48 protein-coding genes and 1 tRNA gene (2 of these 49 running past the window's edge) are annotated in these 57,671 nt (G+C 63.1%); 15 read left to right on the top strand and 34 right to left on the bottom strand.

The window, feature by feature from the left end; translation table 11 throughout:
• Positions 1-562 carry the 3' portion of an LLM class flavin-dependent oxidoreductase gene (locus ACNAOT_RS20705; protein ID WP_026005610.1) on the top strand. Its footprint begins 428 nt before the window's first position, so 562 of the gene's 990 nt are visible here — the last part of the coding sequence; its start codon lies off the left edge, out of view; it ends in the stop codon at positions 560-562.
• A gap of 10 nt (positions 563-572) precedes the next feature.
• Here the strand turns inward: ACNAOT_RS20705 and ACNAOT_RS20700 are convergent, their stop codons facing one another.
• From ACNAOT_RS20700 to ACNAOT_RS20680, 5 genes are all read right to left on the bottom strand, one after another.
• Positions 573-2,009, bottom strand: a complete 1,437-nt coding sequence (locus ACNAOT_RS20700) for an amidase (RefSeq protein WP_420179216.1) — start codon at positions 2,007-2,009, stop codon at positions 573-575.
• On the bottom strand, positions 2,006-3,238 hold the full coding sequence (locus ACNAOT_RS20695) for a M20 family metallo-hydrolase (RefSeq protein ID WP_420179215.1): 1,233 nt from the start codon (positions 3,236-3,238) through the stop codon (positions 2,006-2,008). The genes ACNAOT_RS20700 and ACNAOT_RS20695 overlap by 4 nt, the downstream gene beginning before the upstream one ends.
• A gap of 44 nt (positions 3,239-3,282) precedes the next feature.
• On the bottom strand, positions 3,283-4,644 hold the full coding sequence (locus ACNAOT_RS20690) for an MFS transporter (RefSeq protein ID WP_364308880.1): 1,362 nt from the start codon (positions 4,642-4,644) through the stop codon (positions 3,283-3,285).
• Positions 4,645-4,985: 341 nt separating this feature from the next.
• Positions 4,986-5,903, bottom strand: coding sequence for a LysR family transcriptional regulator (locus tag ACNAOT_RS20685; RefSeq protein ID WP_420179214.1), 918 nt, complete (start codon positions 5,901-5,903; stop codon positions 4,986-4,988).
• A gap of 29 nt (positions 5,904-5,932) precedes the next feature.
• Positions 5,933-7,603, bottom strand: a complete 1,671-nt coding sequence (locus ACNAOT_RS20680) for a PucR family transcriptional regulator (protein WP_420179213.1) — start codon at positions 7,601-7,603, stop codon at positions 5,933-5,935.
• 115 nt (positions 7,604-7,718) lie between these two features.
• On the opposite strand from ACNAOT_RS20680, the gene ACNAOT_RS20675 reads away from it, so the two are divergent.
• The 3 genes from ACNAOT_RS20675 (at position 7,719) to ACNAOT_RS20665 (ending at position 13,385) form a co-directional block, all read left to right on the top strand.
• Positions 7,719-9,206, top strand: a complete 1,488-nt coding sequence (locus ACNAOT_RS20675) for a CoA-acylating methylmalonate-semialdehyde dehydrogenase (RefSeq protein ID WP_420179212.1) — start codon at positions 7,719-7,721, stop codon at positions 9,204-9,206.
• Between the two features lie 26 nt (positions 9,207-9,232).
• Complete coding sequence (locus tag ACNAOT_RS20670; protein ID WP_420179211.1) at positions 9,233-10,594, top strand: aspartate aminotransferase family protein; 1,362 nt, start codon at positions 9,233-9,235, stop codon at positions 10,592-10,594.
• A 154-nt stretch (positions 10,595-10,748) separates the two neighbouring features.
• The gene (locus tag ACNAOT_RS20665) at positions 10,749-13,385 is read left to right on the top strand and encodes a trehalase-like domain-containing protein (RefSeq protein ID WP_420179210.1); all 2,637 of its coding nucleotides are present in this window, start codon (positions 10,749-10,751) and stop codon (positions 13,383-13,385) included.
• Between the two features lie 79 nt (positions 13,386-13,464).
• Here ACNAOT_RS20665 and ACNAOT_RS20660 read toward each other — a convergent pair whose 3' ends face one another.
• The 6 genes from ACNAOT_RS20660 to ACNAOT_RS20635 all read right to left on the bottom strand — a co-directional run bounded on the left by ACNAOT_RS20660 (position 13,465) and on the right by ACNAOT_RS20635 (position 20,180).
• Complete coding sequence (locus ACNAOT_RS20660; protein ID WP_420179209.1) at positions 13,465-14,391, bottom strand: AEC family transporter; 927 nt, start codon at positions 14,389-14,391, stop codon at positions 13,465-13,467.
• Between the two features lie 160 nt (positions 14,392-14,551).
• A complete protein-coding gene (panD, locus tag ACNAOT_RS20655) occupies positions 14,552-14,983 on the bottom strand; it encodes an aspartate 1-decarboxylase (RefSeq protein WP_208295835.1) in 432 nt (143 codons plus the stop codon).
• Positions 14,984-15,063: 80 nt separating this feature from the next.
• Positions 15,064-16,563 carry a rhamnulokinase gene (locus ACNAOT_RS20650; protein WP_420179208.1) on the bottom strand — a complete coding sequence of 500 codons (1,500 nt, stop codon included), beginning with the start codon at positions 16,561-16,563 and terminating at the stop codon, positions 15,064-15,066.
• An 8-nt stretch (positions 16,564-16,571) separates the two neighbouring features.
• Positions 16,572-18,605, bottom strand: a complete 2,034-nt coding sequence (locus ACNAOT_RS20645) for a bifunctional aldolase/short-chain dehydrogenase (RefSeq protein ID WP_420179207.1) — start codon at positions 18,603-18,605, stop codon at positions 16,572-16,574.
• A gap of 4 nt (positions 18,606-18,609) precedes the next feature.
• On the bottom strand, positions 18,610-19,776 hold the full coding sequence (gene rhaI, locus ACNAOT_RS20640; RefSeq protein ID WP_420179206.1) for an L-rhamnose isomerase: 1,167 nt from the start codon (positions 19,774-19,776) through the stop codon (positions 18,610-18,612).
• Complete coding sequence (locus ACNAOT_RS20635) at positions 19,773-20,180, bottom strand: L-rhamnose mutarotase (protein ID WP_420179205.1); 408 nt, start codon at positions 20,178-20,180, stop codon at positions 19,773-19,775. Before ACNAOT_RS20635 ends, rhaI begins: the two co-directional genes overlap by 4 nt.
• A 126-nt stretch (positions 20,181-20,306) precedes the next feature.
• Here ACNAOT_RS20635 and ACNAOT_RS20630 point away from each other — a divergent pair, with 126 nt between their 5' ends.
• Positions 20,307-21,323 carry a LacI family DNA-binding transcriptional regulator gene (locus ACNAOT_RS20630; protein WP_420179204.1) on the top strand — a complete coding sequence of 339 codons (1,017 nt, stop codon included), beginning with the start codon at positions 20,307-20,309 and terminating at the stop codon, positions 21,321-21,323.
• A 60-nt stretch (positions 21,324-21,383) separates the two neighbouring features.
• On the opposite strand, the gene ACNAOT_RS20625 is transcribed toward ACNAOT_RS20630, so the two are convergent.
• From ACNAOT_RS20625 to xylA, 7 genes are all read right to left on the bottom strand, one after another.
• Positions 21,384-22,280 carry an aldose 1-epimerase family protein gene (locus tag ACNAOT_RS20625; protein WP_420179203.1) on the bottom strand — a complete coding sequence of 299 codons (897 nt, stop codon included), beginning with the start codon at positions 22,278-22,280 and terminating at the stop codon, positions 21,384-21,386.
• Positions 22,277-23,812, bottom strand: a complete 1,536-nt coding sequence (araA, locus tag ACNAOT_RS20620) for an L-arabinose isomerase (RefSeq protein WP_091469776.1) — start codon at positions 23,810-23,812, stop codon at positions 22,277-22,279. The genes ACNAOT_RS20625 and araA overlap by 4 nt, the downstream gene beginning before the upstream one ends.
• Positions 23,813-23,859: 47 nt before the next feature.
• Positions 23,860-24,567, bottom strand: a complete 708-nt coding sequence (locus ACNAOT_RS20615) for an L-ribulose-5-phosphate 4-epimerase (protein ID WP_420179202.1) — start codon at positions 24,565-24,567, stop codon at positions 23,860-23,862.
• Positions 24,564-26,330: a ribulokinase gene (gene araB / locus ACNAOT_RS20610; protein ID WP_420179201.1), complete on the bottom strand. Its 1,767-nt coding sequence runs from the start codon at positions 26,328-26,330 to the stop codon at positions 24,564-24,566. Before araB ends, ACNAOT_RS20615 begins: the two co-directional genes overlap by 4 nt.
• A 209-nt stretch (positions 26,331-26,539) precedes the next feature.
• Positions 26,540-27,523: a LacI family DNA-binding transcriptional regulator gene (locus tag ACNAOT_RS20605; protein WP_420181206.1), complete on the bottom strand. Its 984-nt coding sequence runs from the start codon at positions 27,521-27,523 to the stop codon at positions 26,540-26,542.
• A 69-nt stretch (positions 27,524-27,592) separates the two neighbouring features.
• Positions 27,593-29,023: a xylulokinase gene (locus tag ACNAOT_RS20600; protein ID WP_420179200.1), complete on the bottom strand. Its 1,431-nt coding sequence runs from the start codon at positions 29,021-29,023 to the stop codon at positions 27,593-27,595.
• Between the two features lie 99 nt (positions 29,024-29,122).
• A complete protein-coding gene (gene xylA / locus ACNAOT_RS20595) occupies positions 29,123-30,310 on the bottom strand; it encodes a xylose isomerase (protein WP_420179199.1) in 1,188 nt (395 codons plus the stop codon).
• 144 nt (positions 30,311-30,454) lie between these two features.
• On the opposite strand from xylA, the gene ACNAOT_RS20590 reads away from it, so the two are divergent.
• From ACNAOT_RS20590 to ACNAOT_RS20580, 3 genes are all read left to right on the top strand, one after another.
• Positions 30,455-31,660, top strand: coding sequence for an ROK family transcriptional regulator (locus ACNAOT_RS20590; RefSeq protein WP_420179198.1), 1,206 nt, complete (start codon positions 30,455-30,457; stop codon positions 31,658-31,660).
• Between the two features lie 152 nt (positions 31,661-31,812).
• Positions 31,813-32,892, top strand: coding sequence for a YihY/virulence factor BrkB family protein (locus ACNAOT_RS20585; RefSeq protein WP_420179197.1), 1,080 nt, complete (start codon positions 31,813-31,815; stop codon positions 32,890-32,892).
• Positions 32,893-32,912: 20 nt separating this feature from the next.
• Complete coding sequence (locus ACNAOT_RS20580) at positions 32,913-33,122, top strand: hypothetical protein (RefSeq protein ID WP_420179196.1); 210 nt, start codon at positions 32,913-32,915, stop codon at positions 33,120-33,122.
• Positions 33,123-33,148: 26 nt separating this feature from the next.
• On the opposite strand, the gene ACNAOT_RS20575 is transcribed toward ACNAOT_RS20580, so the two are convergent.
• From ACNAOT_RS20575 to ACNAOT_RS20560, 4 genes are all read right to left on the bottom strand, one after another.
• Positions 33,149-33,322 carry a hypothetical protein gene (locus tag ACNAOT_RS20575; protein WP_420179195.1) on the bottom strand — a complete coding sequence of 58 codons (174 nt, stop codon included), beginning with the start codon at positions 33,320-33,322 and terminating at the stop codon, positions 33,149-33,151.
• A gap of 694 nt (positions 33,323-34,016) precedes the next feature.
• Positions 34,017-34,859: a sugar phosphate isomerase/epimerase family protein gene (locus tag ACNAOT_RS20570; protein ID WP_420179194.1), complete on the bottom strand. Its 843-nt coding sequence runs from the start codon at positions 34,857-34,859 to the stop codon at positions 34,017-34,019.
• On the bottom strand, positions 34,856-36,070 hold the full coding sequence (locus tag ACNAOT_RS20565; protein WP_420179193.1) for a dihydrodipicolinate synthase family protein: 1,215 nt from the start codon (positions 36,068-36,070) through the stop codon (positions 34,856-34,858). Before ACNAOT_RS20565 ends, ACNAOT_RS20570 begins: the two co-directional genes overlap by 4 nt.
• Entirely contained in the window at positions 36,070-37,239 is a 1,170-nt protein-coding gene (locus tag ACNAOT_RS20560; RefSeq protein ID WP_420179192.1) for a Gfo/Idh/MocA family protein, read from the bottom strand. Before ACNAOT_RS20560 ends, ACNAOT_RS20565 begins: the two co-directional genes overlap by 1 nt.
• 197 nt (positions 37,240-37,436) lie before the next feature.
• Between ACNAOT_RS20560 and ACNAOT_RS20555 the strand changes: the two genes are divergently transcribed.
• Positions 37,437-38,474, top strand: coding sequence for a LacI family DNA-binding transcriptional regulator (locus ACNAOT_RS20555; RefSeq protein ID WP_420179191.1), 1,038 nt, complete (start codon positions 37,437-37,439; stop codon positions 38,472-38,474).
• 82 nt (positions 38,475-38,556) lie between these two features.
• Here ACNAOT_RS20555 and ACNAOT_RS20550 read toward each other — a convergent pair whose 3' ends face one another.
• The 3 genes from ACNAOT_RS20550 to ACNAOT_RS20540 form a co-directional block, all read right to left on the bottom strand.
• Positions 38,557-39,330, bottom strand: coding sequence for a sugar phosphate isomerase/epimerase family protein (locus tag ACNAOT_RS20550; protein ID WP_420179190.1), 774 nt, complete (start codon positions 39,328-39,330; stop codon positions 38,557-38,559).
• A 288-nt stretch (positions 39,331-39,618) separates the two neighbouring features.
• Positions 39,619-40,182 carry a GNAT family N-acetyltransferase gene (locus tag ACNAOT_RS20545; protein WP_420179189.1) on the bottom strand — a complete coding sequence of 188 codons (564 nt, stop codon included), beginning with the start codon at positions 40,180-40,182 and terminating at the stop codon, positions 39,619-39,621.
• A gap of 21 nt (positions 40,183-40,203) precedes the next feature.
• Positions 40,204-41,058 carry a LysR substrate-binding domain-containing protein gene (locus ACNAOT_RS20540; RefSeq protein ID WP_144649178.1) on the bottom strand — a complete coding sequence of 285 codons (855 nt, stop codon included), beginning with the start codon at positions 41,056-41,058 and terminating at the stop codon, positions 40,204-40,206.
• 166 nt (positions 41,059-41,224) lie between these two features.
• Between ACNAOT_RS20540 and ACNAOT_RS20535 the strand changes: the two genes are divergently transcribed.
• A complete protein-coding gene (locus tag ACNAOT_RS20535; protein ID WP_420179188.1) occupies positions 41,225-42,610 on the top strand; it encodes an MFS transporter in 1,386 nt (461 codons plus the stop codon).
• Positions 42,611-42,658: 48 nt separating this feature from the next.
• Here ACNAOT_RS20535 and ACNAOT_RS20530 read toward each other — a convergent pair whose 3' ends face one another.
• The 5 genes from ACNAOT_RS20530 to ACNAOT_RS20510 all read right to left on the bottom strand — a co-directional run bounded on the left by ACNAOT_RS20530 (position 42,659) and on the right by ACNAOT_RS20510 (position 46,394).
• Entirely contained in the window at positions 42,659-43,831 is a 1,173-nt protein-coding gene (locus ACNAOT_RS20530; RefSeq protein ID WP_091469814.1) for a N(5)-(carboxyethyl)ornithine synthase, read from the bottom strand.
• The gene (locus tag ACNAOT_RS20525) at positions 43,828-43,962 is read right to left on the bottom strand and encodes a hypothetical protein (RefSeq protein WP_011776304.1); all 135 of its coding nucleotides are present in this window, start codon (positions 43,960-43,962) and stop codon (positions 43,828-43,830) included. The genes ACNAOT_RS20530 and ACNAOT_RS20525 overlap by 4 nt, the downstream gene beginning before the upstream one ends.
• 130 nt (positions 43,963-44,092) lie before the next feature.
• On the bottom strand, positions 44,093-44,554 hold the full coding sequence (locus tag ACNAOT_RS20520) for a nuclear transport factor 2 family protein (RefSeq protein WP_420179187.1): 462 nt from the start codon (positions 44,552-44,554) through the stop codon (positions 44,093-44,095).
• A 174-nt stretch (positions 44,555-44,728) separates the two neighbouring features.
• Positions 44,729-44,802, bottom strand: a tRNA-Gly gene (locus ACNAOT_RS20515).
• A gap of 77 nt (positions 44,803-44,879) precedes the next feature.
• Positions 44,880-46,394 (bottom strand): M15 family metallopeptidase, encoded by a 1,515-nt coding sequence (locus ACNAOT_RS20510; RefSeq protein ID WP_420179186.1) that lies wholly within the window; start codon positions 46,392-46,394, stop codon positions 44,880-44,882.
• Positions 46,395-46,636: 242 nt separating this feature from the next.
• Between ACNAOT_RS20510 and ACNAOT_RS20505 the strand changes: the two genes are divergently transcribed.
• Positions 46,637-47,080, top strand: coding sequence for a hypothetical protein (locus ACNAOT_RS20505; RefSeq protein WP_091469821.1), 444 nt, complete (start codon positions 46,637-46,639; stop codon positions 47,078-47,080).
• A 70-nt stretch (positions 47,081-47,150) separates the two neighbouring features.
• On the opposite strand, the gene ACNAOT_RS20500 is transcribed toward ACNAOT_RS20505, so the two are convergent.
• Positions 47,151-49,133, bottom strand: a complete 1,983-nt coding sequence (locus tag ACNAOT_RS20500; protein ID WP_420179185.1) for a CAP domain-containing protein — start codon at positions 49,131-49,133, stop codon at positions 47,151-47,153.
• Positions 49,134-49,258: 125 nt separating this feature from the next.
• Between ACNAOT_RS20500 and dcd the strand changes: the two genes are divergently transcribed.
• Positions 49,259-49,834 carry a dCTP deaminase gene (gene dcd, locus ACNAOT_RS20495; protein ID WP_011776299.1) on the top strand — a complete coding sequence of 192 codons (576 nt, stop codon included), beginning with the start codon at positions 49,259-49,261 and terminating at the stop codon, positions 49,832-49,834.
• Between the two features lie 52 nt (positions 49,835-49,886).
• On the opposite strand, the gene ACNAOT_RS20490 is transcribed toward dcd, so the two are convergent.
• The 3 genes from ACNAOT_RS20490 to ACNAOT_RS20480 form a co-directional block, all read right to left on the bottom strand.
• Positions 49,887-51,086, bottom strand: a complete 1,200-nt coding sequence (locus tag ACNAOT_RS20490) for a cation:proton antiporter (RefSeq protein ID WP_091469826.1) — start codon at positions 51,084-51,086, stop codon at positions 49,887-49,889.
• Positions 51,087-51,091: 5 nt separating this feature from the next.
• A complete protein-coding gene (locus ACNAOT_RS20485) occupies positions 51,092-51,574 on the bottom strand; it encodes a cation:proton antiporter regulatory subunit (RefSeq protein ID WP_017199499.1) in 483 nt (160 codons plus the stop codon).
• A gap of 64 nt (positions 51,575-51,638) precedes the next feature.
• Entirely contained in the window at positions 51,639-53,042 is a 1,404-nt protein-coding gene (locus ACNAOT_RS20480; RefSeq protein WP_179017770.1) for an MFS transporter, read from the bottom strand.
• Positions 53,043-53,244: 202 nt separating this feature from the next.
• Here ACNAOT_RS20480 and ACNAOT_RS20475 point away from each other — a divergent pair, with 202 nt between their 5' ends.
• The 3 genes in view from ACNAOT_RS20475 to ACNAOT_RS20465 are tightly spaced (each overlapping or abutting the next) and all read left to right on the top strand, a layout consistent with a single transcriptional unit that may run on beyond the window.
• Positions 53,245-56,262: a Na+/H+ antiporter subunit A gene (locus tag ACNAOT_RS20475; protein WP_420179184.1), complete on the top strand. Its 3,018-nt coding sequence runs from the start codon at positions 53,245-53,247 to the stop codon at positions 56,260-56,262.
• Complete coding sequence (locus tag ACNAOT_RS20470; protein ID WP_091469832.1) at positions 56,259-56,759, top strand: Na(+)/H(+) antiporter subunit C; 501 nt, start codon at positions 56,259-56,261, stop codon at positions 56,757-56,759. The genes ACNAOT_RS20475 and ACNAOT_RS20470 overlap by 4 nt, the downstream gene beginning before the upstream one ends.
• A protein-coding gene (locus tag ACNAOT_RS20465; RefSeq protein ID WP_420179183.1) for a Na+/H+ antiporter subunit D crosses the window boundary here: on the top strand, positions 56,756-57,671 show its 5' portion. It continues 698 nt past the right edge of the window; 916 of the gene's 1,614 nt are visible here — the first part of the coding sequence; the start codon lies at positions 56,756-56,758; its stop codon lies off the right edge, out of view. Before ACNAOT_RS20470 ends, ACNAOT_RS20465 begins: the two co-directional genes overlap by 4 nt.

The following is a 57,671-nucleotide window of genomic DNA, read 5'->3' as shown; positions in this document are numbered from 1 at the left end:
TGGTCCCACCCGCATCCAAGGTGTTGAAGCGACGCCAGGCAAGGGCACCAACGTGCCGCTGTACATCCTGGGGTCCTCGCTGTTCGGCGCCCAGTTGGCCGCCCAGTTGGGCCTTCCGTACGCTTTCGCTTCGCACTTTGCTCCTGCCGCGCTGCAGGATGCCGTGGCTGTTTATCGCCGTGAATTCCAGCCCTCGGACCAGCTGTCCGAGCCTCACGTGATCGCCGGCGTGAACGTTACCGCCGCGGATTCCAACGCCGAGGCCCAGGCCATTCACCTCGCCGTGAAGCGCGCCCGTGTCTCACTGTTCTTTGGTGGCGGTCGCGAATTCACCGACGACGAAGCAGACATGGTGCTCGATTCCCCGCAGGGCCAGCACATCGCCCAGATGATGAAGTTCTCCGCCGTGGGCACCAAAGATGTGGTGCGCGATTACCTCGACGAGTTCGCGGCGTTCGCTGATGCCGATGAACTGATCGTGGCGCACCAAAGCATTGGCACCGAAGAGCGCCTGCGGTCAGTGGAACTCGTGGCCGAGGTTGCGGGGCTGGTGAGCGCGTAGGGTAGCTCCACTACCCGGAGTGCCCCGCGAATTCGGGTGCCATGGGGTGGCGATCATCCCAGGGAAGTACGGATTCCACGGCTGCGCCGATGTGGAATACGGTCGCGTCATCGAACGGATGTCCCACGATCTGCACCCCTGTGGGAATACCGCAGTCTGCCATGCCGCTGGGAACGGCCAGGACCGGGCATCGATTGGCAATGTTGAACGGCGCAGTCATATGTGCCTGCCAGTAATGGCTGAGGTGTTGGCCGTTGGCGTCGATTCCGTTGAGATAGTCGGCGTCGGCTTCCAGAGCTGGAATAGCCGACGCCGGACACAGCAGCGCGTTGAACCCGGTCATGGCCTCTGCCAACTGCGCCTGCAGGAGGGTTTCGGCGCGCAGCCCATCGACATATCGGTTGGCCTTGGCTGCCGCGCGGGCATCAGCCATGAAGCGCCTGGTGTAGGCGGCGAGCTGCGGCTCGCTACCGGCCGTTTCGTCCTCCATGGCCGGACCCAGCAGATATCCGAAGTGCGTAAACATGGTTCTGCTGATTTCCTCGACAGTCCAAGGGAGGACGATCTCCTCCACCACGGCCCCCGCCGCCGTCAGAGCTTCCGCCATTCGACGGGTGTTGGCCTCGACGTCGGGAGCTACCGGGTAATTGCCCAAGCGTAGGCAAAGCGCGATCCTCAAGCCGGCCACCGCTGCCGGATCCGGAGTTATGGACGAAGTGTCGGCCACTGTGGTGTGATCACCGGGGTGCCGCCCGGACATGATGTTTGCCAGCAATGCCGTGTCTGCCACGGTACGTGCCATGGGCCCATCGCCACGGTAGTGGTCCGCTGACAACGGGGCTAACCCTGGAATCCTTCCATAGGGCGCCTTGTAGCCAACGGTTCCAGTGAACGACGCCGGCAACCGTGTTGATCCAGCGATGTCGGACGCCGTAGCCAGGGGCGCGAACCCGGCAGCCAACGCCGCACCCGAACCTCCCGATGACCCACCGGGGGAGAACTGTTGGTTCCACGGGTTTCGGGTGACACCCCAGAGCGGGCTGTGCGTGACAGTCGCGCAGCTCAATTCCGGCGTGGTGGTTCGGGCATGGATGATCCCGCCGGCCCGTCGAATCCTGTCAATCACAGGATGGTCGGACTCTGCAATGGTGTCCTTCCGCATCACGAGACCTTGGGAAAGCGTGCGGCCTTGGAGCCCGTGCTTTTCCTTTGCGGCCACCGGCAATCCAAGCAGGGGAGTAATGTCCCGGCCGCGGGCATACTGGGTGGCTGCCTTTCGTGCCGCCGGCAGGGCTTCCTCAAAGAGTGTCTCTGTCAGCGCATTGACGCCGCCGTTTACCTCCCCGATGCGGTCGATCACCGCTTGCAGTAGTTCCACCGGAGAGAGCTCACGGCGTCGGAACAGACCCAGGGCCGTACTGGCGTCGAGGTAGTGCAACGCGGTCATGCCAGCTCTCCCTGCACCAGTTCCCGGGCAACACCCGTCAGCATCTGCACGCCCGTCACCATGTCCTCGTCGCTGGTGAATTCGCGCTCGCAGTGGGATACGCCGTCCACGCTCGGGATAAACAACATCACCGACGGAACGGCCGTGTTCATGGCCACGGAATCGTGCCCGGCCATGGTCTGGATGCGGCGGGAAGACAGCCCAAGGTTGGCCGCGATCTTGGCTGATAGTTCCAGCCCGGCTTCCGGGAAACGTCGGATGGGGCGGATATCGAAGTCTTTGACGTTGACTTTGATGTCATGTTCAGCGGCCAGTTTCCCGATGTCGGCCAGCAACCTGGCGCGGGCTGCATTGACGATCTCCGGGTCGCCCGACCTCAAATCCGCCACCAGGTGCACACGACGTGCGACGACGATGGGCGAGTTGGGCTCCAACGTCAGCTGGCCTACGGAAGAGACCAATGCTTCCTCGTCGAAGTCTTTGGTGACCTCGTGGACCATCAGGATGATTTTCGATGCCGCCACCAGGGCATCGTGCCGGTCTGCCATGGCGGTGGCACCAGTGTGGGACTGTTCGCCCAGCACTTCAATGTCCAGCTTCTGCGTGTACCAGCTGCTGTCCACCAAACCGATGCTGATTCCTTCCCGTTCCAGGATGCGGCCCTGCTCTATATGGATTTCCGCATAGCCCGCGGCCTTCGGTCCCGCGTCCGTGCCCAGGTAACCAATGCCTTCCAACGCCTCACGGACTGAGATGCCCTGGAGATCTTTGACGGACAACATCTGTTCACGGTCAAACAGCCCCGTGAAAACGGAACTTCCCATGACGGATGGTGCGAACCTGCCGCCTTCCTCGTTGAACCAGTTGACGACGGCCAGGTTGAAGCGGGGCGCAGTGCCGGCCGCCCTGACTTCGAGGTCAATGGCCCTGGCTGCGTGCAGGGCGGCAATCACACCGTAGGCGCCGTCGAACCGGCCACCCAACGGCTGGCTGTCCAGATGGGAACCGATCAGGATGAAGGGCGCCCCGGGCGTCCACTCAAGCAGCCCGAACATATTGCCGATGCCATCCACCTGAAGCTGCCATCCGGCGTCGTGAATCCACTGCCCAAACCAGGCGCGGGTCTTGGCATCATCCGGCGTTGCGGCTTGGCGGTCGACGCCGTTGTTGGCTGTGGCGCCGATGGTGGCCACATGGTGGAAGTCCTGAAGGAAAGCGGAGGAAGTCATGGGGGTCCTTAGAGTGCTTGGAAGTGCAGTGGGTGCGGTGGGTCTCAGCCCATGCGGCCGCGGGTCTCAGGCACCTTGGTGAAGAGGATCAGGAGAAGTACGACGGCGGCAGCTGCCGCCATGTAGAGGCCTGGCGCATGCGGTACCCCGGTAGCGCCTACCAGTGCGGTGCCGATCAGTGGAGCGGTGCCGCCGAAGATCGCGTAGGCGCCGTTGTAACTGACAGCTGCCGAGGTGAAGCGTGTCTTGGTGGTGAAGATTTCGACGAAGAACGTGTAGCAGCCGCCACCGTAGATGCAGAGTGCCACCACGAAGATTGATTGGCCGAGCAGTGCAAGGGGCAGGCTGCCGCTGGTCACGAGCATGAAGCTCGGGATGGACAGCAAAGCCAGGGCAGCGGAACCGGCGATCAACATTGGCTTGCGGCCGAAACGATCCCCGAGTCGCCCGCCGATCGGCAGGAGTACGGCATAGAGTGCCAGTGCCGCGGCGTTGACCATCAATGACTGCTCGCGGCTTAGTTTTCCTGTCGTCTGGACATAGGAGACGAAGTAGGCGGAGAGAAAGTAAAAGCCCATTGCTGTCAGGCCCATCACGAAGACGACCTGCAACATGCGGAGCTTGTTTTCGCGGAAGGCCTCGCGGATGGGGCTGAATTCCTTGGTCTGCCCGTCCTGTGCCTTCTTGAAGACATCGCTTTCTTCGGTGCGGCTACGGATCCACACTCCGAACAAGGCAAGGGGAAGGGCGAGCAGGAACGGCAAGCGCCAGCCCCATTCCATGAATGCCGAATTGGGCATGGATTGGCTGAGGATCAGGATCATGGAGCCCGCCACCACCGATGGCAGCGCCGTTGCTGCGATGGTGATGTTGAGCCAGAAACCACGTTTGCTGACGGGCGCATGTTCGAACACGAAGGACGGCGCACCAACGGATTCGCCACCCGCGGAGAATCCTTGGATCAGCCGGCAGAGAACCAGGAGGGCCGGTGCCCAAGCTCCGATTTGGGCGTATGTGGGGAGCAGCCCCATGAGGGCCGTGGCTCCGCCGATCGCGATGAGGGTGATGGTGAGGACCCGGCGCCGACCGATCCGGTCACCCAGTGCGCCGAAGAACAGGCCGCCGAGGGGGCGGACCACGAAAGCTACGCCGAACGTGGCGAACGTGGCCAGCATTGCTGTCAGCGGGTTGCTGCCCGGGAAGAAGAGTTGAGAGAACACCACAGCCGTGAGGCCGTAGAGGGTGAAGTCGTAGAACTCGATGAACTGGCCGACGCTGCCGCCAGCCAGGACACGCTTCTGCATGGTTGTGGACTTGTGGTGGGGCTGGACATTGCCGGCGGTGGTGGGCGTTGAGCGTGCCGGATCCTGGGCCGATTCTTGCTCGGCGAGCTTATTGAGGGTCATGACTGCCACGCTAGGGTGTTCAGATTTCCTGCTGCCGATTCGGTGTTTCGGCTGTGGGAAATGATTTCGGCGAATATTGCTTCGTTGTTGCGGATGGGTCCGTGGGCCGAAACCACACGGACACTTTCTACGCTGTTCTGAACCATCGAATCTCCTCTGATCAAGATGGCAAACGGAGGTCCAGCTGAGGTGACGTTTACTGCAACGGCGGGCACTTTGGGGTATTTACCCAGTAGTGCAGAAGCTGGACTGGTTCAACCTTCGGTGACGCGGATCACATCTGTCCAATTGATTGTTTTTGATTCTGCGATCGACTTATTCGATAACCCAGTTGTGGGGACCTAGTCCCGGACGGCGCCGTACAACTTCAGGCAGGTCTCTTCGAAGGCCAACACCCGTTGGGTGGCCTGGACTCCTTCCGGCCGGACCAACATCACCTCGATCGGCGGGAAAGCATCCGTCAATGCCAGAGGGACTACCTTTCCACCTGAGTAGGTGACGTCACTGTGCAGCCGCTGATTGAGGATGGCATAGCCGTGGCCCTTGGCAACGAACGAGCGTACGGTCTCATAACCTGCGAATCGGTGCCGGACATTCTGGACTACTCCGGCCATGGCATAGAGCTGCTCGTAGTACTCCCGGCTATGCGGAAGGTCCAGCACTACGGAAGGCTCGCCATTGAGCTCCATCAGCGAGATTTCACGTTCCGGGCGGCCCGCCGCCGGGTGCCCCTCGTGGACCAGGATGTGTGGCGGAACCCGCTCCACCACTTTGTACGCGAAACCCTTGCCAAGGCCCAGGCCGTAGGTGAGGGCGACATCGCAACGGCCATCCATCAGTGCGTCCTGCAACGTAGCCAGATCCGCCTCCAGAATGGAAACCTCGACGCCGGGATGCCGGCTTTCGAACGTCTGCAGGATGGCAGGAAGGCGGAAAGGCGCCAGCGGGGCGAAGACGCCAACTTTCAGCTCGCCAACCAGCGTGGTGGACAGGCCTCGCGCGGACTCATACAGCGAATCTGCCTGCTCAAGGAAGGACTTGATGTCTTTGGCGAATTGCCGGCCGCTCTGTGTCAGTCGAAGGCCCCGGGACTTATGGCGAACGAACAGCTGCGTGGCCAGGCTCGTTTCCAACTGGGCCATCGCCGCGGATAGCGCAGACTGCGTCACCATCAGTCGCTGGGCCGCTGCCGTCATGTTCTCGAGTTCCGCCACCACGGCGAAGTACCGCAGCTGCGTGAGGGTGAAGGGTTTTGCCATCCGTCCATGGTCGCACTTAAGGCGCCCGGTTACTGGCCCCGGATGAGGTGCGCCAGGAGCGCCACATGCAGTGAGGTTCGCGATTCGGCGTCGTCCAGGTCCACGGCCAGCAGTTCCTCCAACTTGGCGAGCCGGGCATAAAGAGTAGGCCGGCTCAGGTAACCGCTGCGCGCCATGGCTGCTTTGTTGCCACCGGACCCGAGGTAAAGCCCCAGCAGTTCCAGATACTCGCCTTTGCCCTCGGCGTCCGCTTGGAGGACGGCTGACAACTCCGACTCCACGAATTGCTGAACGCGTGGGTCCTTGCGCAGGAGGGCCAGGAGCCCGCGAAGGCGAACATCTGTAGCCCGGTAATAGGGCTTGCCCGCTTCCCGGAGCGTGGCGGCACTCTCCGCTACATGGGCGGCTTCGTCGATGCCGGCTGCGGCTTCCAAAAGCGTTGCCTTCATGCGGCCCACTCCGATGATCCATGCAGGGGGCACCGCGGAATTGGGTAGGGCGTTGGAGGTCGCATCAGCCCCTGGCCCTGCTGCAGCCCCGGCCAGGATTTGCAGGGTCGCCTCCTCCTGCTGGCGGGCGGGGAGGGCGAGGATCATCCCCACCGAACCGGACTGGATGCTTGCCGCCAAAGCTGTGCCGGCGCTGGACTTCAACGCCTTGGCCAGCCGCTCGAGAAGTTCGCGTTCGTCCTGCTGCCCGGCGAAGGGGTCCGTGGGCAGGACGGGGGAACCCCAAGCCTGCAGGGCGGTCCTGAAAACCAGAGGAACGTAGTAGGACGAGCGTTTCAAACCCAAGGAACCCGCCCGTGCCAGTGCCTCCGCTTCGCTGAGTCCACGGGGCTGGCGGAGCGCGTTCAGGAGTCCGGCCTGTGCGTGATGGCTGAGCTCGCGTTGATCGCGATCCGCCAAACGGTTGATCGCCAGGGTCTGTGCGGCCCGCTCAAGAACCATGATCGCCATGTCTTCGTCGGCGCCGAAAGCCGCGGACGGCATGGGCACTACCAGCCTGCCCCAGACTTGTTGCCGAACTCCCACTGCTGCCTGCAGCCATCGCTCTGGTCCGGACCGTCCGGTGTGTGCCGGGAAGGGAGTGGTCCTGGATCGTCGCTCCCAGTCGTCCAGAAGATCCGTGGTGGACACGTGGTGACCCGCGTAGGCAAGCACCAAGTGCGAAAGGTCCTCCAGCACCACTGAAGCCCCAATCATGGTGGCTGCTTGCTCCACGACGCGTTGGGTGTCGGCACTTTCCAGGCTCAGCACGGTGAATGCTTCGTGGACGTCCCGGGCGCGTTCCACGCGCTCCAGCTGTTCAGCCACGATCATCCTGTGGACGATCTCCGTGACCTGGACGAACCGCACCCGATGTTCCACAACAACCACCGGCAATGTTGCCGTACGGGCGGCTTTCTCCAAGGCCGTTCGGCTGCGTTGGCGCTGCCCGACCAGTTCCACGATCAATCCTGCGGCTCCGGCCTCCTCCAGTGACCGGATGAACGACGCCGATTCTTCCGGGGATTTTTCCAGCTCCAGTCCCGTGGTCAGAACCAGTTCCCCGCCGGACAGCAGGTTGCCGACGTCGAGGATTTCGCTGACGTGCACCCAACGAACGGGCGCGTCCAATCCCGTTGTGCCGCCAAGGACCTTGGGAGCGGCGGCTCGCAGCACAGGAAGCTCGAGGATGGCGCGAACGGTAGGCAGCATTTACACAGTGTAAGGCTTGCTGAGTATTCCTTTACACATGGGCCCTTCTGGGCGGACATCGCGACGGACAGACTTATTCCAACCTTCGAAAACACCCCTGCACCAAGGAGAACTCTTGAACACCATCGAGCACTGGATCAACGGCAGCTACGTCCCCGCCGGCGACCGCACAGCTCCCGTCACAAACCCAGCCACGGGGAAGGTGACCGGGCAGGTTGCTTTGGCCAGCGTCGAGGACGGTCATGCCGCCGTCGCCTCCGCGAAGGCTGCTTTCCCGGCATGGCGCGATACCTCCTTGGCTCGCCGCACCCAGATCCTTTTCGCTTTCCGTGAGCTCCTCAACTCCCGCAAGGACGAGCTCGCCGCGATTATCACCTCCGAGCACGGCAAGGTCCTGGATGATGCCCTGGGCGAGGTAACGCGTGGTCAGGAAGTGGTGGAGTTCGCTTGCGGTATACCGCACCTGCTCAAGGGCAGCTACACGGAGAACGCCTCCACCAAGGTGGACATCCACTCCATCCGGCAGGCACTGGGCCCTGTGGCAATCATCAGCCCGTTCAACTTCCCCGCGATGGTGCCCATGTGGTTCTTCCCGATCGCGATCGCCGCCGGCAACACCGTCATCATCAAGCCCAGTGAGAAGGATCCCACGGCTGTCAATTGGGTCGCCGAACTCTGGAAGGAAGCCGGCCTTCCCGACGGCGTGTTCAACGTCCTTCACGGTGACAAGGTGGCGGTTGATACCCTGCTGACGCACCCGGACGTCAAGGCCGTTTCCTTCGTGGGCTCCACTCCGATCGCCAAGTACGTGTACGAGACCGCCACCGCCCATGGCAAGCGGGTCCAGGCCCTGGGCGGCGCTAAGAACCATATGATTGTCCTTCCCGACGCCGATCTTGACCTCGCCGCCGACGCCGCCATCAACGCCGGCTTCGGTTCCGCTGGTGAACGCTGCATGGCTGTCTCAGCGCTCCTGGCCGTGGGCGACATCGCCGATGCGCTGGTGGACAAAATCGCTGATCGTGCCCGCAGCCTGCGAACCGGCGACGGACTGCGCGGTTGCGACATGGGCCCCCTGGTAACGTCCCAGCACAGGGACAAGGTTTCGGGATACGTCGACGCCGGTGAAGCGGCAGGTGCCACGCTCGTCGTCGACGGTCGTGGCGTAGTTCCCGACGCCGAAGGCGACGGCTTCTTCGTGGGCCCCACCCTGTTCGACCACGTCACCACCGATATGTCCATCTACCAGGACGAAATTTTCGGACCCGTGCTCTCGGTGGTCCGGGTGGACAGCTACGACGACGCCGTGGCCACCATCAATGCCAACCCGTACGGCAACGGCACCGCGATTTTCACGAACGACGGCGGTGCAGCCCGCCGCTTCGAGAACGAAGTTGAGGTGGGAATGGTGGGCATCAACGTCCCCGTCCCGGTGCCCATGGCCTACTACTCATTTGGCGGGTGGAAGAACTCCCTGTTCGGAGATACCCATGCCCACGGTTCTGAAGGTGTCGGATTCTTCACCCGAGGCAAGGCCGTCACCACCCGCTGGCTGGATCCCAGCCACGGCGGAATCAACCTCGGCTTCCCCCAGAACTCCTAAGCGCCGACGACGTCAGGACAGCCACCATGACCGCCACCCTTGAACCAACACAAACGGACCGCGAGGCAGCCCAACGCGCCTACGACCTGGACCGCAAGCACGTCTTCCACTCCTGGTCTGCGCAGGACACGCTGGACCCCATGGTCATCAGCGCAGCAGAGGGCTCACACCTCTGGGACGGAGAGGGCAACAAGTACCTGGACTTCTCTTCGCAGCTGGTCAACACCAACATCGGACACCAGCACCCGGCCGTAGTCGCGGCGATCGCCGCGCAGGCAGCAAAGCTGTGCACCATTGCTCCCAGCTATGTGAACGACGCCCGATCCGAAGCCGCACGGCTGATCGCCGAGCGGACCCCGGGGGAGTTGGACAGGATCTTCTTCACCAACGGCGGGGCAGATGCCAACGAGCACGCCGTCCGAATGGCCAGGCTGCACACTGGCCGCCATAAGGTCCTTTCCGCCTACCGCTCGTACCATGGCGGAACGCATTTGGCAGTCAATATCACCGGTGATCCACGGAGATGGGCCAGTGACAACGGCTCCGCGGGCACCATCCACTTCTTCCCGCCATACCTCTACCGCACGGCGTTCCACTCCACCACCGAGGAAGAGGAAGCCCAGAGGGCATTGGAGCACCTGGAACAGCTCATCGAGTTCGAAGGACCGTCCAGCATCGCTGCGATCATGCTGGAGAGCATCCCCGGAACGGCGGGCATCTACGTTCCTCCGGCCGGATACATGCAAGGCGTTCGGGAGCTGTGCACCAAGTACGGCATCGTCTTCATAGCCGATGAGGTCATGGCTGGCTTCGGGCGCACAGGCAAGTGGTTCGCCGTCGAGCATTTTGACGTTGTTCCGGACCTGCTCACCTTCGCAAAGGGCGTGAACTCCGGCTACGTACCCCTCGGTGGCGTAGCAATTAGTCCGGAAATCGCAGCTACCTTTGGTACCCGCGCATACCCGGGCGGACTGACCTACTCCGGCCACCCGCTGGCTACGGCGGCCGCCGTAGCCACCATCAATGCCATGGAACGCGAAGGCATGGTGCAGCACGCAGCGAGCCTCGGCACTGACGTGATCGGGCCGGCGCTCGCCGGATTCGCCGAACGCCACCAGTCCGTGGGCGAAGTGCGGGGCCGGGGTGTCTTCTGGGCCATCGAGCTGGTCAAGGACCGTGCCACCCGCGAACCCTTGGCTCCGTACGGTTCTTCCAGCCCCGAGATGAACCAACTCGTGGCAGCCTGCAAGTCACGTGGACTCATCCCGTTCGCCAACTTCAACCGCATCCATGTGGTTCCGCCGTGCAATATCAGCGTTGAGGACGCCCGGACGGGCCTGGCCATTCTGGACGAGGTCCTGGACATCGCGGACACGTTCGCGGTTTAGTGGTTGCATCGGGTCCCGCCTCGCTCCGGAAAAGCGAGTGCGGGACCTCGCCGCATAAATCCAAGGAAAAGCTTTACTTAATTGCAATCTACTAGGTAGTCAAGCGAAACCGTCCGGGCGGAAACTGTAGCTATCCGCTTCGGAAGGATTCGCCATGCCTACGCACCTGAACCAAGCTGTAGCCGACTCGGCGCTGCTCATGAAATCGCTCCCGCTTGGCCTCCTTCGCTCTGTCCTCCAGTCTGACGCGGAGAACGGCATCACGCCGCAGCTATTCGCGGAGCTCAGGGCACTGGCCAGGGTTCCCGGCCTGCTGGTGGCGTGCAACTATGGCGGAACGCTCTGCTCCGCTGAGGGCGTGTCAACGGAAACACTGCCACTGGATAGCGCCGCCGTGGCGCTCCGCGCGCTCGCCGCCTTGCCCAACACGCACACGGCCATCATCTCCGGACGCTCACTGCGGGATCTGGCAGCAGTTTCCCGGCTCCCGGCCGAGGTCCATCTGGTGGGTTCCCATGGCATGGAGTTCGACATGGGCTACGCCTACACACTGTCGCTCGCGACGGAGCAGTTGCTTCAACACGTGGCCACGGCGCTGACCGAAGCCGTTGCTTTCGAGAAGGGCATCAGTATTGTCCGAAAGCCCGTTGGGGTTGCCGTGCACACCCGGCCGGCGACGCCCGAGGTAGTGGAGCGGGTGATCTTCGTTTCGCAGAAGATCGCCATCGAGTTCGGGCTGTATTTCATCATCGATGGAACGGTGCTGGATTTGACCGTGGAGGAACCAGCCAAAGGCCAGGCGCTGGAGCAGCTCCGGGCACGGCTTGGGGTAAGTGCTGCGCTGTATGCCGGCGATGCCGAGAGCGACGAAAAAGCGATCGCCACCCTGCGCGGGCCTGACCTCGGATTGCACGTCGGACCGGGAGATACGACGGCGGCCCACACCATCCCGGATCCGGAATCCTTTGCGCACGTGCTGGCTTTGCTGTTCGAACTGCGGCGGGCCTGGTTGTTTGGCGAGGATGCTGTGGGGCTGGAACGGCATTCGATGATTGGCAATGGAAGCTCAACGGCGTTGCTCACCCCGGACGCGAAGGTCTGCTGGATGAGCCACCCCTTGCCGGACTCCGGGTCAATATTTGCCCACATTCTTGGGGGTGAGCCAGCTGGGCACTTCAGCATCGAGCCGGTTAAGGCGTCGCAGGTGCTGGCGCAGCGATATGTGGACAACACCATGATCGTTGAAACGCGCTGGGCCGATGTCACGGTGACCGACTACTTGGAGCCGGCGCCGGAAGGCATCACCAGCTTGGTGCGCGTCCTCTCCGGGACGGGCACTGCACGCGTAGTGTTTGCTCCCCGGCCGGACTACGCCAACGCGCCCTTCAGCATGGAGATCCGGGGCGACGAAGTCCACATCATGGGTACTTCGGATCCGATCATCCTGTCCGCACCAGGGGTTCAATTCCGGATCAGCAGCGACGGCAAATATGCCACTGCCACCGCCGAAGTTCCCCTCCATCACGGTCCTGTGGTGCTGAACCTTCGCTGCGGTGACACTGAGCCGCTGCCCGCGGACCCTGCGGGGGAGCCAAACAGGCGTGCCGGCGTCGGGCGGTCTTCCCGGGAGTGGATCAAGGCACTGCAGCTGCCCACCATCAAAACTTCCTTGGTGCGCCGCTCCGCCTTGGTGCTGAAGTCGCTCGTCCACGAGCCCACCGGTGCAGTGCTGGCCGCGCCCACCACGTCGCTGCCTGAGGGCATCGGCGGGACCCGCAACTGGGATTACCGGTATTGCTGGCTGCGTGACGGGTCCATGACCGTGAATGCACTGGTGTCGTTGGGCTCCACGCGGGAGGCCGACGGGTTCCTGGCCTGGCTGGACCGCATCCTCAAAAATGCTCCAGGGCCCGAGTGGCTGCATCCCCTCTATTCGGTGACCGGGGCGCCGCTCTCCACGGAGGCAATCGTGGAAAGCCTGCCCGGTTACGCGGGTTCGCGACCCGTCCGGATCGGCAACGCGGCAGATCATCAGGTGCAGTTGGACGTGTTCGGGCCCATTGCCGAGCTGATCCACGATCTTGCCGAGCGGCGTGGATTCCTGCCCGATGAACACTGGTTCCTGATGGAACAGATGGCACATGCGGTGCTTGCCCGTTGGCACGAGCCCGACCACGGGATTTGGGAAGCCCGCAGGCCCCCGAGGCACCACGTCTACACCAAAGTGATGTGTTGGGTCACGCTGGACAGGGCCCTCCGGGCTGCCGCTTTGCACGGGCGCGCACCCCACGCTGATTGGGCTCCCACTGCCGAAACCATCCGCGAGGAAGTCCTGCGCGAGGGCTGGGATTCGTCGGCAATGTCCTACACGGTGGCTTACGACAGCCCTGACCTAGACGCCGCCGTGCTTCACATAGGCCTTTCCGGCTTGCTGGATGTTCAGGACCAGCGGTTCCTGGACACTGTCACAGCCGTTGAACGCGAGTTGCGTGTGGGGCCCACCGTTTTCCGGTACAGGTACGACGACGGGCTGCCGGGTTTGGAGGGCGGCTTCCACATCTGCACTACCTGGCTGATCGAGGCGTACCTTGCCGTTGGCCGCCTGGATGATGCCCTGGAGCTGTTCAATCAGTTGGTGGCATTGTTCGGACCGACGGGCTTGCTGCCGGAGGAGTACGATCCCGGCACGGAAACCCACTTGGGTAACCATCCGCAGGCATACTCGCACCTGGGCTTCATTCGCTGCGCGCAGCTTCTGGATTACTACTTGGCCAGCGCGGACGTGGAATAACCCAAGTAGGTCGCAGCAGAGCGCGTTTTGAGCGCTGAAAACGCGCACAATTGCGACTCAGTTGGGGGAAGCGGTGCGGCTACGCGAGCAGCAGAGCCACGGCGATCATGGCCGGCACCGCCACGATGGTGGTGATGAGCACGGTGTCCTTGGCCACGGTGATTCCCGCTTGGTAGCGGTTCGCCGCCACGAAGACGTTCTGTGCTGTCGGCAGGGCGGAGGTAACCACCACGGCAAACAGCGCGTGCCCTTCCATGCCCAGCGCGAAGCGCGCGAACAGGTACGCGATCAACGGGTGGACAATGAGCTTGAACCCGCTGGCCAGCAAAGTATCCAACCTGCGGCCCGCGGCTTTTTGCAGTGGCTTTGATCCGTTCAGGCTCATGCCGAAGGACATCAGCATGGCCGGAATCGCGGCACCGCCAATGAGGTGGATCGGCTCAAGAATCAGCGTCGGGACCTGGAAACCGGTGCCCGCTACCAGGAGGCCAAGCGCCGAGCCCACGATCATGGGGTTCTTCACGATCATCAGCAGGAAGCGGAGGAAAGTGGTGCGGTGGGTGCTGGTGCTGGCGTCGAGGGCCATCAGGTACATGGGCGTGAAGAACGCCAGTTGGAAGATCAACAACGGAGCCACATAACTCGCATCGCCCAGGACAAACACGGCGATGGGGATGCCTAGGTTGGCTGAGTTGGCCAGGGATGCACTCATGGAGGACATCAGCGCTTCCGGCAGGGCGCGCTTGAGCCAGAACTTTGCGATCAGGAAGAACAGCAGACCCGTCACCACGGCGCCTACTGCCGTGACCAGTAGGGGAGCGGCAAAAACGTCGTGCAGTTTGGCCTTGCTCAAGGTCTCGAACAGCAGGGCAGGGCTCGCCACGAAGAACGTCAGCGAACTCAGGACGGACCGGGCGTTCTCGCCCAGGATGTTCCGCCGACCAACAAACATGCCCACCAGGATGATGGCCCACACCACGAAGAACCCGGACAGGACGCCGATCATGGCGCTGTGCGGGCGGAAGCTGGTTGGGTCACGAATGACAGCTTAGCCACAAATGAGATCTGAGTAAGCGCTTTCTCGGGCGAGTTCCGTCATACGGACCCGAAACGCGCCCGACGTCGGCACTCACCTGGGTGCCGACGTCGAGCGCTGTTGCGGAGCCTTAGCTGAGGTGCGCTGCGTTACTGAGCGCGTGCGGCGGGCGCATGAGCCCGGGGGTGTGGCCCTCGGCGGGGTCGTTGCCGAGCTGCAGGATCTTGTTGTCCGTGCCCACGTGGACAACGCGGGGCTGGTACGTCCGGGCCTCTTCCGTGGTCATCTCTGCGTAGGTGATGAGGATGACGGTGTCGCCAACATGGACCATGTGGGCGGCCGCGCCGTTGATCCCGATCACGCCGGAACCGCGCTCGCCGGCAATCGTGTATGTCTCCAAGCGGGCACCATTGGTGACGTCCACAATGGAGACGAGCTCACCGGGAAGGATGTCGGCCGCGTCCAAGAGGTCCAGGTCGACAGTGACCGAACCGACGTAGTGAAGGTCGGCATGGGTCACCGTTGCGCGGTGGATCTTGGACTTGAACATTGTGCGGATCATAATGCGACCAGTTTAGCGCGGCACCCTCATCCGGCGCTGTGACGTACCAGACTCCCGGGCCATTCCCCGTCCAAACACGGTCACGAACGGCTGGACTGCAGGGCGGCCGCCGGCACGTAGTGTTCCAGTGCGGTTCCTGCCACCACCAGCGCACGCAGTTCGGCCAGCACACCGGCCACCGCCCCGGCTGCCCGTGCCTGGACCAGGACGTTGCCCTGCGCAGTCGCTTCCACAGGTCCGGCGATCACGGGCTTGCCGGTCGCATCAGCGGTTAGTTGGCACAAAAGCCGGTTCTGCGAACCGCCACCCACGATGTGCACCACGCCGGTGCTGCTGCCGGTGAGCCGCTCGGCATCGGCCAGCGTTCGGGCATACCCGGCAGCGAGGCTATCCATAATGCAACGCACGACGGCGGCAGGCCGGTCCGGGAGCACCGCGCCGGTGTTGCGCACGGCCGCGCGGATACGGTCCGGCATGTTGTCAGGGGCCGTGAAGGCAGGATCGTCCGGGTTGATCTGCGGACCTCCGGCAGGGAGCGCAGCAGCTGAGTCAAGCAAAGCCGGGAGCGACTGGCTGAATCCCTGGGCAGCCCACGTACGCTGGCATTCGCTCAACAGCCACAGGCCACCCACGTTGCGGAGGTAGCGGATGGTGCCGTCCACGCCGCGTTCGTTGGTGAAGTTGGCCTTGCGGCTCGCTTCGGTGAGCACCGGGGCGTCCAACTCCACACCCACAAGGGACCAGGTCCCTGAGGAGATGTATGCAAAGTCTTCCTGATCAGCGGGGACGGCGGCGACCGCCGAAGCAGTGTCATGCGACCCAACTGCCACCACCGTAGTGTCCGCAGGCAGCCCCGTTTGCTCAAGGACCGCGGACAGCAGGGTGCCCACGGTTTCACCGGGCTGGACGAGCGGCGGGAAGATGTTCCGGGGCAAGCCGAGAGCATCCAGGAACTCCGTGGCCCACTGGCCCGAAACGGCGTCGAAGAGCCCGGTGGTGGAGGCGTTCGTGGCCTCGGTCCGGCGCTCACCGGTCAGCCGGAAGGCGATCAGGTCCGGGATCAGGAGAGCCTGCAACCCGTCCAGGTTCGGCTCTGCCGCCAGTTGGTACACCGTGTTGAACTGCAAGTACTGCAAGCCAGTAGTGGCATACAACTTCTCCGGCGAAATGACCGCATGGACCCGCTCCACAGTGGCGCGGCTCCGTTCGTCCCGGTAGCTGTACGGTTGCGCGGTGAGCGCGCCGGTTTTGTCCACGAGGCCGTAGTCGACCGCCCACGTATCGATGCCGACGCTGACGATGCGCTCGCCGTTCCCACGTGCCACGGCAGCGGCCGCCGCCAGGCCCTTGAGCACCTCAGCGAACAGGGCATCGAAGTCCCAGCGGAGGCCGCCGTCGAGCTCTACAACCCCGTTGGGAAAGCGATGAATGGTCTCGAGGGAGACGCCGGATGCAGGCGAAACACGGCCCAGCATGACGCGGCCGGAGGAGGCGCCGATGTCGATGGCGGCAAACACGTTAGGAGCGGACACCGCCCCGGCGTGTGCCGGGGCGGTGCTCGCGGTGGTTCCGTTGTTCACTGTCAGTCCTAGCGGAGGAATGCTGCTGCGACGCCGGCGTCCACGGGGATGTGGAGGCCGGTGGTGTGGGACAGCTCGTTGCTGGTGAGCACGGATGCGGCGTTGGCCACGTGTTCCGGCAGGACCTCGCGCTTCAGGAGCGTGCGCTGGGCGTAGTACTTGCCCAGTTCCTGCTCGTCCACACCGTACACCGCGGCGCGCTTGGCGCCCCAGCCGCCGGCGAAGATACCGGAGCCGCGGACCACGCCGTCGGGGTTGATGCCGTTGACGCGGACGCCGTACTCGCCCAGTTCAGCAGCGAGCAGGCGAACCTGGTGCGCTTGGTCAGCCTTGGTGGCCGAATAGGCGATGTTGTTCGGGCCCGCGAACACGGAGTTCTTGGAGGAGATGTAGATGATGTCTCCGCCCAGGCCCTGATCGATCATCACCTTGGCTGCGGCCTTGGACACCAGGAACGAGCCCTTGGCCATGACGTTGTGCTGCAGGTCCCAGTCCTTCTCGGTGGTTTTCAGCAGGGGCTTGGAAATGGACAGGCCAGCGTTGTTGACCACCAGGTCCAGGCCACCGAACGCGAGCACGGCTTCCTGGATGGCGGCGGCGATCTGGGCTTCGTCGGTCACGTCGGCCTGGACGCCGATGGCGACGTCGGAGCCGCCCAGTTCCTCGGCCACCTTTTGTGCGTTCTCAAGGTTCAGGTCGGCAATCACGACGCACGCGCCGTCGGACGCCAAACGGGTAGCGATCGCCTTGCCGATGCCCGACGCCGCACCGGTCACCAACGCGATGCGCGTGGCGTGGGACTTGGGCTTGGGCATGCGGGCGAGCTTGGCTTCTTCCAGCGCCCAGTACTCGATGCGGAACTTCTCGGATTCCTCGATCGGGGCGTAGGTGGAGATGGCCTCGGCGCCGCGCATCACGTTAATGGCGTTGATGTAGAACTCGCCGGCCACGCGTGCGGTCTGCTTGTCCTTGCCGAAGGAGAACATGCCAACGCCGGGAACCAGCACGATGGCCGGGTCCGCGCCGCGGAGTGCAGGGCTGTTCTCGTCAGCATGGCGGTCGTAGTACGCCTGGTAGTCCTCGCGGTAGGCCGCGTGGAGTTCCTTGAGGCGGGCCACGGAGTCTTCGATCGAGGCGTCGGCCGGGAGGTCCAGGACCAGGGGCTTGACCTTGGTGCGCAGGAAGTGGTCCGGGCAGGAGGTGCCCAGCGCGCCGAGGCGCGGGTGCTCTTCGGACTCAAGGAATTCAAGAACGACGGCGTCATCGCTGAAGTGCCCCAGCTGCGGCTTGTCCGTGGAGGCCAGGCCGCGGATCACCGGTGCGAGGGCAGCAGCCTTGGCCTTGCGCTCTGCCTCCGGGAGTGCGCTGTAGCCGGGGAGGGTGGCGCCGAAGGGCTCGGACTTGCCGTTTTCCTTGATGTAGTTCTCGGCCTGGTCAATGATCCAGAGCGAGTTGGCCTCGGCCTCTTCGGACGTGGCGCCCCACGCGGTGATGCCGTGGCCGCCCAGGATGGTGCCGATGGCCTGGGGGTTGGCTTCCTTGATCGCGGCGATGTCCAAGCCCAGCTGGAAGCCAGGGCGGCGCCAAGGCACCCAAACAACCTTGTCGCCGAATACCTTGGAGGTCAGTGCCTCGCCGTCCACGGCGGTAGCAATCGCGATGCCGGAATCCGGGTGCAGGTGGTCCACATGGGCGGCGTCCACCAGGCCATGCATGGCGGTATCGATCGACGGCGCTGCGCCGCCCTTGCCGTGCAGGCAGTAATCGAACGCGGCCACCATTTCGTCTTCACGCTCGACGCCGGGGTAAACGGACTTGAGTGCCTGCAGCCGGTCCAGCCGGAGCACAGCAAGGTTCTCAGCCTTCAGGGTGCCGAGATCGCCACCGGAGCCCTTGACCCACAGGAGCTCAACATCCTGACCCGTCACCGGGTCCTTCTCCATGCCCTTGGCGGAGGTGTTGCCGCCCGCGAAGTTGGTGTTCCGCTTGTCCGCGCCGAGGCGGTTGGAACGGTTGATCAGTTCTTCAACAGTCTTGCTCATGGTGTTACGCGCCCCATCCGGCTTGCTGGCCGCCTGCGCGGTCCTCGTTGATCTTCTTCTGGTAACCGCTGGCCTTGTAGGCGGCCATCGGGTCGGCGGGCAGGCCGCGGGATTCACGCCACTCGGCCAGGACCGGGCGGACATCGGTGTAGAAGGCATCGTTGAAGATGCCGTTGGCGGCCAGCACATCCCCGGCACGCTGGGCTTCGGACAACGCGGCAGTGTCCACGAGCAGGGCGCGGGCGGTCATTTCCTGGACGTTGAGGACCGAGCGGATCTGGCCCGGGATCTTCTCTTCAAGGTTGTGGCACTGGTCCAGCATCAACGCGACGCCGGAATCCTTTCCGAAACCGCCACCACGGATGACCTCGTGCATGATCCGGAACAACTGGAACGGATCAGCCGCGCCAACAATCAGGTCATCATCGGCGTAGAAGCGGGAGTTGAAGTCGAAGGAACCCAGCTTGCCCAGGCGCAGCAGCTGCATCACGATGAACTCAATGTTGGTACCCGGGGCGTGGTGGCCGGTGTCCAGGCAAACGAACGCCTTCTCACCCAGGGCAAGGGTCTGCGCGTAGGAAGTACCCCAGTCCGGAACATCGGTGTGATAGAAAGCCGGCTCGAAGAACTTGTACTCCAGGACCAGGCGCTGCTCGTCGCCGAGGCCCGCGTAGATCTCCTGGAGGGACTCTGCCAAGCGGTCTTGGCGGCCGCGGATATCGTCCTGGCCCGGGTAGTTGGTGCCGTCGGCCAGCCAGATCTTCAAGTCCTTGGAACCAGTGGCGTGCATGATCTCGATGCACTCCACATGGTGATCGATCGCGCGGCGCCGCACGGACTCATTGGACGAGGTCAGGGAGCCGAACTTGTACTCGTCATCCTGGAAAGTGTTGGAGTTAATCGTGCCCAGCCCAACGCCCAAGCCGGTGGCGTACTCGCGCAGGGCGGCGTAGTCATCCACCTTGTCCCACGGAATGTGCAGCGCCACGGTGGGGGCCAGGCCCGTCAGCTCGTGGACCTTGGCGGCGTCGGCGATCTTTTCCTGAACGGTGCGCGGAGTACCCGGAGTGCCGAAGACCTTGAATCGGGTCCCGGAATTTCCGTAGGCCCAGGACGGCACTTCAATGGCCAGTTCCCCTAGACGGCCCAGGGCCGATTCTGTGGTGTTCATGCTTGTTCCTTTTGATAATCGTGGGCGGAGTCTTTATCTATGTGTGCGGCGCTGGTGGCATCTTTGACGACACCCGCCGCGGCAAGCTGGTCTTCAAGGTTGAAGACTTCCTCGATGACCTCGAAGCCCTGGTCCGGAGGGACGTCGCTGTCTGCGAAGAGGGTGGCCATCTCGGCTTGCCAGCGGGCATTGACCTCAGTCACGGCCATGCGGGCCTGGGCTGCCTCGTAGTCTTCGCATTCCAGATAGCCGATCAATTGGCCGTCCGGAGCAAGGAAGAGTGAGTAGTTGTTCCACCCTGCGTTTTTCAGTGCGGACAGCATCTCCGGCCATACGGCGGCGTGGCGCTGCTTGTACTCGGCCATCAGTTCCGGCTGGACTGAAGAGCGGAAACAAACCCTCATGTGCGGATCTCCAGGGTCACTCGTCTTTGAATCGTTTCATTTGTTACGATTCAAATTACCCTCGTAAACGGGAGGGTGTCAAGGCGTTTCCAACACATTGACGTCAGCCAGCGGAGATCGGAAAGCATGTCCCAGACAGCCAGCATCAAAGACGTTGCAACCCACGCCCAGGTAGCAGTGGGAACTGTTTCCAATGTGCTGAACTATCCGGATCGGGTTTCGCAGAGGACCAAGGAACGTGTCCTGAAATCCATCGCTGAACTTGGCTTTGTCCGCAACGACGCCGCCCGCCAGCTCCGCGCCGGCCAAAGCAGGACCATCGGCTTGATCGTGCTCGACGTTGGAAACCCTTTCTTCTCCTCCGTGGCCCGTGCGGCGGAAGATGCGGCGGCGACTTTGGGCAGTGTCGTCCTGGTGGGGGATAGCGGCCAGGATGCTTCGCGCGAAGCCCACTACATGGATCTGTTCCAAGAACAGCGTGTCCAAGGCCTGCTGATTTCGCCGGTGGGTGACGTGGGTCAGCGGATCGATACCCTGCGCGAACGAGGAGTCCCAACAGTCCTGGTGGATGAACTCGCAGACACCGATCGTTGCAGCTCGGTCTCCGTGGATGACGAGGAAGGCGGTTACTTGGCCGCCAAGCACCTGCTGGACCTGGGCCGCCGTCGTCTGGCTTTTGTTGGCACGCCCTCCATCCGCCAGGTGGCCAGCCGACTCAAGGGCGCGCAGCGCGCTGTCAGTGAAGTATCGGATGCCACCATCGAGGTGCTCGACTCAGAGGGGCAGACCGTCCTGACCGGCCGCAAAGTGGGCAACAGCTTGGTGGAACGCTCCCCGGAAGAGCGGCCCGAAGCCGTCTTCTGCTCCAACGACCTCCTGGCACTCGGAGTCATGCAATCCCTGACGATGCTGCGAACCGTTCGTATTCCGGAGGACATCGCCCTCATTGGGTACGACGACATCGATTTCGCCATCTCCGCAGTGGTGCCGCTGTCGTCCATCCGACAGCCCACCGAGGCGCTCGGCCGGACGGCGATTGAGTTGCTCGCCGAGGAGCAAGAGAGTGGCGGAACCAAACACCGGTCCGTGGTGTTCACCCCCGAGCTGGTGGTCCGCCAAAGCACCGCCGGCGCACCCAAGTAGGTCGCATTAGTGCGCGTTTTGGGCGGTCAAAACGCGCACTAATGCGACCCAGTTGGGGAGCTACAGGGCGTAGATGCTCCAGGACGCCGTGTGTTGGGTGCCGGGTTCAAGTCGGATCAGGTCCGTGCCGCTGTTGAAGGCATCCGGCGGGCACGTCATGGGCTCCACCGCCAGTCCAATTCGGCCCGGGACGGGTGCCGGCTTGTCAGCCGTATGGATCTGCAGCCACGGGCAGCTTTCGTCCCAGGACATTCCGACGCCGGTGCCCGCCGGGTCGCGTAGCGACACCCGCGCCAGCCCGCCGTCGAACGCTATTCCTGTGAAGGCATGGTCGATTTCCGTGCTGCCAATGGCCCGCGGGGAACGGAAGTCGAACTCGTGACCTTCCACGCCGACGACACCCAAGGGCAGCAGCCGGTCCGGCGTGACCTCCAGGTAAGAGTCGGCGGCGAACTCGAGAACCCACTCATCCAGCGGTGATGTGCCGGCCACAAGGTAAGGGTGCGGGCACACGCCGTAAGGGGCGGCGACGTCCGCCGCATTGACTGCTGTGACGGACGTATGAAGTCCGGCGTCGTCCAGCATGAATCGGGCCGAAAGCTCCAGCACGAACGGGTATCCCGGTGTGGCCCCTACCGTGCACGTCAATGTGAGCGAGCCGGCGTCGGACTCTTTCAGGGCCCAATCGAGCGGGAACGCAAGCCCGTGCAGCGCAGTAGCCCGCTCCGGTTCGTTGATAGGAAGCTGGTGCTCGACGCCGTCCAAGCTGTACGCGCCGTCCGCGATCCTGTTGGGCCACGGCGCGGCAATAACGCCACGGTAGTCAGGGATCGGGCCGCCCTCCGGAAACGGGACCACGAGGTCCCGGCCTTCAAATTGCAGGACGCGCAGCGCAGCCGCGCGGGCGGTCACGACGGCGGTGTAGCCGCCCGCACTCAGGGTGAATTCGGTGCTCACAGGCCGCCGGCCAGCTTGTAGTACGCGGCGTTCCAGTTAAGTTCTTTCTTGAACTGTTTGATGGTGGTGCCTTCGTCGATGGTGAGGAGTTCGGTCTTGGCGATTTCGGCGAAGTCCTCGAATACGTCCAGGCCCACCTGCGTGGACAATACCGTGTGGTGCGCGGCGCCGGCGGTGAGCCACGCTGCGGCCGAGGTAGCGAAGTTGGGCTTTGGCTCCCAGAGTGCGCGGGCTACGGGCAGGTTGGGGAGTGGCTGGTCGAGATCGACGACGTCCACCACGTTGGCCACCAAGCGGAACCGATCGCGCATATCGGACAACGCCACGACGATGCCGGGGCCCGCGTCGGTGTCGAACACCATGCGGACAGGGTCTTCCTTGCCGCCGATGCCCAGCGGGTGGATCTCAACACGCGGCTTTTTGGCGGTGAGCGACGGGCAGACCTCCAGCATGTGCGCGCCCAGGATCTTCTCGGAGCCGGGCTCAAGGTGGTACGTGTAGTCCTCCATGAGTGACGCGCCACCGGGCAGGTCGCCGCCCATCACCTTGGCGGCGCGGACCAGGATCGCGGTCTTCCAGTCGCCCTCGGCGCCGAAGCCGTAACCGTCGGCCATGAGACGCTGGACGGCCATTCCCGGCAGCTGACGCAGCGCCCCCAAATCCTCGAAAGAGGTGGTGAAGGCTGCGGAGCCGTTGGCTTCCAGGAAGCTGCGGAGACCCAGCTCGATCCTGGCGCTGTAACGCAGCGACTCGTGACGGTCGCCGCCTGCTTTGAGTTCGTCAACCACGTCGTAAAGGCGCTCGTACTCTGCAACCAAAGCGTCGACGTCGGACTCTGCTGCGCCGTGTACGGCGTCGGCGAGCTCGTTGACGGACCACGTGTTCACGGAGACGCCGAAGCGGAGCTCGGCTTCGGTCTTGTCGCCTTCGGTGACGGCGACGTTGCGCATGTTGTCGCCGAAGCGGGTCAACTTCAGCGTGCGGACGGCGGCCCATCCGGCCGAGGCGCGCTGCCACGCACCAACCTGGCGGGCAACCTCAGGGTTGCTGACATGCCCGACGACGGTCTTCCGCGGCACGCCGAGGCGCGACTGGATATATCCGAACTCGCGGTCGCCGTGGGCTGCCTGGTTCAGGTTCATGAAGTCGAAATCGATGTCAGCCCAGGGAAGGTCCCGGTTAGCCTGCGTGTGCAGGTGAAGCAGGGGCTTGCGGAGGGCATCCAGGCCTTGGATCCACATCTTGGCGGGGCTGAACGTGTGCATCCAGGCGGTCACGCCGATCACGGAATCGTCTGAATTGGCTTCCAGCGCGGTGCGGCGGATGGCATCGGAATCGGTGAGGACGGGCTTCCACACGAGCTTGACCGGAACGTTGCTGTTGGCATTGAGGACGTTGGCAATCTCCTGCGACTGCGCTGCGACCTGCTTGAGGACATCCTCGCCGTAGAGGTGCTGGCTGCCCGTGAGGAACCAGACCTCGTACTGGTCGAGGGAAGTGTTGTTAGCGGAAGTATTGACGGCGGTAGGCATGGGGTGCTCCTGGAGTGTGGTGGTCCGAATGGTTTAGCGGCGGCGCTTTAGCGGCCGTAAACGTTCTGGTATCGGTCGTAGAGGGATTCAATCTTGGCTTGGTCGATGGGCAGCGGCTCGCCGAGTTGGCGGGAAATGTGGACTGTCCTGGCCACTTCCTCGCACATGACCGCAGCCTTGACGGCGTCGCGGGCGGATTTGCCGATGGTGAAGGGGCCATGGTTCTGCATGAGCACCGCGGGAGAGTTGGAGTTTTTGAGCGTCTCCACGATGCCCTGCCCGATGGAATCGTCGCCGATCAACGCGAACGGTCCCACCGGAATGGGCCCCCCGAATTCGTCGCCCATCATGGTCAGCACGCAGGGGATTTCCTCGCCGCGGGCAGCCCAGGCCGTTGCGTAGGTGGAGTGCGTGTGGACCACGCCACCCACCTCCGGCATGTGGCGGTAGACGTACGCGTGCGCGGCGGTATCCGATGACGGGGAGAGGTCCGGGTTGCCCCAGTCCACGGTCCCGGCGCTTCCGGTGTTGATGCCCCTCACAGGTGTGCCATAGAGGTCGGTGACCACCATCAGCTCGGGCGTCAGGTTGTCATAGGAGACGCCCGATGGCTTGATGACCATGAGGTCATGTCCCGGGATCCGACCCGAAACGTTGCCGGCGGTCCAAACCACAAGTTCGTACCGGGTCAGTTCGGCGTGCAACTCGCAGACTTCCTTGCGGACCTTCGCGATTGTTTCCTGAAGGGTGCTCATGCTGTGGCTCCTTCCAAGGTGCCGGACTGGGTGGCCTGGCCTTGTTGTGCTGAACCCTGTTGTGCTGAACCCTGTTGTCCTGAACCCTGGATCGCGGCGCGCTGGATGGCCTTGAGGCGGTGCATGACGTTGTTGGTGCCGCGGCCGAAGTAGTCGTGCAGAGCTTTGTATTCCTGGAAGAGGACCTCGTAGGCGGCCACGTTTTCGGGGATGGGAGTGTAAACGGCGCCGGGTGCAGCTGCCATGGCGGCGGCTGCTTCACGAATGTCCTTGTACTTCCCGGCAGCAACAGCGGCGTGGATTGCCGAGCCCAGGGCGGGACCCTGCTCGGATCCGATGGTGGAAAGCTGCAGGCCAGTGATGTCAGCGTAGACCTGCATCAGGAACTTGTTCTTCAGGAGACCACCGGCCACGATGAATTCCCTGACGGGAACACCCGAATCGCGGAACGCATCCACGATGGTGCGGGTCCCGAAAGCCGTGGCTTCCAGCAGAGCCCGGTATGTGTCCTCGGGTTTGGTGGCCAAGGTCTGGCCCACCACCACGCCGGAAAGTTCGTGGTCAACCAGCACTGATCGGTTGCCGGAATGCCAGTCCAGGGCGATCAGTCCGTGCTCGCCGATGGCCTGCTTTTCTGCGAGTCCGGTGAGGTATTCGTGGATGCCCAGGCCTTGATCTTTGGCGGCCTGGTGGTATTCCGGCGGGACCCCGTTCTTGGTGAACCAACCGAAAATGTCGCCAACTCCGGACTGGCCTGCTTCGTAGCCCCACAAGCCGTCCACGATGCCGCCGTCGACGACTCCGCACATGCCGGGGACTTCGCGGAGAACGTCCCCGTTCATTACGTGGCAGGTGGAAGTGCCCATGATCGCTACGAGCTGGCCTGGTTCAACAGCGTTCGCGGCCGGCGCGCTGACGTGGGCGTCCACGTTGCCTACTGCCACGGCGATTCCCGCCGGAAGCCCGGTCCAAGCCGCGGCTTCTTCGGTGAGGTAACCGGCGGCGTCGCCCAAGCGGCCGATGGTGTGTTCGAGTTTGCTGCTGACAAAGTCCTTGAAATCAGGATTGAGGGCAGCCAGGAAGTCCTCGGAGGGGTACTTTCCATCCTGGTAAATGCCCTTGTAGCCAGCCGTGCAGGCGTTGCGGACGTAGCTGCCGCAAAGCTGCCAAACAATCCAGTCCGCGGCCTCAACCCAGTGATCCATGGCGCCGTAGACTTCGGGATCTTCCTCGAGGAGCTGCAGCCCTTTGGCGAATTCCCATTCGGAGGAGATCAGGCCGCCATAGCGGGGAAGCCAGGACTCGCTGCGTTCTTCAGCGAGCTGGTTGATGCGGTCCGCCTGCGGCTGGGCCGCGTGGTGGCGCCACAGTTTGACGAACGCGTGCGGCCGGTCGGCGAAGCGTTCCAGTTCGTTCAGCGGCGTGCCGTCCGCCGTCGTCGGAACCATGGTGCACGCGGTGAAGTCGGTGGCGATGCCCACCACGTTTACCGGGTTGATTCCGGCATCGGCGACGGCGGCCGGTACCGCATTGCGCAGGACGTCGCGATAGTCATTGGGCACCTGGAGGGCCCAGTCGGCTGGGAGGCGCTGGCCGGTACCCGGGAGTTTTTCCGTCACGACGGCGTGCGGATACTCGAACACGCCGCTGCCGAGTTCTGCTCCGTCCGAAACGCGCACGACGACGGCGCGGCCGGACAAAGTGCCATAGTCCACGCCGACAACGAACTGCTCGTCCAGCGGGAGATTTTCAAAAGTATTCATGGGGTCTCCATCCGGCTGGCCAAGGCCTCATTGCCGGGGGTCGGGGTGGAAAAGTGAAGAAGGTCTGATGTAATTGTTAGCGCTCACAACTTTGATGTCAAGAGGGGACCATGTGGAACAGGTGCTCATGGCGGAGGTCAGGCGAAGGCGCACCCAAGTAGGTAGCGGCAGACGTCGTTTTGAGCGCTCAGAACGCGCACTGCTGCTACCTACTTGGAGGTGGGAGCCGTGGTGGAGCGGACTACCAGCCGGGGCGCCACCGTGGCAGGCGTGCCGGTGGTGCCGCTCTCCAACCGGTCCAATAGCAAGGCGATGCAGCGCTGGCCGAGCTCCTCGAAGTCCTGGGCCACCGTTGTCAACGGCGGGATGAAGTATGCCGACTCCGGTTGGTCGTCGAAGCCCACCACGCTGATGTCCTCCGGTACCTGGACGCCGAGTTCATGGAACGCTCGGAGAACGCCGAGGGCCATTTGGTCATTTGCGACAAAGAGAGCCGATACGGAGCGGTCACCGGCGATTTTCAAGCCTTCGCGGTACCCGCATTCGGCGCTCCAGTCGCCCTCGATGAGCGTCGCGGGTTCAACCCCGGCGTCTGTTAGGGCATCCCGCCAACCCTCGATGCGGGCAGCGGCGTCAATCCAATCGGAGGGCCCGGATAAGTGTCCGATCCGTTGGTGCCCCAGTTCCAAGAGATGCTCGACGGCGAGACGCGCGCCTTGCCGCTGGTCCACAGTGGCACCCGTGAGGTGTTCGTCGCCGATGGATCCCACAGCGACCATGGGGACTTGGGCGGTGATGTCTTTGAGGACACCAAAGGTCCCCGGGTGGGGCACCGTTACTACGACGCCGTCGACGCCTTGGTCCATGAAGTGCGCCATGGCGTCCTTAATGGTCTCCGGCGTCACTTCGCGCAGGGCTGCGACGCTGACGAAATAGCCCGCCTCCCTCGCCGCCTGCTGGACTCCGAGGAGCGTGTGCGATGGCCCGTACTGCGCCATTTCGCTGCCGAGTACGCCAATGGTCTGGGATCGCCGTGTTACCAGGCTTCGTGCGGCGGTGTTCCGACGGTACCCCAGCTCTGTGATGGCCTGCTCCACGCGCTCGCGGGTCTTGGAGCTCACATTGGGGTGGTTGTTCAACACCCGGGAGACGGTCTGGTGGGAGACACCTGCCACTCGGGCAACGTCCTCCATGACAGGAGGCCGGGGCGGTGCGGTTTCTTCAGTGCTCACCCTGTCACGATAGAGCACCCGCGACGTCGATCAGCTTTTGGCCACCTTGGCAGCGTAGTGGCGGTACCTCGTCAGGAATTCGGGACTCTCGGCGATATTTCCGCGAACAACCTCTGTTCCCTCGAGTGGCCATTCCGGCAAGCTCCCTGTCAGCACGCCTGCAGCTTGCCGGGCCGCGCCGTCTGCCACGTATTCTCCTGGTTCGGGGACGAACACCGGCACACCGAAGGCTGCAGCGGCGATCTGCTGGACCGCAGTCGATTGCGCACCCCCACCCACCAGGATGATGCGCTGGGCGGAGACCCCCTGTTCCTGCAAGGCGGCCAGCCCGTCGGCCAGCGAACACAACACACCCTCTACAGCGGCCCGTGCCATGTTGGCGGGAGTGTAATTGGAAACGGTGATGCCGTGGAGGGAGCCGGACGCTTCCGGCAAATTAGGGGTTCGTTCGCCCTCGAAGTATGGGACGAGGGTCAGCCCTTCGGCGCCCTCCGGAGCAGAGAGTGCCAAGTCGCCGAGCTCCGGCAGGGTGATGCCCAGTAGTGCAGCTGTGGCATCGAAGATTCTCGTCGCATTGAGCGTGCAGGCCAGCGGCAGATAGTTGCCGGTAGCGTCCGCGAAGCCTGCCACGAGCCCGCTTGCATCAAGCGCCGGGACATCTGAAACCGCGAAGACTGTCCCCGACGTTCCAATTGAAATCACTACGTCCCCGACGCTCGCACTTACTCCCAGACCTGCTGCTGCATTGTCGCCTGCACCGGGCCCGATCAGTGCCCCGCCAGGTGTCTTTCCCGCAGTTTCCAATGGCCCGGCCACAACGGGCAGGACGGGAACGTGGCCGAGCGTGTTGTTGAGGACTTCTGGAAGGTATTCGCCGCTGCTGGCAGAGTAGTAGCCCGTGCCGGAAGCATCCGAACGGTCTGTGCGGAGGAGATCCAAGGCGGCCGGCCCACTTCCGGGCCCGTGTCCGGCCAGCCGCCAGGACAGCCAATCGTGGGGTAGGCAAACCGCCGCTGTCCGTTGGGCGTTAGCGGGTTCGTTTCGGGCTAACCATCGAAGCTTGGTGGCCGTCAGCGATGCCACCGGGACGGTTCCGGTGTGCGATGCCCAGTAGGACGCGCCTGCCGTGGCATCGCCATCGCCGGCGTCAAGGATCAACGCTTCCGCGTCCGGGGCCGAGCGGGTGTCATTCCACAACAATGCGGGTCTGACAACGTCTCCGGACTCATCGAGGCACACCATGCCGTGTTGCTGACCGCCAACAGACACGGCGTCGACGTCATCCAAACCGCCTGCCTGTGCGATTGCTTCCTGGAGGGCTGACCACCAATGGTCCGGGTGAACTTCGGTGCCCTCCGGGTGGGAGGCCCGCCCTTGACGTACCAAGGCGCCAGTGGCTGAATCCCGGATGACCACTTTGCAGGACTGGGTGGAGCTGTCGATCCCGGCTACGAGAGGCATGCGCTCATTCCTTATGGGGACCGCCGCCGGGCGTCAAGGAACCCTGTAATGAGAAACCTTGGGGAGCCCGGCGGCGGGATGACGGTGGGTGGGAGTGACCTAGCGGGAGCCGAGCAGGTGCTCGATGGCCAGCTGGTTGAGGCGGACGAAGGCGAATGAGCGCTCGGCGGCCTTATCGGCGTCGAACGTGTCGAAGGCGCTGGCGTCAGCCAGCAGGTCTGCGGTGGTCTCGCCGGCGTTCAGCGTCGCCTCGCCCAATTCGAAGACGCCTGACGTGGTGAGTGCTTCCTGGACGTCCGGGTCTGCGCGGAAGGCCAGGGCGCGTTCCTTCAGCAGGAGGTACATGGACATGTTGGACTTGGCTGATTCCCAGACGCCGTCGTAACCATCGGTACGTGACGGCTTGTAGTCGAAGTGGCGCGGACCGTCGTACTTCGGACCGCCATTGGGGAAGCCGTTCTCCAGAAGGTCCACGGTGAAGAAAGCGCTGGTGAGGTCGCCGTGGCCGAAGACAAGGTCCTGATCGTACTTAATGCCGCGCTGGCCGTTGAGATCGATGTGGAAGAGCTTGCCCGCCCACAGGGCCTGGGCGATGCCGTGCGTGAAGTTCAGGCCGGCCATCTGCTCGTGGCCTGTTTCCGGGTTAAGGCCCACGATGTCGCCGTGTTCCAGCTGCGCGATGAACGCCAGGCCGTGGCCGACGGTGGGCAGGAAGATGTCGCCGCGGGGTTCGTTTGGCTTGGGCTCCAAGGCAATCCGAAGGCCGTAGCCCTTCTCCTTGATGTACCCGGCTGCGGTGTCCACGCCTTCCTTCATGCGATCCAGTGCTGCGGAAAGATCCTTGGAACCGTCATATTCGCTGCCTTCGCGGCCGCCCCACATCACGAAGGTCTCGGCACCCAGTTCCGCAGCAAGGTCAATGTTCCGGAGGATCTTGCTCAATGCAAAGCGGCGGATGGACCGGTCGTTCGAGGTGAACCCGCCATCCTTGAACACCGGGTGGCTGAACAGGTTGGTGGTGACCATAGGCGTTTTCAGGCCGGTCTCTGCCAAGGCTGCCTTGAAGTTCTTCAGGATCAGGTCCCGCTCGGACGCCGTGGCATCAAAGGGAATCAAGTCATTGTCGTGGAACGTGATGCCATAGGCGCCAAGCTCGCTGAGCTTGTGAACAGCTTCCACCGGATCCAGGGCGGGACGGGTGGCGACGCCGAACGGATCGGCGCCGGTCCATCCAACGGTCCAAAGGCCAAAGGTGAAGCGGTCCTGCGGGGTGGGCTGCGGGGTCATTTTGCTCCTTTGCAAAGCACTGGGGAAGAACTTGAAGAAAAGCACTCCAATTAGTTTTCAATCTGAACTATATGGTGGATGATGGATCATGGTCAATGGAAGCCGGCAAAAATTTCTTAGAATCTGCAAGGAGGTCCCGCGCCAGTGAATGAGCAGACCGCACCCGGACGCGTAGGTGACGTCCGCCGTCGAAATCTTTCATTGGTGATGGACTCCATTGCCCGAACAGGAGAAGGCAAGCCCAGCCGCGCGCAGTTGGCCGCGGGAACCGGACTGACCAAAGCGGCGGTTTCCAGCCTGGTCGCCGACCTCGTTGAGTCCGGGCTGGTCTCGGAAGTGGGCCTTTACCGGGACGGGGAGCGGGGACGGCCCGGCCAGGGCTTGGAACTCAGCGCCCGCCGTGGCGTAGTGGGCATGGAGATCAACGTGGACTACTTGGCCGTGGGCCTCGTGGACCTGGGAGGAAATCTCCGATTCCACTCGACTGTTGAATCGCGAAACCGGGGCCTGGCGCCTGAAAAGGTCATGGAACGCCTGGGTTGCCTGGCCGACGAAGCAATAGCCGCTGCGGCCGCTGCGGACATCTCGATCCTCGGCGGCGGGCTGGCGGTTCCGGGTTTGGTGGATGAGCAGCGCAACCTTGTGTTGTCCGCTCCAAACCTGCACTGGGAGCACGAAGCGCTGAATCCGCAGGACCTGCTGGAAGGCGCACCGCTTGGCGTCAGGTTGTCCAACGAGGCCAACAGTGCAGCACTCGGAGAGCTTTGGTATGGCGCAGGTCGGCCGGACTTCCTCTATGTTTCGGGGGAGGTGGGTGTTGGCGGGGGCGTCATTATCGGTTCGGAACTTTACACCGGACCTGGCGGATCAGCCGGCGAACTTGGCCACATCGTCGTCCACCCTGACGGGCCTGCTTGCTCCTGCGGTGGGGCGGGGTGCTTGGAAACCTTTGCCGGCCAGGAAGCCATTTTCGAGGCGGCCGGCATCCCCGAAGGATCGCTGGGTGGGCGTACGGAACTGCTGCTGGCGGCCTTGGCTGCCCGGGAACCGCGGGCCACGCGGGCGGTTCACGACGCCGGGAGGTACTTGGGCGTCGCGCTCGCCTCGTCTGCCCGGCTGATGGATATCGAAGCCGTAGTCCTCGGGGGGCACTTTGCCGTGCTTGCGGAATGGCTCAGGCCGGCGCTGCTCAGCAGTTTGGAGCGTTACGCGCCCGGTCTGCTGGATCCGGGCAACCTGGCAGTGTCTGCCCTTGAACATTCCGGAACGCTCCTTGGCGCTGCCGGCCAAGTGATCCGCTCAGTGATTGAGTCGCCGTTCGAGTTCCTGCTGGCGAGCAAGCTGGCTTAGGCCAGTCCAATGCGGTCCGCGATAATCTTCCGGGGCCGAAGGTCCTGATTGGCGTGGATTAACCGGCGTGGGTTCTTCCGAATGAATCATCAGCATGCTTACTATTGATGGGTCAGTTGTTCGCGCAAAATACCCAAACGGACGAGTGCCCCATGACTACACAAGACTCAGCCCACACCAGCACAGCCAAGGCGCAGAGTGCTCCGTCCCCCGAGGACTCACGCAAGCCGGACAGTCCCAATGACCTGGTGAAGCCCACGTGGATGTACGTTGCCAAGAGGACGTTGCGGGAGTTCACCAAGGATCAGTGTCCGGATGCGGCGGCAGGTCTGACCTACTACGCTGTCCTCTCGCTGTTTCCCGCGCTCCTGGCCTTGGTTTCGCTGATTGGCATCTTTGGCGACGCCGGACGCACAACATCGGCGCTGCTGGACATTGTCCAACAGTTCGCACCGGGGCCGGGCGTTGACGCCATGCGCCAGCCGATCGAGGAACTCACGCAGTCCAACACGGCAGGGCTGGCGTTGGTTTTCGGTATTCTGGTGGCGCTTTGGTCGGCCTCCGGCTACACCACAGCTTTCAGCCGGGCCATGAACCGGGTGTATGAAGTGGACGAGGGCCGCGGCTTCGTCAAACTGCGCGGCACGATGCTCGCCGTCACTATCGTTGCCGTCGTCGGTGCAGCCATCGCCGCAGCCATGCTGGTCCTCAGCGGCCCCGTGGCCGAGGCTATCGGAGGCGCCATCGGGTTGTCGGAGACCGCCCTCACCGTTTGGAACATCGCCAAGTGGCCGGTCCTCATCATTATCGTGGTCGCGATCATCGCGGTGCTCTACTACTTCACTCCCAACGTCAAGCAGCCCAAGTTCCGTTGGATGAGCATGGGCTCCCTGATCGCCCTGGTGATTTTCGCACTGGCATCGCTGGGCTTCGGCTTCTACGTTGCCAACTTCAGCAACTACAACAAGACGTACGGCGCCCTGGCAGGGGTCATCATCATGCTGCTGTGGCTCTGGATCCTGAACATGTCCCTACTGTTCGGTGCAGAGTTCGACGCCGAGATGGAACGCGGACGCCAACTGCAGGGCGGCATTGAGGCCGAAGAAAGCATCCAGCTTCCGCCGCGCGATACCAAGAAGAGCGACAAGATGCAGGAGAAGGAAGAAGAAGTAGTTCGCCGCGGTGAGGAACTTCGCGAAACCCACGGTGACGAGCCGAAAAAGAACAGGTAGCGGCAATGGAGGATCTGGCCATGGCACCCGGTGCAGGGAGCAAGAAGCTCAAGACCATTAAGAACGGCGACAGCGTCCGGATCAGTGGTGAGGTTTTCCAAGTCAACTCCGTCGAACCCCAGGACGGCTCGCGGAACATCAGCTTGGAATTGGAAGGGCTCGACGGCGGGTTGGTCACCCTTATCGGCCTGCCGAAGGCCAAAGTGCAGCTCGCTGCGCGAGCCTCCTGAATCCGGGCCAGTGGCGGGTTGAAGGCTCAGGCTTCGGCGGGAAAGCCTTGATCTGCGTCATCCCACCAGCCCTCCCAGGCGCTTGAGGTCAGGCGCTTCGTGGCAATGGCGGGGGAGTGCCCGGGGCTGGATTCGCCGGACGGGCCGCTGTGGCTGCCGCTTGCGTCGAGGACAAAATTCAGGGTCTTCAAGAGCATCATGGTGGTGTCCTTTCAGTGGTTTCGTGGACGTCTTTGTCCAGGTAAAACCAGCGTAGGCGGCCATTGTTTCCTCTCGTCGACACAATGTTTCAGCTGTGTACCACTTATCTCACCTGCGCACTCCACGACTTATAGCGGACACAAATAGGGGTGTGCCGTCACCACCTTCTTTGGACCCGGGACTGCGGCGACACACCCCCAATGCGGCGTGTCCGGGCAGTTTCAGAATCAAAGTGAGTGGTGGTCGTACCTTCGCAGCAGCCAAGCACGCTAAAAGATGCGACGGCGGCGCTCGCGGGCCCCCGCCGTCGAGCCTTTTCCGGCAGCGGGGATGGCGAACGTCATGCAAAGCCCATTGCGCCTCCGAAAGCGACTCCCGCCGCCGGAATCCCAGTGTCGCGGCATTTACGCGTGGCGCGGATGGAGAGGACTCGGCCACGAGATGCTGGAAAGAGGGTGCGCCGTCACCACCTTCTTCGGACCCGGGACTGCGGCGACACACCCGCAATGCGGCGTGTCCGGGCAGTTTCAGGAATCAAAGTGAGTGGTGGCCGCACCTTCGCAGTGATAGCTGTGGCCCGGAGGAACATGGGTGGCAAAAAAGCGGGCCCCCGCCGTGACCTTGGCAGGAACCCGCTGGCTTTTGGAGCGATCCTCCCGCGGAGCTTAGGGCATCCGCGGGAGGATCACGTTGTTACGCGAACGGGAGGACGAGCTCCGCATAGCGCTGCTTCATGGTTTCCAAGACTGTGTCGCCGTCGGCGTCCCAAATGTCCTGGTTAAAGATTTCAACTTCGATGTCGCCCGTGTATCCGGCGTCCCTGACCCAGGTGCCGATGGTCGCGAAGTCGATGACGCCGTCGCCCATCATGCCGCGGGACAACAGCGCGTCCGCAGCGATCGGCAGGTTGAAGTCGCACACCTGGTAGGAAGCGATGCGGTTTTCGCGGCCGGCACGTTCAATCTGAGCCCTCAGCTCCGGATCCCACCAGACGTGGAAGGTGTCGACGGCGACGCCGACCGCCTTCGCGTCGTACGGCGCGGCGAGATCGAGGGCCTGGCCAAGGGTGGAGATGAGCGCGCGGTCTGCGGCGTACATCGGGTGCAGGGGTTCCAGCACCAGCCGTACACCGTTCTCGGAAGCGAACGGGACTAGTTCCTCCAGTCGGTCGGCGACGCGCTGGCGTGCAGCGACGACGTCCTTCTCACCCGGAGCGAGCCCACCAACCACCAGGAACAGCTCCTGGGTGTCCAGCGCTACTGCTTCGCGGACGGCCTCGAAGTTGTCGGCGAGGGCTGCGGCCTGCCCTTCAGCATCGGCCGCAGTGAGAAAGCCGCCGCGGCACAGCGAGGAGACCCGGAGGCCTGCGTCCTTGATGAGCTTGGCTGCCTTATCCAGTCCGGCCTCGGCCACCCGGTCACGCCACGGTCCGATCGCGGGGATGCCGGCGCGGGCGCATCCATCCACAGCCTCAGCAAGCGTCCACTTCTTGGTGGTGGCGCTGTTCAGCGACAGGCGGGAGAAGTCCGCGCTCATGCGCCCACCCCGTTGATCCGCAGGAAGTCAGACATCCGGAACGCGGCCAGTGACGGATCCTTCAGCAGGCCGGCTTGGTCGGCCAGTTCGAAGGTCTTGGCCAAGTGCAGCACCGAACGGCCAGAGTGCAGGCCGCCCACCATCTGGAAACCGGGCTGCTTGCCATTGAGCCAGGACATGAAGGCAATACCGGTCTTGTAGTAGAAAGTGGGTGCGCTGAAGATGTGCTTTCCGAGCTCACGGGTGGAGTCCAGGATCGCGCGCCCTTCGCTGCCTTGACCGGCGTCGTACTTCTGCAAGGCCACCGAAGCGGCAGGGTAGATGGCGGCGAAGATGCCCAGCAGGGCGTCCGAGTGGTGGGTCTCGTCGCCGTCGATCAGCTCCGGGTAGTTGAAGTCGTCGCCCGTGTAGAGGCGGACTTCTCCCGGAAGTGCGGCGCGGAGAGCCACCTCGTGCGAGGCGTCCAGCAGCGAAACCTTCACGCCATCGACCTTGTCCGCGTGCTCGCGGATCAGGCTGAGGAACGTTTCGGTGGCCACAGAGACGTCGTCGGAACCCCAGTATCCGGCCAGTGCGGGGTCGAACATGGTGCCGAGCCAGTGCAGGATGACGGGCTGATCCACTTCCTGCAGGAGTGTCGAGTAGACGTGCAGGTAGTCGTCAGCACCGCTTGCAACCTTGGCCAAGGCGCGGGACGCCATGAGGATGACCTTGGGGCCGGCCTCACTGACGACGGCGATCTGCTCACGGTAGGCGTCGATGACGGCCTGGATACCAGCTGCACCCTCGGGAAGCACAGCGATGTCCAGCTGATCGGTGCCCGCGCCGCATGAGACGAGATCGCGGACGGACTTGCCGGAAATGGCGGCGTCGCCCGCCGCAACAACGGATGCGGCTTCTGCGCCGGTGCGCTTGATGAGCTGCTGGGTGGCTGCCCAGTCCAAGCCCATGCCGCGCTGCGCGGTGTCCATGGCATCGGCGACACCCAGGCCGTAGGACCACAACTCGTGCCGGTAAGCGAGGGTGGCGTCCCAGTCGAGCTGCGCCGGTGCGCCGGGAGTGTTGTCCGCGGCGACCTCGGGGATGACGTGGGCTGCTGCATAGGCGCGGCGGGCCGTCAAAGGAGCGGTCGGCTTGGCCCACGATGTGGCTGCCTGAAGGCGGTACTCGCGGGTGCCGCCGTCGTTGGTGGGAAGAATCAGTGACGTCATTAGAGGGTGATCTCCGGGATGTCGATGGTGCGGCGCTCAGCGGAGGACTGCAGGCCGAGCTCGGCCAGCTGGACCCCGCGTGCTGCGGAAAGCAGCCCGAAGCGGTGCTCGCGGCCAGCCACGACGTCCCGCAGGAATTCTTCCCACTGCAGTTTGAAGCCGTTGTCCAGTTCAGCGTTGGCCGGGACTTCCTGCCACTGGCTGCGGAAGGATTCGGTGACGGGCAGGTCCGGGTTCCAGACGGGCTTGGGGGTGTGGGCGCGCTGCTGCGCAACGCACTTGTTCAAACCGGCGACGGCGGAACCGTGCGTGCCGTCGATCTGGAACTCAACCAGTTCGTCGCGGTAGACGCGGACGGCCCAGGAGGAGTTGATCTGGCCGATGACGTCGTCGCCCCCCGGGGTTTCGAGTTCGAAGATGCCGTAGGAGGCGTCGTCAGCGGTGGCCTTGTATTCCTTTCCGGCTTCGTCCCAACGTGCGGGGATGTGCGTGGCAGTCTTGGAGTTGACGCTCTTGACCTTGCCGATGATCCCTTCAAGGACGTAGTTCCAGTGGCAGAACATGTCCGTGGTCATTCCGCCACCGTCTTCTTTGCGGTAGTTCCAGGACGGACGCTGCGCAGCCTGGACGTCACCTTCGAAGACCCAATAGCCGAATTCGCCACGGATGGAGAGGATGCGGCCGAAGAAGCCTTCGTCCACCAGGCGGCGGAGCTTGACCAGGCCGGGAAGGTAAAGCTTGTCGTGCACGACGCCAGCAGTTACGCCGGCTTCCTTGCCGATCTGTGCCAGCTCGATGGCTTCTTCAAGGGTCTCTGCCGTGGGCTTCTCGGTGAAGATGTGCTTGCCGGCGCGCATGGCCTTCTTCAGGGTGGCGGCGCGGAGGCTGGTCATGGAGGCGTCAAAGACGATGTCCACGGTGGGATCGGCGATGACGGCGTCGAGATCCGTGGTCCATTCGGAAACCTTGTGGAGTTCGGCTAGTTCGCGGATCTTGGCTTCATTGCGGCCAACGAGGATCGGCTCGACCTGAACCTTGGTGCCGTCTTCCAGGGTGAAGCCGCCGGCGTCGCGGATGGGCAGGATGGAACGCAGCAAGTGCTGGCGGTAGCCCATACGGCCGGTGATGCCGTTCATGGCGATGCGGATCGTCTTTGTTTCGTAGCCCATGTTTTCTCCAGTGCCTTGTGTGCCGGTCGCTCTGCGGTTGCCGGTGCTTGCAGTTCTTGGTGTGGGAAAGCGCATTCCCGCTGCAATCGATCATGCACCATGGCGCGCCGTGTTGGCAAGCGCTTTCCCAAAAATGGTGGAAGACTGCCATAATTTTCTTAGCGCCAGTCCCGACGCTTGCAGAAAAGGAGGGCCCCGTGGCCGCCAGCACACTGAGTGAAGTTGCCCGATTAGCCGGGGTCTCCCTTGCCACGGCATCGCGGGTCCTCAACGGCTCGTCCCGTAAGCCGGCTGAGGATATCGCGGAGCGCGTCCGCGAAGCCGCCGACAAGCTCGGCTATGTTCCCAACGCGCAGGCGCAGGCCCTGGCGAAGTCGAGCTCGGGATTGATCGGCCTCATTGTTCACGACATTGCCGACCCCTACTTCTCCGCCATCGCCCGCGGGGTCCAGGAAGCAGCCCGCCAGCAAAACCGCATGGTGTTGCTGGCCAGCACATCCGGCGCCGCGCAGGACGAAAAAGAAGCAGTAGCCGCGTTCGCCGCCCGACGTGCCGACTCCATCGTGATCGCCGGCTCGCGGTCCGTGCGCGCCGAGGACAAGCAAGGCAACATCGAACTCGCCGCGGAACTGGACCGCTACTGCCGCAATGGCGGACATGTGGGGGTTGTTGGCCACCCGGTGGTTGGCGCCTCCACTACAGAGGGCTACCACGTGGTTGAAGTCCCCAATGAGGAGCTCGCAGCCGGCCTTGCCGTGGAATTGGCCGCTACGCATGGTGGTGAATTCCTCATCGTTGCGGGCCCCGAAGGGCTGTACACCTCCGACGACCGGGTCCGCGGCTTTCAGCGGGGTCTCGCAGACGCTGGAAGACCCGCAGCAGAGATCATCCGTACCGGCTTCAACCGCGCTGGAGGATACGACGCCGGGCCCGCACTCGCCGAGCGGATCCAGGCCTCCGAAAAACGGCTCTGCATCTTCGCCGTGAACGACGTCATGGCCATTGGAGTTACCGCTGCTCTCCGGCCCGAAGGCATATGGATTCCCCGGGATGCCACCATCGCGGGTTTTGACGACATCGAAACCCTCCGCGACTTCCGCCCTGCCTTGTCCACGGTGCACCTGCCGTTGGAGGACATCGGCCGCCTGGCCGCCGGCGACCCTGACACCGCGCCGGTCAGCGGCGCGGTGAAACTCCGCCGCAGCACGGAAACTCCGGTGGAATCGCAAGTCTGACCAGGTCAGAAGTCATAACCGTCGTGGAGGTCAAGGCACAACGGCCCTATTTCAGCGGATGGGCTGGACTGAGCAGCCGGCGCTAGTCCTCGCCCAGTGTGATCGTGTGCAGGAAAGCGGCGTCGTTGAGGACGTTTTCCGGCAGGTCATCCTCAACGAATTCCAGCATGATGTCCATATCCTTGCCGTTGCCGCGCAGGACATCGGTGACTGTCTGCCACAGCAGCTTCCGGTTCCGCAGTGGAAAGCGCTCGGCTTCGGGTCCCCAGGAGAAACAATGCACGCCCGCCAGGTGCGGCAAGACTTCGTGGAGGGACTCAAGCGCCTGTTTATCCGAAAGTCCGACGGCGGGCTGCCAGTAGGTGCCGACGTTGGGGTGATTCACCCGGTTCAGTAAGTCGAGGGTAGTGGCGGGGGAGTCGGTAAGGGTGTTGCCGTGGTACTCGAATGCGATGGCGATGCCGCGGGCGGCCGCCAGATCGGCAATACGCCGGGTGTCCTGGACCACTGCATCCCAGTGGTCCTCGTTGGCCCCAGCCGAGCCAAGTTCCCCGGCCCACACGCGGATCCGGGGAGCGCCAAGCCCTGTGGCAAGGTCCAGCGCGCGGCCAAAGTCCTCGAACGCGCCGCAGCGGTAGTACGAGCCGAGCGAGAGGACGCTGAGTCCGGCCGCCACCGTGGCTTCCTTGGCGTGCGCCGCTGACTCGGAATCGCTGACGTGCACATCGGTACCCCACTCGATCCCGGCCAAGCCTGCGTCCGAAGAAATTCGGACCACATCGTCTATCCCCTGCGAACGGAGAGTGACGGAACAGATGCCTGGCGTGAGGTCAGCCAGCGTAGTGAGGTCGATCATGGTCACAGGATATCGGGAATGCGCTTACCCAGTAAGGGCGTATCGCCTGTTGAACACATTTGTTCCCGACTCCCGCCGTGCGCACCCCCTTGGGCACCAAAGCCGCACCCGTTCCCGCCGTGCGCACCCCCTGGGCACCAAAGCCGCACCCGTTCCCGCCGTGCGCACCCCCTGGGCACCAAAGCCGCACCCGTTCCCGCCGTGCGCACCAGAGGTTACTGGTGCAAAGCGCGGAAAGTGCGAGAACGCGCCAAGTCAGCCATGACAGTGACCGCGCACTTCCCCGCGCTACAGATTGATCCAGTATCGTCGGATCGATTCGGTGACACCCAGCTCCGGGGCGAAGCTCGCTGGAGGGCGGACGCTCTCAAGGACGCCTCCGCACGACTCGATGGTGCGGGCGGACGCCACATTGGGCTGCTTGCAGGTCACCAGCACGCGCTCCATTCCGAGCGTGCGCCCTTCTTCCATGGCCCCCTTCAAGGCAAACTTGGCGAGGCCCTGGCCTCTTGCGCTTGGCCTTATTCCGTAGCCGATGTGTCCGCCCACCTCGGTCAGGTATTCGTTCGCGAGTGCGTGCCTCAGGCTGACGGAGCCCAGGTAGGTAGCATCCCGAACCACCCAAATGGTGCTTTGGTTGGCCAACCCCTCGGGCGGCCGGAAGCTTTGCCTGGGCAATTCGTGCAGTACTTCAACCCATTTCGCGAAGTCACTGCTGTCGCGAAGATCCAAGTCGTATTTCGCTGCCACAAAGGCCGCAGAACCGTCCTGGTCGAGGGTTCCCCACTCGTCAAAACTTTCCAGCCAGGAGGTATGGAAACTTGCCGACGGTGTAGTGAGCTTGTGAATCATTCGGTGAGCCTACTACGCCCACTAGCTCGACTTACTCAGCGTCCTGCCCATGATGGCCTGCGTGAGGGCATCGATGACCTCGGCGTTGGCCAGGGGATTCCGGATCAGGGTGAAGTCGACGTCGCCTACCGGCGGGAGCCCGAAACGTTGCGTGATGACCTTCAGGTCCTCGGGCACCAGCGACGCCGGCATCACGGCAACTCCGATGCCGGCACGAACGGCCGCGAGCACTCCGCTGATCTGCTTGGTGCTACAGGTGATCCGCCAGGTCCTGCCTTCGGCTTCCAGTGCATCAATGGCCAGTTTTCGGCTCAGGCTTGGCGCTGGGTAGGCGATGAGTGGGACGGGCGCCCCGGGTTCCAGTACGGTCTGCTCGACGCCGACCCAGGCGAAATTGTCGTGCCGGACCACCGTGCCTTCCTTTGCTCCGGCCACCCATTTCACGAACACAAGGTCCAGCTGGCCGGCATTGAGTCGCTTGTACAGCTGGTCACTTTGGCTGACGGTGAGCTCCAAGTTGATCTGGGGGTACAACTGTCGGAACTCGCGGAGGATCCGGGGGAGGCCGGTGATGGCGAGGTCGTCTGCGGTGCCGAACCGGAGGCGCCCTCTCATGGCCGAACCGGAAAAGTAGCGGGCGGCGGAGTCGTGGGCGGCAAGGATGCTGCGGGCAAAACCGGCCATGGCGTCGCCGTTGTCGGTGAGCCGGACCTCGCGGGTATCGCGGGCAACCAGCACCCGCTTGGCAGCGGCCTCAAGCTTGCGGACATGCTGGCTGACGGTGGGCTGTGCGAGCCCAAGGCGTTCCGCAGCTTTGGTGAAACTCAGCGTTTCTGCGACGGCCAAAAAGGAACGGAGCTGGACAGGTTCGAACACGGAACTCCTAAAGCGCAGGTCAGCGCCGGGCCGGAGTACTGCGCCCTTGCAGCATGGTCATTGCGTTCCGCAATGCTAGTTATAGGCGCAATACGCTTCCATAATTGCTGCTCGTAACCCTAGCGTTAAACGCATCCCACCGAAACTCTCCATCCGAGGACTACCTTTGGCACCCCCACCGCCTTCAGCGGCAAACGTCAGCCAGCCCGTCATCGATTCTCTATCCGCACCTCAGCCCGCGGACACCGTCACCCAGCCACTCGCCGTCGTGAGTGAAAAGCTGCCCTGGCGGCATACCTTCATCTCCCTGAAGGTCCCCAACTTCAGGATCTTCGCGATCGGTCATTTCATCGCCGTGATCGCGATCTGGATGCAGCGCATCGCCCAAGATTGGATGGTGCTGCAGCTTTCCGGTTCCGTCACCGCCGTCGGAATTACTGTGGCATTGCAGTTCATGCCTTCGCTTTTCCTTGGCCCGTGGGGCGGCATGATTGCCGACCGCTTTGCCAAGCGAAAGATCCTCATCATCTGCCAATCCGCGGCCGCCGTGCTCGCGGCCGCGTTGGCGGTGCTCTCCCTGAGCCAACGCGTCGAAGTGTGGCATGTGTACGTCATCGCCCTGCTTTTGGGCTTCGTGACGGTTCTGGACCAGCCGGCCCGGCAGGTTTTCGTCAATGAGCTCGTCGGCCCCAAATACCTCCGGAATGCCATCAGCGTTAACTCCACGACGTTCCAGCTCGGCGGACTGATCGGTCCCGCCTTGGCCGGTGTGCTGCTCACCGCGGTTGGTGCCGGATGGGCCTTCGCGGCGAACGCCGTGGCCTGCTGCTCAACTGTTGCCATGCTGTTGATCCTCCGCAAGGATCAGTTGCACCTCAGCCAGCCGACCCCTCGCAAGAAGGGAATGCTCCGCGAAGGACTCAACTACGCGCTCAGCAAGCCCACAATCTACTGGCCGTGGTTGATGGCCGGTTTCGTGGCAGTTTTCGCCATGAGCCTGCCGGTGCTGCTGGCCGCCTTCGCGGACAACGTGTACGACGCCGGCGCCGGAGGCTACGGCCTGCTGAACGCCATGGTTGCGCTCGGTGCGCTGATGGGGGCGGTGGCGTCCACACGGCGTCGCCAGTTGCGGTTGCGCTCGGTGGTGACGTCGGCGGGGTTGTACGGGCTCATGCTCTGTGCGTCATCGCTGATGCCGTCCATGGTGTGGTTCAGCGTCACCATGGTCCTCGCCGGATTCTGGTGCCTCATGTTCCTTACAGCGGCCAACCAAATGGTGCAGACCAGCTCCAACATGAGCATCCGCGGCCGCGTCATGAGCCTGTACCTAGTGGTGCTGATCGGTGGGCAGGCAATCGGCGGCCCCATGATGGGTTGGCTCGCCGAGCACCTCGGTCCCCACCTTGCCGTCCTGATCTCCGGTGGCGTGCCGGCCATCGCGGCTGCGGTTGTCGCCGTCATACTGGCCCGGAAGTCATCCCTGCACATCAAAGTGGACCTGCGCGATCGGCGTCGGGTGCTGCGGATCGTGCAGGAGCCGCAGCCGGCTTAACCAGGATGAAGCGCCCCCGACAGCCGGGGGCGCTTCATTCTGTGCGGGCTATCTTGGCTGAAGCTGTGCCACTGGCAGGTGTGGGTATTCCGCTGAGCGTCCCTGGAACTCCAGGACGTCCGGATTGCGGATAACACCTTCACGGATCTCAATGGCACGGGAGACTGTCTCGTTGGCATCCCAGCTTTCCGGCCCGGCCACAACAGTGTCCAGGAAGGGAAGCAGGGCTTCGCTGATCTCCCAGCTGGCCGAGTTCCAAAGGTATGACGGACTGTGGTCCACGGCGTAGTAATTAACGTGCCCGCCCACGCGGAACATGGGCTCGTCGAAAGTGGTGGTCCGCGCCCAGCTGAAGCCCATGCCTTCGTCGCAGGACACGTCAACGATCAGGCTGTCCGGCTGGAATTCCGCCAGATCCTCCGTGCGGAGGTAGGTCAGCGGAGCGTTCGGGTCCTGCAGGGTGCAATTGACCACGATGTCCGCCGCGGCCAGGAACGGTGCCAAGGGCTTGCGCCCCTTGTCCGTGATGACTTCGCTGAGGAACGGCGCCTTGCTGTCATGGTCGAATTGCACGATCCGCACTGAATGGATCGGAGACCCGACGGCGGCGACGCCCCGGTTGGTGAGCACCTGGACGTCGTGGACGCCGTGGGCGTTCAGCGCAGTGACGGCACCACGCGCCGTGGCCCCGAAACCGATGACCACAGCGCTGAGGCGGCGGCCGTAATCGCCGGTGGAACCAGTCAATGCCAGTGCATGCAGCACAGAGCAGTAGCCGGCGAGCTCGTTGTTCTTGTGGAAGACGTGCAGGCCAAAGCCGCCGTCGCCCGCCCAGTGGTTCATGGCCTCAAAGGCGATGAGTGTGAGCTTCTTGTCGATGGCAAGCTGGGTGATAGCCCGGTCCTGTACACAGTGCGGCCAGCCCCACAACGTTTGACCATCACGGAGTTCGGCCAGATCCTGGGCCTGCGGCTTGGGGAGGAGGATGACGTCGTTGTTGGCAATCAACTCCTGGCGTGTACCGAGCCCGCCCACCAATGATTCCAGCTTGCTGTCCGGGACACCGAACCGCTCGCCGTAGCCGTACTCAAAGCGAAGTTGCCGGCGCACTTCCGGAGCAATGCGTTCCAAGTGCTGCGGGTGGATCGGCAGGCGTCGCTCGTTGGGTTTCAGCGAAGTAGCAAGGACACCAATGCTCAGCGGGCCGGTTGGTGCGGTCACTTCTTGTTGCCGGTAGAGGGCTTGGCGGCCTCGGTGGCGGAGGACTCGGAAGCCCGCTTATCCGCGCGTTTTTCCTTGATGGATTTGCTGGATTTCTTTGACGCAGTTTGGCGCGGTGATTTGTCGCCCATGATGGCTCCCTTAGAGCGGAGCCGAAATGGCTCCTGACTCCTGACGATACACCTCCCCGCATCGCTTTGTGGCCGGAGTCACGCGTGCTGGACCGCAGGCCTCTGGCTGCCTGGGCCGTCCGGCGTCGGACTATTGAGCCGGCTGAACCGCCGGGCGGCCATGCGTTACACGATGAGTGACGCGATCCGCGGTGTCGTCCACGGTCGCAACTTTCTCCACTGGCTCCAGGTAGAAGCGGGCACTGCTGATGATGCCCTCATCCACGCCGAAAATGATGACGCCGGTCATCTCATGCTGGGTGCCATCACGGCGGGCGCCCTTCAGGTGCAGCTCAGTCCACACGCTGGTCCCGCTCACGCTGTGCGCCAACATGCGGGCTGCGATGTCCGGTACGCCGGTGAACAGTTGCTCCCAATTGCTGCGGATAGTGTCCCGTCCCGTGAATCCCCGGGTGGGGTGGGCCGGTGTCTCGTTGACGTAGCCCGGCGCGAAACACTCAGCCAGGGCTTCAAGATCGTGCTTGTTCGTGGCTTCCAGCAGGCGGTTGATGACGGCGAGTGGACCCGCCTCACCATCGTCGGTGAGAGTCATTGGAGGACCTCCCGGATAGGTGGATGTACGTAAGAGTTTAGGCTTACGAGGCCTCCCGGTCGACGGGTAAGCGGCCCTCTTTGGTGAGTACCGTCGTCGAGCGCTTTTTGTTCTTGGACAGGGTTCAGTCCTCGGGCAAAGAGAAACCCCGGATCACTGGATCCGGGGCTTTCCTGGAGCGGGCGACGGGAATCGAACCCGCGTATCGAGCTTGGGAAGCTAGCGCTCTACCATTGAGCTACGCCCGCATTGCCCGGAAAAACTCCCCGAGCGAGTCCTAGCTTAGCGCAGTTGCAGGACTCCCCATGACCGGCGCACCGGACGCCTACTTGAACAGCTTCATGCCATTCCAGCCGTTGCCCACCTGGCGCTGACCGCCCCAGGTCCCGGTCCCCAGACGGTATTCGACGAGGTAGCCATCCACGGTTTGGGCAGTGATGCTGCGCGTGCCCGGACCGGATAAACCGAAGCTTGGAACCAGTGCTTTCATGGTTCCCCAGCCGGAACCCACTGTGGTGGGCAGGCCTGCGAAGCCACCCCCGCCGTTGCCGGGATAACTCAGCAAGTGCCCGGACGTTGTGGTGGCCAGGATGTCGTTGGCGCCGTCGGCATTCCAGTCGGCCATGGTCAGGCCCATGCCCGCCCAGCCACTTCCAATGTCCACCCGGTAGGTCAACGCCCTACCCGAGGTGTTGGGGTAGTACCGGAGCCCGCCATCGGGGAAGTAGCCCACGATGCCCGGATACCCCTGCGCCGCGGACCATTTGCCCACGGTGATAGTCATCTTGTCCCAGTCACCTGTTCCCACCACGATCTGCGTGGAGAAAGCACCGCCGGGCCAACCCTTGAACAAGCCCAAGGTGCCGTTGTCCCATTGCGCCAAAATGTCGTAGACGCCATCAGCGTCCCAGTCCACCACGAAGGCCTGCTTCAAGCCCTGCCAGTTGGAACCGATCACCGTGGGGATGCCATAGCCACCACCGCCGTGTGCAGGGTAGCGAAGCAGCCGCCCGGACGAGTCCGCAGCAACCAGGTCCGCGCCGGAGGTGATGCTGGCATACGCAGTGGGGTTGCCGGCGAAATACTGCTCCATGGTGGGGAAGCCGCGGCGTTTCATGTCGGTTGCGAGATCCACTCCGACGTAGCGCAGGTGCCACGGCTCATAGCTGTAGCCAGTGACGTTCGTGTAGCCGTTGGGGTAGCGGACAATGAAGCCGTACTTGTGGGCATTCGCTGCCACCCAGATCCCGGCTGGAGTGTCCCCGAAACAGGTGCTGAGGCCGCAGGAACCGTTGGCGTTCCCGACGTCGACGGCGAGCCCCGTCTGGTGCTCGCTGTGCCCCGGACGTGCGGAGATCAGGTCTGCCTGTGCCTGGCCGTAGATGCTGACGTAATAGGAGTAGACCTGCTGCTGCTGCGCGTAGGAACGGTAACCGCTCACCACTGCCAACCCGCCCGTGCCGGCATCAGCCGCACCTTGGAACAACCCATTGAGCCAGGCTGCAGCCTCGGCACGCAGGTACTGGCCGGAGCCGCGGGCGTTGACTAGGTCGCCGGGCGCGTAGCTCACAGGATTCAAGGGCCGGGACTTGTTAACCAGGACAGAGTAGTTCGCGGGGTCGCCCACAGGATCGACGCTCGGCAGTGGATTCGCAGTGGCCGGTACTGCACTTTGAACGACGACGGCGGCGCGTGCGTTGCTCTGTGCCTTAACGGCCGCAGTGGCTGGCACCGCGGTGGTCGGCGCAGCCGTGGCAGGAGCCGCAGTTACCGCGCCGCCAGCCACGGCCAGACTGAACAAAGCAGCGCAAGCCGCCAGCCGTCGTCGTGCGTTCCTCATGGAACCTGAGTAGTTTCGACCTCGCATTACGCCCCCAATTTGCTTGTAGCCAGCCGCAGGCACTCTACCCGGCCCACGGACTCCTGTCAGCAGTACCCCGGGAAAATCGGGAGATAACCATTCGGTCAAGGCTCGGCAGTCATGTGTTGCTGGCGGCCGCCGCTGACTATTCTGAAGGTGTTAGCTGCAGCGTATGGGGAACCGGGCTACGACACTCGACCGTACGCCGAAAGAGGTTTTCCATGGCATTCGCTGCCAATGAAGTGGTGATCAGCAAGGACGCCATGACTGTTTACGGATTCCTCATGGACGGGATGAACAATTCCCTGTGGCGTTCGGGTGTGCGTAGTATCGCGCTTCGCTCCGGCATTCGCGGCCAAAAAGGTGCCCTCTATCAACAGACGGTTTCCGGCCCCGGCGGCCGCCCCGTAGCCGCCGACTTCAGGATCACCGAAGCCCGCCCGGGAGCCGAAGTCCGTTACGCCGTGGTGGCCGGACCCGCGCGGCCTACCGGAGGTTTCTACCTCAGCACCGAAGGCAACACCACCCGCCTCCGGTTCGCCCTTGAGTACCACCCCAAGGGCCTGCGGAAGCTTATGAATGGCATATTCCAGAAGGCGCTGGAGGGCGAAGTGGCGCAATTGGAACAACTCAAGGTTGCCATCGAGTCCCACTCGGACGCTTAGCCGCGGCTGTTGACGCGCGACGCCGGATTGGCGCACGACGCCGACACGCAGGTTGGGGTGGCATGCTCTCCTATTGGGCGAACTTCAGCCCGCCCCAGCCGACGCCGATGGTCACCGGCGTGGTAAGCCGTCCTGTGTTGAGATCCCAATATTCAACGACTCCGTTGCGGTCCAGTCCGGCAACACCCGTCGAATCGGGACCCGTTACCCCGCGAAGCGCCCTCAAGCCCGTGTAGTCGGTCCATTCCGCGCCCACTACCGGACGGGATTCCTGCTTGGGTGTGCCCAGCCCGCTCCCGCGGTACAGCCTGAGGGTTCCATTGGCCTCAGTGGTGAGGAGGTCCTGGAAGCCGTCGGCGTTGTAGTCCACCATGCTTAGCCTGATCGCTGGGAATCCCGTGCCGATTGCCGCTTGGGCACGGATGTAGGCAAGGCCGGCGTTCTTATAGAGGTACAGGTTGCCGCCCGAATCCATGGCAACGATCTGGGGAAGCCGGTTGTTGGCGCACCAAGTGCCCACGGTGATGTTCAGGGTCCCCCAGCCCTGGCCAAGGGCAAGGGGATCCTTGAACCCACCTGTCTGAAGGCCGGGGTACACCAGCAGGGCGCCGTCGAGTCTTTGGGAGATCAGATCAAACACGCCGTCGCGGTCCCAGTCCGTGATGAAGAGGTCTTTGAGCCCTGTGAAGCCGACGCCGATTCTCTTGCCGCCGCCGTACCTGCCGCCACCCCACGATGGGTAGGCAACCACCGAGCCGTCGCCGCCGATCGACACGAGGTCGGCTGCGCTGCTGATGGAGGCCGCGCTCAAGTTAAGGGTGGGCGGTTGGTGCTTGCTGCCCGGTTCGCAGACACCCACAGGGTCGGTTGGTGGCGGGACTGTACCGCCCGGGCTTGTGGTGGTCCCTGCCGGCAAAGATGTGTAGCCAAAGAAATTCACTACGCCCCAGAGCGTGTAGCGGTTGGGGGTGGTCTGCCAGTTGCCGTCCGTGTAGGTGATGCCGATGCCCATGACGTTGAACCGGGGATCACGCAGAAGGGCGTCGTGACCGGGAGAACCCTTCCACCACTCCACAAGCTGCGCTGCGTCACGGTCCCAGCGGACAGCGATGACTTCACCCGCCCCGTTGTTGGGGTTGAGAGCCCGGGGATCAGTCCAGAAGTTGGCGCGGTGCTGGATCACCTCACGCGTCGCGATGTTGTTGGACCAGTCCTGAGCCAGGCTGGCCACCGTGGCGTGGTACTTCACAGGAGCCAGGCCGAGCGATGCACGGTAGCTGTTGATCGCGTTGAACACCGTCAGGATCGCAGCTGTGTTGCTGTCCGGGAGGAGCGCCAGCGCGCCGTTCTCCGGATCCACGGTGCTGCTCGGGCTCTTGCCCGGGAAGGGGGTGAGTGTAGGGGTTGGTGTGGCTTCGGGCGTCGCCGTCGGGGCTGGTGAGGCGGTTTCGAGCGTTGGAGTGGGGGACGGACTTCCTATTGGTGCAGGCGTTTCGGTTGATGGCGATGTTTCGCTGGGGGAAGTTGGTTGAGTTGGTGCAGGCGTTTCGGTTGTAGACGCAGACGGTCCAGGCCCGGCGGCCTGGGCGGATGGTGTTGGTGCGGCTGGAACAGGACCGACAGTCTCTTGTGGAGACGGCTCCGCTACGGGTGGCTCGGTGGCGCCGGGGTCCGAGGGGTTGTCAGGCCCCCAGGAGGGCCCGATGTTGGGCACGGGGGGTGGCGTCTCAAACACCGGATCTATAGCGACGGGCCCGCCGTCCGTGTCGGTTCCCGCGCCGACGCTTGGTGTCGACTCCGGCGTTCCGGGGTCCGGCGCGGGCACTGTGGTGGGGTCCGAGGCGTTGCCGGCCGCCGGGAGGGGCGCTGAAGGTGCGGGGTCCGCCGTCGTGGTTTCCTTTGGTGCCGTCATCCCTGAAGGGACAACGGCGGAAGGTGTGGCGGTGGGCCCGGGGACCGTCTGCGTTGACGGGAGAATCTGGCTGGAGGCGGCCACCCCCAGAGCCAATACGCCAGCCAGCACGATAGCGGCAGGCGCAGCCAGTTTTCTCACAATTACCCCGCGAATGCTCGTTGCCCCCAAGTACGGGCGCGGTTCTACATGTCCGGGAACTATAGTCCCATGGGGCGGCGCGGACAATGCATGGGGTATTTGATGCATGGGGTATTTTTGATGCTGTGCTGATCTCTGACCGCGATATTCGTGCCGAAATAGACTCCCAACGGATTGTTCTTGAACCGTACGACCCCGCCATGGTTCAGCCATCTTCCGTTGACGTGCGGATTGACCGGTTTTTCCGGCTCTTCGACAACCATAAATATGCCCACATCGACCCTGCCGAGGAACAGCCCGAACTGACCCGGCTGGTTGAAGTGGAAGGCGACGAGCCATTCATCCTGCACCCCGGAGAGTTCGTACTCGGCTCAACCTACGAAACCGTCAGCCTGGCCGACGATATCGCTGCCCGTCTCGAAGGGAAGTCATCCCTTGGGCGCCTCGGGCTGCTGACGCACTCCACGGCCGGATTCATTGACCCCGGTTTCTCAGGTCACGTGACATTGGAGCTCTCCAACGTGGCAACTCTGCCCATCAAGCTGTGGCCCGGCATGAAAATTGGACAGCTGTGCTTCTTCCGACTGACGTCCTCGGCCGAGCACCCCTACGGTTCCGGCGAATACGGCAACCGTTACCAGGGCCAGCGAGGACCCACCGCGAGCCGCAGCCACCAGAACTTCCACCGGACGTCCATCTAGCCTCGTTTGGTGCCTTTGCCGAGGGGGTAGCTCTCGGCACTTTGGAGACTCGCTACGCTGGTGCGCGCTCCTGTGTCCGCGGGGGAGCTCCCGGCGACTTCCGAATGGCCTTGACCACTGGTTCCACGAAGCGGGCAGCCAGAGGGCCAAGGATGGCCATGATGAGTACATACGCGGTGGCGAGTGCCGCAAGTTCGTCCGGAACTGCCCCGGACGCAACAGCCAGACCAGCGATGACAATGGAGAATTCACCGCGCGCAATCAGGGCAGCGCCAGCGCGGAAACGGCCCGGGACGGCGATGCCGGCCCGCTTGGCAGCCCAGAATCCTGTGAGCATCTTGGTAGCTGCGGTGATGACGGCCAGCACCAGGGCCCAACCAAGGACGGGCGGAATGGACGTCGGATCGGTGTTGAGCCCGAAGGCGACGAAGAAGATCGCTGCGAAGAGATCCCGCAACGGTTCGAGGATTCTGGTGGCGTTGTGGGCGGTGGCACCGGAGATTGCGATGCCCAGCATGAAGGCACCCACTGCGGCGGACACCTGCAGCGCCGATGCGATGCCGGCCACCAGGAGGGCGAGACCGAGGACGTTCAGTAGGAAGACCTCGGAGTTTTCACTGTGCACTGCTTGCGAGACCCGGTGCCCGTGCTTGAGGGCGATGACCAGCACCACGGTGACTACTGCAAGGGCAATTCCTACAGTCTGCAGTCCGCCCAGGAACCCCACGCCGGCCAGGATCGCCGTGAGGATCGGGAGGTAGATGGCCATTGCGAGGTCCTCAAAAACGAGGATTGACAGCACCACGGGAGTTTCGCGGTTACCGATCCGGCCGAGGTCAGTGATCACCTTGGCGGCGATTCCGGATGACGAGATATAGGTAACGCCACCCATGACGATGGCCCCCACAAGTCCCCAACCCAAAAGCACGGCGAGTCCCGCGCCCGGAAGGAAGTTGAGGACAAAATCAAGAACGCCGGCCTGCCACGATCGCCGAAGGCCAGTGACGAGCTCCGACGCCGTATATTCCAATCCGAGCATAAGCAGCAGGAGGATAACGCCGATTTCACCGGAAAGATGGGCGAACTCGTGCATTCCGTCCAACTTGACGAACCCGCCGGCTCCGAAGGCCAAGCCTCCCACCAAGTAGAGCGGGATGGGGGACATGCCTATTCGGCCCGCTAATCGAGCAAGGAGACCGAGGCAGAAGACGACGGCCCCCAGTTCAACGAGGGCTAGTGCGAGCGGATCCATTCCGGTCAGCCGTTGCGGAGGATGTCGGCTGCCGAGTCAAGACCTTCCTGCGTGCCGACCGCTACGAGCAAATCACCGGTGTGAAGTACGACGTCGGGTGCCGGCGAGGGGACAACCTCACCTTCGCGCATGATCGCCACGATGGAAACACCGCTCCGGGTGCGGATCTGCGCCTTGCCCATGGGCTGGTTGACGAAGGGTGAATCCGGGGTGATGGAGAACTGGCGGGTGACGATGCCCGGTATCTCGCGATGTTCTTCTGCCAAGCGCATGGCAATGTGCTGGCCGCCCAAGAGGTTCCCCAGTGTCGATGCTTCGTCTGCTGTCAACGGGATGGAGGCTTGGCACGTGTCGGGGTCGTCCCAGGTGGACACGAACAGCTCGGTCTCACCCTCGCGAAGTTCCACCACCCCGATGCGACGGCCCGATGCCGTGACGAAATCCTTGCGGATCCCGAGGCCCGGGAGTTCAGTCTCATCCACGTTCATAGCTACACCCTAACTCTGTTGTATGGGTCTGGTACGGCGATAATGCTCAGCCAGTCCTATGTAGTTAACGCTCAGGGACCACGGCTATTTCCACCTTGGCCGGTGGCTTCACTGGGAGGATCACCAACAGGCCGGCCAGAAGGACCACCATGATTCCCAGGATGCCCCAGCGCTGGGCTTCACCTTCTGCCACAAGCGGCGAGGCGATGGCGATACACAGCGTGAAGAGCGTCGGTGCGAGGAAGCTGACGGCCCGCCCAGTGGTCGCGTAGAGCCCGAAAAGCTCCCCGGATTCTCCGTGGGGGGCAAGCCTTGCAAGATATGCGCGTGAGGACGATTGTGCCGGTCCCACGAACAAGCAGAGCAGCAGGCCGAAGACCCAGAACGTAGTGGCACCTGGCCAGTCATTGCCAAAGAAAACGTAGTCGCCGTTACCCAGGACCAGAATGGCCGTGCCTGCGACGAGGAGTCCAATCAGCGAGAGGATAATGACTGCCTTCGGTCCGATCCTGTCGTCAAGGAAGCCTCCAATGATTGCACCGACGGCCGCTACGACGTTGCCGAAGATGGCGAAGAAGATAACGTCCTTGAGCTCGAAGCCGAACGTCCCCGCGGCGATGACGCCGCCGAAAGTAAATACTGCCGCCAAGCCGTCACGGAAGATGGCACTGGAAAGCAGGAAGTAGATGGTGTGGGGGCTGGTCCGATAGATGGCCCCAATGCGGCGGAACAACAACTTGTAGGACGCAATGAAACCCAGCGACGCGGTGCTCTTCTTCACGGAAACTTCAGGAACAGCGAACATCACGGGAAGGGCAAAGATGAAGAACCACAGTGCCGAGAAGATGGCAACGAGCCGGATGTTCAAGGAGTCCTGCGTTGAAGCGCCAAACCACTCGAAGGAGGGCTGCACGAATAGCTGAAGAACCAGGAGGAGCGCAACGATGCCGCCCAGGTAACCCATGGCCCACCCGAAGCCGCTGACCCTGCCGATGTTCCGGGGCGTAGATATCTGCGCCAGCATGGCGTTGTAGTTCACGCCGGCAAACTCAAAGAAAATGTTGCCGAGTGCTATCAGGCATACCCCTAGCAGCAGGAACTCCGGTTGGGGGAACACGAAGAAACAGAGCGCTGTCAGGACAGCTGTTGCGGCGGTGTTGACACCGAGCCACATCTTGCGGCGTCCCCCGGCGTCGGAACGCTGCCCGGTGACGGGAGCCAGCAAGGCAATGGCGAGGCCGGCAACGGCGAGGGCAGCACCGAGCGCGGCCGATGCCGCATCTTCTCCGCCGAACGCATTGGACGTGAGGTAAACGGTGAAGACGAAGGTGGTCATCACCGCTTGGAAGGCAGCTGAGCCCCAGTCCCAGGATGCCCAAGCAAGGATCTGTCCTTTCTTGGAAGCGACGGGTCCTGAGGCAAGCTCGGACGTCGAGTGGGAGGCTTCGGGAACTGCGGCCGCGTTCATAGCTTGAATGCTATAGCGACAGTGGAGAACGGCGGGTAGATGACAGACCGCTATGTGGAGAACGCGGCTTTAAGCCATGCGCGCAGTCGGCTTCCCATGCCAAAACTGTCGGTTCGCCTTGATAAACTAGCTAAACCGAACCCAACGTATGACCGCCTGCTCCAACTTTTGACAATATGTTCCTGACTTTGCGGAGATAACAGTGATCACAGTTCTCGCCATCACCTTTGTAGCGGCAACTGTGGCGCCTTTGATCTTCAGCAAACTCGGCAGGAATGCCTTCTATGCTCTTGCAGCGGTCCCCGCAGGTGCCTTCCTTTGGCTGCTTTTGCAGTACGGCCCTGTATATTCCGGTGGTGGCATAGAAGAAGTCATCCCATGGATTCCCAGCCTGAAGCTTGAGCTCGCCTTCCGTATGGATCCCTTGGCTTGGGTGATGTCCTTACTGATCCTCGGAGTGGGATCCCTGGTTTTGGTTTATTGCGCCAGGTACTTCAAGAACAAGGACGCCGGCCTGGGCGGATTCGGCGCTCAACTGCTCGCTTTTGCCGGGGCCATGTTCGGTTTGGTGACCTCCGACGACCTGCTGATGCTCTTCATCTTCTGGGAGCTCACCACCATCCTTTCCTATCTGCTGATCGGCTACGCCCGCACACGTCTGGCGGCGCGGCGTTCTGCACTGCAGGCACTCATGGTCACAACCGCGGGTGGCCTCGCCATGCTCGTCGGCCTCATCATCTTGGGTCAGGCCGCAGGAACCTATCGCATTTCGTCGATACTGGACCAAGCCGGGCCGCTCATGGCCGGACCGATGCAGGGAGCGGTGGCCACCGCCGTCGTACTTATCCTGGCTGGCGCCGTAACCAAATCGGCGCTTGTCCCATTCCATTTCTGGCTTCCAGGTGCCATGGCAGCGCCCACCCCCGTGAGCGCGTATCTTCACGCTGCCGCGATGGTCAAAGCCGGCATCTACATCGTGGCTCGCCTTGCTCCCGGGTTTTCGGGGTCGGAGTTTTGGCTTCCCGTGGTTCTGGGGCTGGGCTTGGCCACCATGCTCGTGGGTGGTTACCGGGCCCTACGCCAGACAGACATCAAACTGATCCTTGCCTACGGCACGGTCAGCCAGCTCGGCTTCCTCACCATGGTGGTGGGATTAGGACGTCCCGACGCTGCCCTGGCCGGACTCGGACTGCTGCTGGCGCATGGCTTGTTCAAGGCCGCGCTGTTCCTGGTAGTGGGCATCATCGATCACCAGTCCGGGACACGCGATATCCGCAAGCTTTCCGGCGTTTTCCGTTCGTCGCGGGCGCTGGGTGTTGTGGCCGGTATCGCAGCGGCGTCCATGGCCGGTGTGCCACCCTTGGCAGGTTTCGTAGCCAAAGAGTCAGTGTTTGAAGCCTTCGTCCACTACGGCACCGGTGATGGCGCTCCAGCGTGGGGCATCTTGATCCTGGTGGGCCTGGTCATCGGATCGATCCTGACGTTCGCGTACAGCGCCCGGTTCATGTGGGGAGCCTTTGCCGTCAAGCCCGGCGTGGAACCTACCCCGTTCAAGCCCATCAAACCGGCATTCCTGGCAGCACCGGCCATCCTTAGTTTGCTCACTATCGTCTATGGATTATGGCCAACGCCCGTGGACACCTGGATCCAGCCTTACGCAGCGCTGTTCGCTGACGGTCCGGACGCGGTCGACGCCGGACACTTGGCTTTGTGGCATAGCGTCACCCCCGCGTTGGGCCTGACCGCGCTGACGTTCGCGGCCGGCGCCGCGATGTTCTACTGGCGCAACCTCGTTGCCCGTGCCCAAAGCCTGGTCCCGGACTGGGTGGACGGCGACAGGGCTTACCAGAACACCATCGGCGCGCTGGACGACATCGCGGTTTGGGTGACAGGCCGCACGCAGCGTGGTTCGCTGTACTTCTACCTCGCGGTGATCCTCACCGTGGCATTCGCGGTTCCGATGACGGCGCTGATCGTGGCGAACAAGCCACTGCCGGACGGCATGTACTTCATCGACCCGAACTCGCCACTGCAAGTAGTGGCAGGCATCGGCATCGTGGTGGGTGCCCTGGCTGCCGTCCGGGCCAACAAGCGTTTCCTCGCCGTGCTCATGGTGTCCGTCACGGGTTACGGCATTGCCCTCATGTTCGCACTCCAAGGCGCACCGGACCTCGCACTGACCCAAATGCTGGTGGAAACCATTGTGCTGGTTGCTTTCGTGCTGGCCATGCGCAGCCTGCCCGCTGAATTGAGGGACAGGACCGGGGGACGGCTCAGGGTAATCCGTGTGATCATTGGTGCGGCCTTTGGCATCACCATGATTTTCGTGGCGATTTACGCCATGGGCGCGCGCGTTGCCACCCCCATCTCACTGGACTTCCCGCGGTTGGCGTATGAAGGCGGCGGGGGACTGAACGTAGTCAACGTGACCCTGGTGGATATTCGCGCCTGGGACACGTTCGGTGAGATCTCGGTCCTCGCGATTGCTGCCACCGGTGTAGCCAGCCTGATCTTCGTCCGCAGCCGCGGCGACCGGATCAAGACTTCGGAGGCCGTGCCGGAAGGCAGCGTCGGGCGACGCACCGGCGTCGACCGTGACTCCCGCGACGGCGCCACCTTGGCCGTGGCGAAGAAGTTCACCGACGTGAGCCGCGATGCGTGGCTGGTTGCCGGCCGTACCCTGGCCCCCGAACGGCGCTCGATCATCTTCGAAGTAGTGACCAGACTGATCTTCCACTCCATGATCGTGTTCTCCATTTATCTTCTCCTCGCCGGGCACAACCTGCCGGGCGGCGGCTTTGCCGGCGGCCTCACCGCCGGGCTCGCACTGACAATCCGCTACCTGGCCGGTGGGCGGTTCGAGTTGAGCGAGGCAGCCACCGTCAGCGCGGGGACCCTTTTGGGGACAGGACTTGCGACGGCGGCCGCTTCCGGTGTGGTGCCGCTCTTCCTGGGAGGACAGGTGTTCCAGAGCGCCATTATCGAGTTCTGGCTACCGGTCTTCGGTGACGTCAAGTTCGTCACTTCCACCATTTTCGACATTGGCGTTTACGTCGTGGTGGTGGGGTTGGCGCTCGATGTCCTTCGGAGCCTCGGTGCCGAGATCGACGAACACTTTGAAGGCAAGGGGGCCCCGCTGGCTGAGGAAGATGCCGCCGGGCATGCCGACCTCGCCGAGGAAGCCGCCGAATCCGCTGCATCCGGGAAGGGCAACGCATGAGCATCAACCTGACCCTGCTGATCGTCATGGGCGTCCTGTACGCCTGCGGGATCTATTTGATCCTGGAACGCAGCCTGACGCGCGTGCTGTTGGGTTTGATGCTGCTGGCAAATGCCACCAACATCCTGATCCTGAGCACGGGAGGGTACGCAGGCCTTGCCCCCTTGTTCGATAAGGAAACGAACCCGGAAACGTACAACGATCCTTTGCCCCAGGCCCTGATCCTGACGTCGATCGTCATTTCGTTCGCTGTCACCGCCTTTATGCTCGGCATCATTTACCGCACATGGGTCCTGGCCCGCCAGGATGAAATCCAGGATGACCTCGAAGACGTCCGCGTGGCCAAGACTCCGAGCTTCGATGCGGAGGACGACGCCATCGTCCCGCTGGAAACGTCCGAATTCGCCATCACCCCGGCCAGCCCTGCAAATAAGGACAGGCCCGACGCGACCGAAACCCCCAACACGGCTTCGAACCAGGAAGGAGGCAGCGCGTGAATCTCGCAAACCTGTCGCCGCTAGCTGTCCTCCTACCGATCCTTGGCGCTGCCCTGGCATTCCTGCTGATCCGGCACCACAGCGCACAGCGGGTAGTGAGCATTGGCATCCTGAGCGCGACCCTCCTTCTCGAATGCCTGCTCCTGGTCTCCGTGTGGGACGGCGGCACAACGTCCGTCACGCTGGGCGGATGGCTGCCGCCGTGGGGCGTGGTCCTCGTGGTGGACCAGTTCTCTTCGCTGATGCTGGTGGTTTCCACTGTGGTCAGTCTGGCGGTGCTCATCTACGCGACCGGCCAAGGCATGGCCGACGGCGACCAGGAAGCACCGGTCTCGATCTTCCACCCCACCTACCTGATCCTGGTGGCGGGCGTGTCCAATGCGTTCCTGACCGGTGACCTCTTCAACCTCTACGTCGGTTTCGAAATCCTCCTGACGGCCAGCTACGTCCTCATGACACTGGGCGGAACCGGACCGCGCATCCGGGCGGGCGTCACCTACGTTGTGGTTTCCGTGGTGTCGTCCGTGCTGTTCCTCATCGCTATCGCCATGATCTACGGTGCCACCGGAACCATCACCATGGCGGACCTTGCCATCAAACTTGCCGAACTGGATCAGGGCACGCAGAACCTTCTGCACGTGATGCTGTTGGTGGCGTTCGGCATCAAGGCAGCAGTCTTCCCTTTGTCGTTCTGGCTTCCAGACTCTTATCCGACGGCGCCCGCTCCAGTCACCGCCGTGTTCGCCGGGTTGTTGACCAAAGTGGGCGTATACGCCATGGTCCGCACGGAAACACTGCTGTTCCCCGGCGATACCCTCAACGTCCCGCTGATGGTGGTGGCGCTACTCACCATGATTGTCGGAATTCTGGGCGCCTTGGCCCAGAGTGACATCAAACGTCTTCTGTCCTTCA

The organism is Paenarthrobacter sp. TA1.8 (assembly GCF_048595705.1).
In the GTDB taxonomy this organism is placed as follows: domain Bacteria; phylum Actinomycetota; class Actinomycetes; order Actinomycetales; family Micrococcaceae; genus Arthrobacter; species Arthrobacter nitroguajacolicus.
The sequence above is the reverse complement of the archived record's forward strand: the minus strand, read 5'-3'. Positions and strand labels throughout refer to the sequence as shown.

Excerpts from the sequence above, each read along its gene's own strand:
- ACNAOT_RS20550 (WP_420179190.1), bottom strand. The coding sequence starts at position 39,330 with ATGATCGACCTCACTACGCTGGCTGACCTCACGCCAGGCATCTGTTCC.
- ACNAOT_RS20485 (WP_017199499.1), bottom strand. The coding sequence starts at position 51,574 with ATGAACGTGGATGAGACTGAACTCCCGGGCCTCGGGATCCGCAAGGAT.
- ACNAOT_RS20570 (WP_420179194.1), bottom strand. The coding sequence starts at position 34,859 with ATGAGCGCGGACTTCTCCCGCCTGTCGCTGAACAGCGCCACCACCAAG.
- xylA (WP_420179199.1), bottom strand. The coding sequence starts at position 30,310 with ATGACCCCGCAGCCCACCCCGCAGGACCGCTTCACCTTTGGCCTTTGG.
- ACNAOT_RS20695 (WP_420179215.1), bottom strand. The coding sequence starts at position 3,238 with ATGACTTCCTCCGCTTTCCTTCAGGACTTCCACCATGTGGCCACCATC.
- ACNAOT_RS20660 (WP_420179209.1), bottom strand. The coding sequence starts at position 14,391 with ATGATCGGCGTCCTGTCCGGGTTCTTCGTGGTGTGGGCCATCATCCTG.
- ACNAOT_RS20480 (WP_179017770.1), bottom strand. The coding sequence starts at position 53,042 with ATGAACGCGGCCGCAGTTCCCGAAGCCTCCCACTCGACGTCCGAGCTT.
- panD (WP_208295835.1), bottom strand. The coding sequence starts at position 14,983 with ATGATCCGCACAATGTTCAAGTCCAAGATCCACCGCGCAACGGTGACC.
- araA (WP_091469776.1), bottom strand. The coding sequence starts at position 23,812 with ATGCCTACCGCCGTCAATACTTCCGCTAACAACACTTCCCTCGACCAG.
- araB (WP_420179201.1), bottom strand. The coding sequence starts at position 26,330 with ATGAATACTTTTGAAAATCTCCCGCTGGACGAGCAGTTCGTTGTCGGC.
- ACNAOT_RS20615 (WP_420179202.1), bottom strand. The coding sequence starts at position 24,567 with ATGAGCACCCTTCAGGAAACAATCGCGAAGGTCCGCAAGGAAGTCTGC.
- ACNAOT_RS20505 (WP_091469821.1), top strand. The coding sequence starts at position 46,637 with ATGGCATTCGCTGCCAATGAAGTGGTGATCAGCAAGGACGCCATGACT.
- ACNAOT_RS20560 (WP_420179192.1), bottom strand. The coding sequence starts at position 37,239 with ATGGGCTACGAAACAAAGACGATCCGCATCGCCATGAACGGCATCACC.
- ACNAOT_RS20600 (WP_420179200.1), bottom strand. The coding sequence starts at position 29,023 with ATGCCTCTCGTAGCCGGGATCGACAGCTCCACCCAGTCCTGCAAAGTG.
- ACNAOT_RS20685 (WP_420179214.1), bottom strand. The coding sequence starts at position 5,903 with ATGGCAAAACCCTTCACCCTCACGCAGCTGCGGTACTTCGCCGTGGTG.
- ACNAOT_RS20700 (WP_420179216.1), bottom strand. The coding sequence starts at position 2,009 with ATGACCGCGTTGCACTACCTCGACGCCAGTACGGCCCTGGGTCTGTTC.
- ACNAOT_RS20575 (WP_420179195.1), bottom strand. The coding sequence starts at position 33,322 with ATGATGCTCTTGAAGACCCTGAATTTTGTCCTCGACGCAAGCGGCAGC.
- ACNAOT_RS20510 (WP_420179186.1), bottom strand. The coding sequence starts at position 46,394 with ATGAGGAACGCACGACGACGGCTGGCGGCTTGCGCTGCTTTGTTCAGT.
- ACNAOT_RS20670 (WP_420179211.1), top strand. The coding sequence starts at position 9,233 with ATGACCGCCACCCTTGAACCAACACAAACGGACCGCGAGGCAGCCCAA.
- ACNAOT_RS20525 (WP_011776304.1), bottom strand. The coding sequence starts at position 43,962 with ATGGGCGACAAATCACCGCGCCAAACTGCGTCAAAGAAATCCAGCAAA.
- ACNAOT_RS20635 (WP_420179205.1), bottom strand. The coding sequence starts at position 20,180 with ATGAGGGTTTGTTTCCGCTCTTCAGTCCAGCCGGAACTGATGGCCGAG.
- ACNAOT_RS20470 (WP_091469832.1), top strand. The coding sequence starts at position 56,259 with ATGAGCATCAACCTGACCCTGCTGATCGTCATGGGCGTCCTGTACGCC.
- ACNAOT_RS20565 (WP_420179193.1), bottom strand. The coding sequence starts at position 36,070 with ATGACGTCACTGATTCTTCCCACCAACGACGGCGGCACCCGCGAGTAC.
- ACNAOT_RS20690 (WP_364308880.1), bottom strand. The coding sequence starts at position 4,644 with ATGACCCTCAATAAGCTCGCCGAGCAAGAATCGGCCCAGGATCCGGCA.
- ACNAOT_RS20645 (WP_420179207.1), bottom strand. The coding sequence starts at position 18,605 with ATGAGCAAGACTGTTGAAGAACTGATCAACCGTTCCAACCGCCTCGGC.
- ACNAOT_RS20545 (WP_420179189.1), bottom strand. The coding sequence starts at position 40,182 with ATGATTCACAAGCTCACTACACCGTCGGCAAGTTTCCATACCTCCTGG.
- ACNAOT_RS20585 (WP_420179197.1), top strand. The coding sequence starts at position 31,813 with ATGACTACACAAGACTCAGCCCACACCAGCACAGCCAAGGCGCAGAGT.
- ACNAOT_RS20680 (WP_420179213.1), bottom strand. The coding sequence starts at position 7,603 with ATGCTGCCTACCGTTCGCGCCATCCTCGAGCTTCCTGTGCTGCGAGCC.
- ACNAOT_RS20520 (WP_420179187.1), bottom strand. The coding sequence starts at position 44,554 with ATGACTCTCACCGACGATGGTGAGGCGGGTCCACTCGCCGTCATCAAC.
- ACNAOT_RS20490 (WP_091469826.1), bottom strand. The coding sequence starts at position 51,086 with ATGGATCCGCTCGCACTAGCCCTCGTTGAACTGGGGGCCGTCGTCTTC.
- ACNAOT_RS20665 (WP_420179210.1), top strand. The coding sequence starts at position 10,749 with ATGCCTACGCACCTGAACCAAGCTGTAGCCGACTCGGCGCTGCTCATG.
- ACNAOT_RS20630 (WP_420179204.1), top strand. The coding sequence starts at position 20,307 with ATGTCCCAGACAGCCAGCATCAAAGACGTTGCAACCCACGCCCAGGTA.
- ACNAOT_RS20605 (WP_420181206.1), bottom strand. The coding sequence starts at position 27,523 with ATGGAGGACGTTGCCCGAGTGGCAGGTGTCTCCCACCAGACCGTCTCC.
- ACNAOT_RS20580 (WP_420179196.1), top strand. The coding sequence starts at position 32,913 with ATGGCACCCGGTGCAGGGAGCAAGAAGCTCAAGACCATTAAGAACGGC.
- rhaI (WP_420179206.1), bottom strand. The coding sequence starts at position 19,776 with ATGAACACCACAGAATCGGCCCTGGGCCGTCTAGGGGAACTGGCCATT.